Annotated in this window: 46 protein-coding genes and 1 pseudogene (2 of these 47 cut by a window edge); 23 read left to right on the forward strand and 24 right to left on the reverse strand. The window is 61.9% G+C overall.

Annotated elements, in window-relative coordinates; translation table 11 throughout:
- Positions 1-7,350, forward strand: the 3' portion of a protein-coding gene (locus JH15_RS10065) for a carbohydrate-binding protein (RefSeq protein WP_052384029.1). Its footprint begins 6,402 nt before the window's first position; only the last 7,350 of its 13,752 coding nucleotides appear in the window; its start codon lies off the left edge, out of view; it ends in the stop codon at positions 7,348-7,350.
- Between the two features lie 85 nt (positions 7,351-7,435).
- Here the strand turns inward: JH15_RS10065 and gntR are convergent, their stop codons facing one another.
- The 8 genes and pseudogenes from gntR to JH15_RS18525 form a co-directional block, all read right to left on the reverse strand.
- Complete coding sequence (gntR, locus tag JH15_RS10070; protein WP_043529866.1) at positions 7,436-8,431, reverse strand: gluconate operon transcriptional repressor GntR; 996 nt, start codon at positions 8,429-8,431, stop codon at positions 7,436-7,438.
- Positions 8,432-8,556: 125 nt separating this feature from the next.
- On the reverse strand, positions 8,557-9,840 hold the full coding sequence (locus tag JH15_RS10075; RefSeq protein WP_043529868.1) for a TRAP transporter large permease: 1,284 nt from the start codon (positions 9,838-9,840) through the stop codon (positions 8,557-8,559).
- A 4-nt stretch (positions 9,841-9,844) separates the two neighbouring features.
- Complete coding sequence (locus tag JH15_RS10080) at positions 9,845-10,432, reverse strand: TRAP transporter small permease (RefSeq protein WP_043529869.1); 588 nt, start codon at positions 10,430-10,432, stop codon at positions 9,845-9,847.
- A 66-nt stretch (positions 10,433-10,498) separates the two neighbouring features.
- Positions 10,499-11,557 (reverse strand): TRAP transporter substrate-binding protein, encoded by a 1,059-nt coding sequence (locus tag JH15_RS10085; protein ID WP_043529870.1) that lies wholly within the window; start codon positions 11,555-11,557, stop codon positions 10,499-10,501.
- Positions 11,558-11,903: 346 nt separating this feature from the next.
- On the reverse strand, positions 11,904-12,587 hold the full coding sequence (locus JH15_RS10090) for a DUF1722 domain-containing protein (protein ID WP_043529871.1): 684 nt from the start codon (positions 12,585-12,587) through the stop codon (positions 11,904-11,906).
- Positions 12,588-12,703: 116 nt separating this feature from the next.
- The gene (locus tag JH15_RS18515) at positions 12,704-13,648 is read right to left on the reverse strand and encodes a GGDEF domain-containing protein (RefSeq protein ID WP_331280869.1); all 945 of its coding nucleotides are present in this window, start codon (positions 13,646-13,648) and stop codon (positions 12,704-12,706) included.
- A 132-nt stretch (positions 13,649-13,780) separates the two neighbouring features.
- Positions 13,781-13,957, reverse strand: a pseudogene (locus JH15_RS18520) (hypothetical protein); the annotation flags it as partial.
- On the reverse strand, positions 13,881-14,435 hold the full coding sequence (locus tag JH15_RS18525; protein WP_331280870.1) for an EAL domain-containing protein: 555 nt from the start codon (positions 14,433-14,435) through the stop codon (positions 13,881-13,883). The pseudogene JH15_RS18520 and the gene JH15_RS18525, both read right to left, overlap by 77 nt.
- A 181-nt stretch (positions 14,436-14,616) precedes the next feature.
- On the opposite strand from JH15_RS18525, the gene modA reads away from it, so the two are divergent.
- The 4 genes from modA (at position 14,617) to JH15_RS10115 (ending at position 17,911) form a co-directional block, all read left to right on the forward strand.
- Positions 14,617-15,438 (forward strand): molybdate ABC transporter substrate-binding protein, encoded by an 822-nt coding sequence (gene modA / locus JH15_RS10100; RefSeq protein WP_043529872.1) that lies wholly within the window; start codon positions 14,617-14,619, stop codon positions 15,436-15,438.
- Complete coding sequence (gene modB / locus JH15_RS10105) at positions 15,438-16,106, forward strand: molybdate ABC transporter permease subunit (protein WP_043529873.1); 669 nt, start codon at positions 15,438-15,440, stop codon at positions 16,104-16,106. The genes modA and modB overlap by 1 nt, the downstream gene beginning before the upstream one ends.
- Complete coding sequence (locus tag JH15_RS10110; protein WP_043529875.1) at positions 16,099-17,208, forward strand: ABC transporter ATP-binding protein; 1,110 nt, start codon at positions 16,099-16,101, stop codon at positions 17,206-17,208. The genes modB and JH15_RS10110 overlap by 8 nt, the downstream gene beginning before the upstream one ends.
- A 178-nt stretch (positions 17,209-17,386) precedes the next feature.
- Positions 17,387-17,911 carry a DUF192 domain-containing protein gene (locus JH15_RS10115; protein ID WP_043529877.1) on the forward strand — a complete coding sequence of 175 codons (525 nt, stop codon included), beginning with the start codon at positions 17,387-17,389 and terminating at the stop codon, positions 17,909-17,911.
- Positions 17,912-17,922: 11 nt separating this feature from the next.
- On the opposite strand, the gene JH15_RS10120 is transcribed toward JH15_RS10115, so the two are convergent.
- Positions 17,923-18,783 carry a DMT family transporter gene (locus JH15_RS10120; protein ID WP_043529879.1) on the reverse strand — a complete coding sequence of 287 codons (861 nt, stop codon included), beginning with the start codon at positions 18,781-18,783 and terminating at the stop codon, positions 17,923-17,925.
- Between the two features lie 300 nt (positions 18,784-19,083).
- On the opposite strand from JH15_RS10120, the gene JH15_RS10125 reads away from it, so the two are divergent.
- Genes JH15_RS10125 through JH15_RS10140 form a run of 4 tightly spaced genes read left to right on the forward strand, consistent with a single transcriptional unit; the run spans position 19,084 to position 22,386 of the window.
- Positions 19,084-20,094 (forward strand): DctP family TRAP transporter solute-binding subunit, encoded by a 1,011-nt coding sequence (locus JH15_RS10125; protein ID WP_043529882.1) that lies wholly within the window; start codon positions 19,084-19,086, stop codon positions 20,092-20,094.
- A 60-nt stretch (positions 20,095-20,154) separates the two neighbouring features.
- Positions 20,155-20,634: a TRAP transporter small permease gene (locus tag JH15_RS10130; RefSeq protein ID WP_043529884.1), complete on the forward strand. Its 480-nt coding sequence runs from the start codon at positions 20,155-20,157 to the stop codon at positions 20,632-20,634.
- Positions 20,624-21,919: a TRAP transporter large permease gene (locus JH15_RS10135; protein ID WP_043529886.1), complete on the forward strand. Its 1,296-nt coding sequence runs from the start codon at positions 20,624-20,626 to the stop codon at positions 21,917-21,919. Before JH15_RS10130 ends, JH15_RS10135 begins: the two co-directional genes overlap by 11 nt.
- A 29-nt stretch (positions 21,920-21,948) precedes the next feature.
- Complete coding sequence (locus tag JH15_RS10140; RefSeq protein ID WP_197053303.1) at positions 21,949-22,386, forward strand: DUF4124 domain-containing protein; 438 nt, start codon at positions 21,949-21,951, stop codon at positions 22,384-22,386.
- An 8-nt stretch (positions 22,387-22,394) separates the two neighbouring features.
- Here the strand turns inward: JH15_RS10140 and JH15_RS10145 are convergent, their stop codons facing one another.
- Complete coding sequence (locus JH15_RS10145; protein ID WP_043529890.1) at positions 22,395-22,931, reverse strand: macro domain-containing protein; 537 nt, start codon at positions 22,929-22,931, stop codon at positions 22,395-22,397.
- Positions 22,932-23,421: 490 nt separating this feature from the next.
- Between JH15_RS10145 and JH15_RS10150 the strand changes: the two genes are divergently transcribed.
- Positions 23,422-24,402, forward strand: coding sequence for a TAXI family TRAP transporter solute-binding subunit (locus tag JH15_RS10150; RefSeq protein WP_043529892.1), 981 nt, complete (start codon positions 23,422-23,424; stop codon positions 24,400-24,402).
- Between the two features lie 131 nt (positions 24,403-24,533).
- Positions 24,534-27,131: a TRAP transporter permease gene (locus JH15_RS10155; RefSeq protein WP_043529894.1), complete on the forward strand. Its 2,598-nt coding sequence runs from the start codon at positions 24,534-24,536 to the stop codon at positions 27,129-27,131.
- A 232-nt stretch (positions 27,132-27,363) separates the two neighbouring features.
- On the opposite strand, the gene JH15_RS10160 is transcribed toward JH15_RS10155, so the two are convergent.
- On the reverse strand, positions 27,364-29,022 hold the full coding sequence (locus JH15_RS10160) for a peptidoglycan DD-metalloendopeptidase family protein (protein ID WP_422730557.1): 1,659 nt from the start codon (positions 29,020-29,022) through the stop codon (positions 27,364-27,366).
- A 261-nt stretch (positions 29,023-29,283) separates the two neighbouring features.
- Complete coding sequence (locus JH15_RS10165; RefSeq protein WP_052384030.1) at positions 29,284-30,138, reverse strand: pirin family protein; 855 nt, start codon at positions 30,136-30,138, stop codon at positions 29,284-29,286.
- A 96-nt stretch (positions 30,139-30,234) separates the two neighbouring features.
- Between JH15_RS10165 and JH15_RS10170 the strand changes: the two genes are divergently transcribed.
- Positions 30,235-31,161, forward strand: a complete 927-nt coding sequence (locus JH15_RS10170; protein ID WP_043529897.1) for a LysR family transcriptional regulator — start codon at positions 30,235-30,237, stop codon at positions 31,159-31,161.
- 72 nt (positions 31,162-31,233) lie between these two features.
- Positions 31,234-32,238: a glutathione S-transferase family protein gene (locus tag JH15_RS10175; RefSeq protein ID WP_043529899.1), complete on the forward strand. Its 1,005-nt coding sequence runs from the start codon at positions 31,234-31,236 to the stop codon at positions 32,236-32,238.
- Positions 32,239-32,302: 64 nt separating this feature from the next.
- Here JH15_RS10175 and JH15_RS10180 read toward each other — a convergent pair whose 3' ends face one another.
- The 5 genes from JH15_RS10180 to JH15_RS10200 all read right to left on the reverse strand — a co-directional run bounded on the left by JH15_RS10180 (position 32,303) and on the right by JH15_RS10200 (position 38,124).
- Positions 32,303-33,271 (reverse strand): substrate-binding domain-containing protein, encoded by a 969-nt coding sequence (locus JH15_RS10180; protein WP_043529901.1) that lies wholly within the window; start codon positions 33,269-33,271, stop codon positions 32,303-32,305.
- A gap of 93 nt (positions 33,272-33,364) precedes the next feature.
- On the reverse strand, positions 33,365-34,360 hold the full coding sequence (locus JH15_RS10185; RefSeq protein ID WP_052384031.1) for an ABC transporter permease: 996 nt from the start codon (positions 34,358-34,360) through the stop codon (positions 33,365-33,367).
- Positions 34,361-35,875, reverse strand: a complete 1,515-nt coding sequence (locus tag JH15_RS10190; RefSeq protein ID WP_043529902.1) for a sugar ABC transporter ATP-binding protein — start codon at positions 35,873-35,875, stop codon at positions 34,361-34,363.
- Positions 35,872-37,050, reverse strand: a complete 1,179-nt coding sequence (locus JH15_RS10195; RefSeq protein WP_043529904.1) for a Gfo/Idh/MocA family protein — start codon at positions 37,048-37,050, stop codon at positions 35,872-35,874. The genes JH15_RS10190 and JH15_RS10195 overlap by 4 nt, the downstream gene beginning before the upstream one ends.
- Positions 37,051-37,068: 18 nt before the next feature.
- Positions 37,069-38,124 (reverse strand): sugar phosphate isomerase/epimerase family protein, encoded by a 1,056-nt coding sequence (locus JH15_RS10200; protein WP_043529906.1) that lies wholly within the window; start codon positions 38,122-38,124, stop codon positions 37,069-37,071.
- A 413-nt stretch (positions 38,125-38,537) separates the two neighbouring features.
- On the opposite strand from JH15_RS10200, the gene JH15_RS10205 reads away from it, so the two are divergent.
- Positions 38,538-39,533 (forward strand): LacI family DNA-binding transcriptional regulator, encoded by a 996-nt coding sequence (locus JH15_RS10205; protein WP_043529908.1) that lies wholly within the window; start codon positions 38,538-38,540, stop codon positions 39,531-39,533.
- A gap of 20 nt (positions 39,534-39,553) precedes the next feature.
- Here JH15_RS10205 and JH15_RS10210 read toward each other — a convergent pair whose 3' ends face one another.
- Entirely contained in the window at positions 39,554-40,009 is a 456-nt protein-coding gene (locus JH15_RS10210; protein WP_043529910.1) for a YaiI/YqxD family protein, read from the reverse strand.
- A gap of 419 nt (positions 40,010-40,428) precedes the next feature.
- Here JH15_RS10210 and JH15_RS10215 point away from each other — a divergent pair, with 419 nt between their 5' ends.
- Positions 40,429-42,132, forward strand: a complete 1,704-nt coding sequence (locus JH15_RS10215; protein ID WP_043529912.1) for a DEAD/DEAH box helicase — start codon at positions 40,429-40,431, stop codon at positions 42,130-42,132.
- A 126-nt stretch (positions 42,133-42,258) separates the two neighbouring features.
- Here the strand turns inward: JH15_RS10215 and JH15_RS10220 are convergent, their stop codons facing one another.
- Genes JH15_RS10220 through JH15_RS10230 form a run of 3 tightly spaced genes read right to left on the reverse strand, consistent with a single transcriptional unit; the run spans position 42,259 to position 46,225 of the window.
- Positions 42,259-43,689, reverse strand: coding sequence for an FAD-binding oxidoreductase (locus JH15_RS10220; protein WP_043529913.1), 1,431 nt, complete (start codon positions 43,687-43,689; stop codon positions 42,259-42,261).
- 21 nt (positions 43,690-43,710) lie between these two features.
- Entirely contained in the window at positions 43,711-45,012 is a 1,302-nt protein-coding gene (locus JH15_RS10225; RefSeq protein WP_043529915.1) for an L-fuconate dehydratase, read from the reverse strand.
- Positions 45,013-45,049: 37 nt separating this feature from the next.
- Positions 45,050-46,225 carry a fumarylacetoacetate hydrolase family protein gene (locus JH15_RS10230; protein ID WP_043529917.1) on the reverse strand — a complete coding sequence of 392 codons (1,176 nt, stop codon included), beginning with the start codon at positions 46,223-46,225 and terminating at the stop codon, positions 45,050-45,052.
- 173 nt (positions 46,226-46,398) lie between these two features.
- Between JH15_RS10230 and JH15_RS10235 the strand changes: the two genes are divergently transcribed.
- The 8 genes from JH15_RS10235 to nanR all read left to right on the forward strand — a co-directional run bounded on the left by JH15_RS10235 (position 46,399) and on the right by nanR (position 54,371).
- Positions 46,399-47,163 (forward strand): SDR family NAD(P)-dependent oxidoreductase, encoded by a 765-nt coding sequence (locus tag JH15_RS10235; RefSeq protein WP_043529919.1) that lies wholly within the window; start codon positions 46,399-46,401, stop codon positions 47,161-47,163.
- Complete coding sequence (gene pdxA, locus JH15_RS10240) at positions 47,160-48,188, forward strand: 4-hydroxythreonine-4-phosphate dehydrogenase PdxA (protein ID WP_043529921.1); 1,029 nt, start codon at positions 47,160-47,162, stop codon at positions 48,186-48,188. Before JH15_RS10235 ends, pdxA begins: the two co-directional genes overlap by 4 nt.
- A complete protein-coding gene (locus JH15_RS10245) occupies positions 48,185-49,351 on the forward strand; it encodes a four-carbon acid sugar kinase family protein (protein WP_043529924.1) in 1,167 nt (388 codons plus the stop codon). The genes pdxA and JH15_RS10245 overlap by 4 nt, the downstream gene beginning before the upstream one ends.
- 131 nt (positions 49,352-49,482) lie before the next feature.
- A complete protein-coding gene (locus JH15_RS10250; protein WP_043529926.1) occupies positions 49,483-50,478 on the forward strand; it encodes a sialic acid TRAP transporter substrate-binding protein SiaP in 996 nt (331 codons plus the stop codon).
- Positions 50,479-50,529: 51 nt separating this feature from the next.
- Positions 50,530-51,081 carry a TRAP transporter small permease gene (locus JH15_RS10255; protein ID WP_043529928.1) on the forward strand — a complete coding sequence of 184 codons (552 nt, stop codon included), beginning with the start codon at positions 50,530-50,532 and terminating at the stop codon, positions 51,079-51,081.
- Between the two features lie 22 nt (positions 51,082-51,103).
- Complete coding sequence (locus JH15_RS10260) at positions 51,104-52,483, forward strand: TRAP transporter large permease (protein WP_043529930.1); 1,380 nt, start codon at positions 51,104-51,106, stop codon at positions 52,481-52,483.
- A 9-nt stretch (positions 52,484-52,492) separates the two neighbouring features.
- Entirely contained in the window at positions 52,493-53,578 is a 1,086-nt protein-coding gene (locus tag JH15_RS10265) for an Ldh family oxidoreductase (protein WP_043529932.1), read from the forward strand.
- Between the two features lie 67 nt (positions 53,579-53,645).
- Positions 53,646-54,371 (forward strand): transcriptional regulator NanR, encoded by a 726-nt coding sequence (gene nanR, locus JH15_RS10270; protein WP_043529935.1) that lies wholly within the window; start codon positions 53,646-53,648, stop codon positions 54,369-54,371.
- A 1-nt stretch (position 54,372) separates the two neighbouring features.
- Here the strand turns inward: nanR and JH15_RS10275 are convergent, their stop codons facing one another.
- The 3 genes from JH15_RS10275 to JH15_RS10285 all read right to left on the reverse strand — a co-directional run.
- Entirely contained in the window at positions 54,373-56,013 is a 1,641-nt protein-coding gene (locus JH15_RS10275; RefSeq protein ID WP_043529937.1) for a UxaA family hydrolase, read from the reverse strand.
- The gene (locus JH15_RS10280) at positions 56,010-56,867 is read right to left on the reverse strand and encodes a fumarylacetoacetate hydrolase family protein (RefSeq protein ID WP_043529939.1); all 858 of its coding nucleotides are present in this window, start codon (positions 56,865-56,867) and stop codon (positions 56,010-56,012) included. Before JH15_RS10280 ends, JH15_RS10275 begins: the two co-directional genes overlap by 4 nt.
- A 64-nt stretch (positions 56,868-56,931) precedes the next feature.
- Positions 56,932-57,671, reverse strand: partial view of an SDR family oxidoreductase gene (locus tag JH15_RS10285; RefSeq protein ID WP_043529941.1) — the 3' portion only. 10 nt of this gene lie beyond the right edge of the window; 740 of the gene's 750 nt are visible here — the last part of the coding sequence; its start codon lies off the right edge, out of view — the gene reads right to left on this strand; its stop codon occupies positions 56,932-56,934.

Here is a 57,671-nt window from a genome sequence, read left to right on the forward strand (position 1 = left end):
CCGATCCCGCTCTCGGGACGCGACAACGGGGTCCCCGACTTCAGTGGGCGGATCACCAAGATCACGCTGGACGGGGGCGACGCCTTCAGCGCCACTGCAGAAACCTACGTGACGGGGCTGCCGCGCTCCAATGGCGACCATGTCACCAACAGCCTGGAATTCCGTGCCAACCTGGCCTATGACGCGCAGGCCAATCCCGATGTGCCGAGCCATCTCTTGTATCTGGTGCAGGGTTCCAACTCAGCCATGGGCGAGATCGATAGTGCCTGGGGTAACCGTCCCGAGCGGTTGCTCAATGCCACGGTACTGGAAATCGACCCGACCCAGGAGGCACCGGAGGGTGGTTTCGACGTCTCCACTGAGCCGCTACCCAACGACGGGTTGAACAGGCGGTTTGCCGATAATGACAATGACCTGCTGAATGGCCCCATCGAGATGGGCAACGGGGAATACCTGGTATTTGCCGAGAACGGCACGGCAACGGTGCAGGATGTCGACGGCAACGTCCTCGAGGCTTACTACGATCCGTTCGCCGACGATGCCGTGGTCAAGATCTTCGCCACCGGGGTGCGTAACGCCTACGACCTGGTCTGGCATTCCAACGGCAGTCTTTACGTACCCACCAACGGCTCGGCCGCGGGCGGTAACGTGCCGGACGACCCGTCGACGCCTCAGAACGAGTATCAGGGCAACGTCGAGAAGCAGGACGACTATCTATTCACGGTCGAGGAGGGTGGCTACTACGGCCATCCCAACCCGCTGCGCGGCGAGTACATTCTCAATGGCGGCAACCCGACCACGGGCAGCGATCCGAACCAGGTAGGCAACTATCCCTCGGGGCAGCAGCCCGACCCCAACTACGATCTGGAAGGGGCTTACTCGCTGGGTGAAAACCGTTCCCCCAATGGGGTAACCGAGTACACCAGCGGCGTGTTTGGCGGCAATCTGCAGGGCAGTGTGCTGTTTACCGAATACTCCGGCGGCGACGACATTCGCTACATCTCGCTGGATGCCAATGGCAATATCGTCGGCGACGATGTGATTCGTGACGTCAACGGCAACGTCATCAGCTACATCGATCCGTTGGACGTGATCGAGAATCCCGCCACAGGCCAGCTGTACCTGCTGACGCTCAACCGCAACAACGGCCAGAGCCAGATCATTCGGCTCGACCCGGCACCCGGCGGCGTCATCACCGACCCTGGCGAGCCGGGCGAGCCAGGCGACGATCTGGTCAGCGTACTGGTCATCCAGGCCGAGGATGACACCCCCAATGACGGCACGTCGGTCGCTATTGCCGAGGGCAGCGGGGCTGAGATCGAGATCCGCGACGCAAGCAACCCGGAAACCACCGAGGGGCTTGAATACGGCCTGCGCCCGGGCGCCTACGGGACCGATGGCAATAACGACAATACCGACGGGGTGCTGGGTGGCTACGCCGACTTCGGAGCCACCAATGCCGACTTCCTGACCTTCAACTTCGAGCTGTCCGGATCCGATGCCGGCGAGTCGGTATTGCGGGTGCGCTACGGCAATGGCGCGAACACCGACCGGCCGTTGGAGGTCTTCGTCAACAATGTCAGCGTGGGGGTCTTCGCCTTCAGTCCGCCAGCGGGCGCCACCGGAGACGACGCCTGGAACGAATGGATGACGCTGGATATTCCTGCCGACCTGGTATCGGGACTCAACACGGTGCGCTTCCAGGCCACCGCCAATACCGGTCCCAATATCGATCAGCTGGAGATCCTCAAGGCGCCCGACGACACCACCCCGGGCTATACCGAGTACGAGGCGGAAGCTGCGGACCTCGACGGCCCGGTGGTCGTGACCGCCGATCAGGACGACCGTAACGCCTCGGGCGAGGGCTTCGTCGACTTCGACGGCACGGCCGACCAATCCATCACCTGGACCATCGAGGTGGACGAGGCGGGGACCTATGAGGTCGGCTTCCGCTACGCACTGGCCACTACCAAGGCCGACCGGCCCATGATGGTGTCCATCAACGGTAGCGATGTGGGTGAACTCAACTTCCCAGGCGTCAGCGGCGTAGAGGAGAGCGACTGGTATTACCAGACCACCACCGTGATCCTGTCGGCGGGTAGCAATACCGTAAGCGTGACCGCCCCGGGGGCCAACGGGCCCAATATCGACCTGCTGCGCGTGGCGGATACTCCCGAGGATACCTTCGAGCCGAGCTATGCCGACATCGATGGCAGCGGTCGCATCGAACTGGAGAATGGCGAGTCGGCACGTCCGGTCAACGAGCGTACCGCCGATTTCTACTTCACCGTGAGCGAGGACGGGGCCTACAAGCTCGACCTGGCGGCCAATGCCGGTGCGTCCGATGGGGGCAACCTGACCTTGTTGCTCAATGGTCAGCCGCTCGATCAGATGGGCTATCCCGGTGTCGGTGACGACGGTGAGCTTTCCACCTACGTGGAGCTGCAAGCCGGCATACAGTACAACCTGCGGGTCGTCTCGCAGGCCGATGGCGCCAACGAGATCGATTATCTCGACCTGTCGCCGGCCCCGGGCGATCCCGATGCCGATATCGGCATCGAGAGCGGCGATGCGGCGTACTTCTCCGATCGCCTGCACTTCAATTATCTGGAGAACAACAGCGCGTCCAACCCCGACCGTGACTACAAGGAAAGCGGCACGGTCGTGATCAGCAACACCGGCACCAGTGAACTGTCCTTCATCGACGCCGACGTCGAAGGCCCCTTCGTACTGGCCCAACCGACTATCTTCGCCGGTTTGACCCTGGGTGCCGGTGAATCGATCGAGGTCGAGGTGCTGTTCGATCGCGAAGCTTATACGCCGCCCGCCAATGATGCCGGCGACGGTGTCTTCGAGGGCCGTATCCGCCTGGTCACCAACGATGCCGACACACCGGTCGCCGAGGTGCACCTGGCCGGGTTCTGGCAAGCGCGCGATGAAGGCGGCTGGGAGCCCAACGTCAATGAAGTCTGGGAGGTGTTCGGCTTCGGTAACGTGATCGAGGGGCTCTCCACCCAGCGTGGGGGTGAAAATTCGGTACTCAACGGCTTCGACCTCTACCGTCCGGTCAATGACGACGAGGTGCTGTCGCGCTACTGGAAACTGGCCGATGGCGTCGAGTCAGCCACCATCACGCATATCGCCGCATTCCACGGCGGCGGCGGGGCGACGCTGGGTATCCATAACCCCAACAATAAGAACGCCGATATCACCTTGAGCAACCATGCCGGCGACAACAACCAGTCGCTGCTGCCGATCCTGTCGAACGGCGGATTCGCGACAGCCACGATCACCGCCGACATGATTCCGGCGAGTTGGGCGGGCAACGGCCTCTTCGGTATCGAGGTGGCCGGACTGTCCACCGACCCGTCGCTCAACCCGACGGGCGGCGGCACGGTACCGGACGACGCCGAGGGCATCGAGCGCGGTTACACCGTGCGCATGTTCCAGGCGCTCGATGCCAACGGCAACGTGATTCCCAATACCTACCTGGGGATCATGGATTACACCGGTATCAACTACGACTACAACGACAACATGTTCGTGATCGAGGGCGTCGAACCGGCCTCGGGGGGTGAGATCACGATCGCCAACCTGGATGGTGTGCCGTCAGACGAGCGCCTGGTGATGAGCCGCATCGAGAATCCGGCCAATGCCAATCAGCAGGTGCATGACGAAGTGGTCTTCACCATCACCAACGACGGCTTCGCCAACCTGGAGATCGCCAGCCTCGAGATCGCCGATCCGTCGCTGTTCGAGATCGTCGGTGAGAGTACCGATCTGGTGATCCCGGCTGGCGGTTCCCTGAACGTGACGGTGCGCTTCATCGCCCAGGACACCAATACCGCGACCCTCTACGAGTCGACGCTGACCATTAACTCCAACGACGGCGACGAAGGCCAGAAGGTCATTCAGCTGGCGGGGCTGGCTCAAGGGCAATCGGAAAGCGGCCAGGAGCCGACGGTGCAGGACATCGTCAAGGCCTTCGGATTCAGCACCGATGTCGCCGAAGGGCAGATGAACCAGGGCGGCCTGGTGGAAGCCAACGGCGACGAGATTCTCTCTCCCTACTTCCAGCGCGCCGAGGGATCGGCCCCGATCAAGATCACCCAACTGGCGGCTTATCACACCCAGGGCGATGTGGCACGACTATTCATACACGACGTCGACAGTCGCGATCTGGACGAGGTGCTCGCCCATGACGAGCAGGATGGCCAAACCTTGTTGCCGCGCACGCTCAATAACGGTGACCTGCTGACCACGACCACGCTCGATCGCGATGACCCGTTCGGTTTCTTCGCCGAAATTAGCGGTCGCCAAGGGTATATCTCCTGGTCCGATCCTGACGCCAATCTCTATGAGGACACCATCGATGCCATCGGCAACCCGGGCACGAACCTCGATTGGGACCAGAACGACGGGCACCTGATCCGTGTCTACGTGGCCCGCGATGGTAGCGGTGAGGTGATACCCAACACCTATATCGTGATCCAGGATTATGCGGGGGTGAACTACGACTACAACGACAACATCTTCCTGCTCGAGAACGTCACGACCTACGACCCGACCGGGGCCGAGGATGCCGATGGCAATGGCCGTGTCGATATCTACGACGATGATGACGGCGACGGGGTGCCCAACTTCCTGGACGATCAGGCGCCTGTGCAGCAAACCGCCTATAACGATAGCGATACTCCGTGGGTGGTAGGCAGTGACGGGCTCACGCTCGATGCCGTCAACTACGACGAGGGCGGACAGGACGTCGCCTACAACGACAGCAGCGCGAACCAGGAGGGCAGCGATTTCCGCGGCGACGGCGTGGATATTGTCGGCGACGGCGACGCCATCGGCTGGATCGAGAACGGGGAATGGGTCGAGTACACCATCGAGGTGGCCGAATCGGGCACTTATGAGCTGTCGTTCCTGACGGCACTCGGCGCGCAGAACGGCAGTGCGCGGTCGATCACCGCCTCCTTCGCGCAGGGCGATACCGCCTACGCAACGGCATCGCCGGTCGCGGTGGGTTACACCGGCGGCTGGTCGACCTTCACCCAGACCGACACGGTGCAGGTCGAACTGGAAGCCGGTGTACAAGTGGTTCGCCTGACCTTCAATGGCGGATCGCAGGACCTGGCCTCGTTCAGCCTGGCGCCGGTCGAGACCAACAGCGCTCCGGAAGTCGACAATGGCCTGAACGATTTGACGGCCACCCAGGACGAGGCGTTCTCCTACACGATCCCGGCGGAAGCCTTCAGCGATGCCGATGGCGATGCGCTTAGCTACACCGCCAGCGGCCTGCCGGCCGGGCTGACCCTTTCACCCACAGGGGTGATCTCGGGCACGCCGACGGCGAATGGCAGTTTCGAGGTGCTGGTTACCGCCTCGGACGGCGAGGATAGCGTCGAGACCGGGTTCACGCTGACGATCGAGGCGCCCGTGGTTGTCGATGGTCAGACACCCTTCAATGACAGTGGAACACCCTGGGCGGTGGGCAATGGCATTACGCTCGATGCCACCGTCTTCGACGAGGGAGGTGAAGGAATCAGCTACAGCGATGCCGATGCCGAGCAATTGGGAAGCGATTTCCGAGACGTCGGTGTGGATATCGTGGGCAATGGTGATGCGATCGGCTGGGTAGATGAGGGCGAATGGGTGGAATATACCCTCGACGTCGCCGAGGCCGGCACCTATAGCCTGAGCTTCATGTCGTCGACACCTGAGAACGGCCGCACGATAACGGCCTCGGTGGAGCAGGCTGGTGCGTTCTATACCAGCTCGTCGCCCCTCGCGGTGCCCAATACCGGCTCATGGACGAACTTCACCCAGACCGAGGCCCTGGAACTCGGCCTGCAGGCCGGTGAGCAGGTATTGCGCCTGACCTTCAATGGCGGATCGCAGGACCTGGCCTCGTTCACCCTGGTGCCGGTCGAGACCAACAGCGCGCCGCAAGTCGACAATGGCCTGAGCGATTTGACGGCCACTCAGGACGAGGCGTTCTCGTACACGATCCCGGCGGAGGCCTTCAGCGATGCCGATGGCGATGCGCTCAGCTACACCGCCAGCGGCCTGCCGGCCGGGCTGACGCTCTCGCCCAACGGGGTGATCTCGGGCACGCCAACGGCGAGTGGCAGCTTCGAGGTGCTGGTCAGTGCCTCGGACGGTGAGGATAGCGTCGAGACTGGCTTCACCCTGGTGGTGGGTGCGCCGCCTGTCGATGATGGGCAGACCCCTTTCAACGGCACACAAGCGCCATGGCTGGTCGATGCCGGGGGTCTGACGCTGCAGGCGATCCATTATGACGCGGGTGGCCAGGGTGTGGCGTACAACGATAGCAGCGAGGCGCAGCTAGGCAGCAACCTACGCGGGGATGGGGTCGATATCGCGGTGGCCGAGAATGCGATCGGCTGGGTGGCTGACGGCGAGTGGGTCGAATACACCATCAATGTGGCCGAGGCAGGTACCTACGATCTGTCCTTCATGCTGTCGACACCGGAAAGTGGACGTAGCATCACCGCGTCAGTGGAGCAGGGCGGAACCTTCTACACCAGTTCGTCGGCCTTGGCCGTCCCCAATACCGGTTCGTGGACGAACTTTACCCAGACCCAACCGTTGGCCATGGACCTGGAGGCCGGAGAGCAGGTTCTGCGCCTGACCTTCAATGGCGGTTCGATGGACATCCAGTCGCTCACTTTGGACAAGCAGGAGGAGCAGCAGGCCTTCAACGACTCGGGCACGCCGTGGTTGATCGATGCCGACGGCTTGACCCTCGATGCCGTTCTCTATGATGAAGGTGGAGAGGGTGTCGCTTTTAGCGACAGCGATATGTCGGAGTCGGGTGACGATTTCAGGGCGGATGGCGTCGATACCGTGGGTGGCGGCGAGGCGATTGGCTGGGTCGCGGATGGGGAATGGGTCGAGTACACCGTCAATGTGGAGCAGGCGGGTACATACGCGCTCTCCTTCCAGACGGCGACGACCCACAATGGTCGCTCCATCACCGCAGCGGCGGAGCAGGACGGCCAGTTCTATGCCGAATCCTCACTGGCGGTTCCCAACTCGGGGGCATGGGGCAACTACGTGTCCACCGGTACGCTGTCGCTCGACCTTGAAGCCGGTGAGCAGGTGCTACGGCTGACCTTCAATGGTGGCTCGATGGACCTGCAGTCGTTCACGATCGCGCAAGTGCCGGGGGCCATGCCAATGCTTGCGGCAACGCTCGATGAGCCAGCGCTGAACGATGCCAGCTTCGATGGCGGGGAGCATGGCGAGGCCGCGATGGCGCCCATGAGTGACGAGGTGAGTCTGGCGGGGGTCAAGGACGACGAGGGGATGGCGTCCTCTCTCATGTAGCCCTGACGCTCCCGTCCTCAGTCCGGACGTAACGTAAATCGCCCCCGGCCAGGTTTCCTGGTCGGGGGCGTCATGTTCTGCTTGGTTACAGCGTTCCTCCGGCCTCGATCCGGTAGCCCAGGTCGATGACGGTCTCACGGATCGATTCGCCGCGAATCCGGTTGAGCAATTCACTGGCGGCACGCTCTCCGATCGCCTCGCGCGGCGTGACGACACTGGCCAGGCGCGGTGCCATCACCTGGCCCACGTCATGGCCATGGAAACCGGCGATGGCGATACGTTCAGGCACCGTGACGGCGCGTCTGAGGCATTCGAAGTAGGCCCCGACCGCGACATCGTCGTTGGTGCAGAATAGCGCGTCGGTTTCCGGGTACTTTTCGAGGACATCGCCCATGAGCGCCGCGCCCACGCTATAGGACGAGGGCTGGGGATTGTGCAGGGTGACCGGGGTCAGGCCATGCTCTTCGATAGCCTGGCGATAGCCCTTTTCGCGCTGTAGCGTGCGTGCATCGAGACGTACCGCGAGGTACACGATATGCCGCCTGCCTCGCTCGATCATCGCCTTGACCATGGCATAGGCGGCGGCCACGTTGTCGAACCCCACGGCTTGGTGGAAGGGGACCGAATGCGTATCGAGGATTTCGACCGTGGGGATGCCAGCAGTCTCGAGCATCCTCAAGGTACGCTCGGTATGCTGGCTATCGGATAGAATCACGCCATCCACATTGTAGGAGAGTAGCGAGGCGAGGCAACGTTCCTCGAGCCCGGGGCTGTAACTGTAGTGCGAGAGCATGACGTGGTAGCCGGCCGGTTCGGTGGCCTTTTCGATGCCCTTGATGATGTGGGAAAACACCTGGTTGGTCAGAGACGGCAGCAGGACGCCGATGGCGCGGCTGATCGACTTGGAGAGGATGTCGGGACCGCGATTGGGGATGTAGCCCAGCGCTTCGGCGACTTCGAAAATGCGTTTACGAAGGGTCGGTGAGACGGTATCTGGATCACGGAGGCCACGACTGACGGTCATCTTGGTGACGCCAACCTGATCGGCGATATCCTGCAACGTGGGGCGTTTCTTTTTCACTGGCACTGGGCGCTCAACGGCCATCCTTTTCTCGGGCGGGGATCATATCCTGAAACGATGCGGGACTGGCAAGTGAATGAGAGGGCGGACACCGGTCAGTGCATCCACCCTCTCGCAGGGCGAGGTTAGCTGCCTCTAACCGCCGTGAGGTCCGGTAGCCAGGTGACCAGCCCGGGGAAGGCGATGAGAATTACCAGTACCACCAGCAGGGCACAGTAGTAGGGCAACATGGCGCGCACCAGTTGCTCCATGGTGACCCGGCCCACGCCGCAACCCACATACAGGCAAGTCCCCACCGGCGGCGTCAATAGCCCGATACCCAGCACGAACGCCATGAGAACGCCGAAATAGGCGGCATCGATGCCCACCGAGGTAACGATCGGCGTCAGCATCGGCGCCATGATGACCATGGCCGGTGTCAGGTCCATGACGAAACCGACCAGCAACAACAGGCCAGCGACGATCAACAGTAGCCAGAAGGGATCCTGGGTGATGGCCTGGACCTGCTGTACCAGCGTCTGCGGCACCATGTTGATGGTCAGGAACCAGGCGATCACGGTGGCGAAGGCCAGCAGCAACAGCACCATGCCGGTCATGCGCGCAGTACGTACGCACATCCCCCACAGGTCGCTGATCTTGATCTCGCGGTAGATGACCAACGAGATGAACAGCGAATAGAGCAGGGCGGCAACGGCCGCTTCGGTGGCCGTGAACACACCGCCAATGATGCCGCCGATGACGATGACCGGCAGGACCAGGGCGAAGGCCGAGGCCTTGAAGGCGTGCCAGAGCACATCGAGCCGGAACTTACGCGTTTCGCCGGCGTGTTGGATGCTGGCAAGAATATAGGTCGTTACCATCAGCCCGAACCCGATCAGCATGCCGGGGACGATACCGGCTATGAACAGGCGGCTAATCGAGGTTTCCGTGACGATGCCGAACAGGATCAACGGGATCGAGGGTGGAATGATGATACCGATCACCGACGACACGGTGTTGATGGCCGTGGCCTGGGGACCGCTGTAGCCCTGTTCTTTCATTGAAGGGATCATCATCGCGCCCGTCGCGGCGGTATCGGCGACGGCCGAGCCGCTGATGCCGCCAAAGAACATCGAACCGGTGATGGCGACCTGGCCAAGCCCCCCCTTGATGAAACCGACCAGGGCCGCGGCCAGGTCCATCAGGCGACGCGCGATGCCGCCCGAACTCATCACTTCGCCTACCAGGATGAAGAACGGAATCGCCAGCAGGGGAAAATTATTGACGCCGCGAATCGACTGTTCGACGACGATCGACAAGGGAATGTCGGACAGCAACGCCATGATGACCGCTGCGATGCCCAGGCCAAAGGCGATGGGCAGACCGATGGCGATACTGATGAAAAGTATGCCGAGGAAGATCCATAACATGACGCTAGGCCCTCTTGTTATCCGGTGAGTTATTCGGCGACATCATCAGGCCGATACTGCGCCAGATACGCCAGAGCGACATGGCGACGATGATGGTCGCACATAGCACCAGCGAAACGTTGATCAGATTCCAGGGCACATCGAGGATCGGAGTCCGCCCGGTGGAGCGGGACATGACCAGATACCCCCCGTACATCACGACCCCCATGAGTACGGTGATGATCAAATGCTGGAGGATATACAGCGCATAGGCGGCTCGGTCGGGCAGCTTACGCACGAGAAAGTCGACCGCGATATGCTCATAGCGTGCAAAGGCCGCGGCAGCACCGACGAAGATCAACCAGATGAACAGCATCCTGGCCAATTCATCGGCCCAGGGTAGCGATTGATTGAGTAAGGAACGCCCCACCACATTGGCGGTAACCGAAAGGATCAAGGCGATCAGAATCAAGGCGATCAGCGTCTCCATGGCCACGGTCAGCCAACGGAAAATGCCGGGTCCCTTGCGGGCCTCAGTGTCGATCTCGAGGGGGCGGCGGCGAGGATCCTCGACCGAGGCGCCCTCGGGAATGTGGATGTCGCGGTCTTCCATGGGCTCTCCCAACGGTGGGCAAGGCGCCTAGACGCCTTGCCCACCCAATGGTCAGTCTTTATCGAGTTACTGGTTTTCGCTGGCGATCTGGCGAATGGATTCGACCAGGTCTTCACCGATCTCGGGAGCCCACTCGTCGTAGACGCTCTCGACCGCATCCTGGAATGCAGCGATCTGGTCATCGTCCAGGCGAGTGATTTCCATGCCGGTTTCGGCCAACTGCTCGCGAGCCCAGTTGTCGTACTCGGAAGCCAACTGGATTTCATATTCGGCCGACTTGCGGGCCGCGTCCTGAACCAGCTCCTGATATTGCGGGTCGAGGCGCTCCCAGCTGCGCTCGGACATCATCAGAATGAACGGGGTATAGACGTGGCGAGTCTCGGAGCCGTAATCCTGAACCTCGTTGAAATTGGAGGTAAGGATGGTGCTCCAGGGGTTTTCCTGACCATCGATGACGCCTTGCTCCATGGCGGAGAAGACTTCCCCAAAGGCCATCGGGGTCGGATTGGCACCCAGGGCTTCCCAGATCGACAATTGAACCTGGTTCTCCATGGTGCGGATAGTCAGACCTTCGACGTCATCGGGAGAAGATACTTCCCTTTCGCTGTTGGTCAGCTGGCGGAAGCCATTCTCGGAAAAGGCCAGCGCCTTGATGCCAGTGCCTTCGAAGCCATCCAGCATTTCCTGCGCGGCATCGCTCTGCATCACCGCGACTGCGGCATCGCGAGTCGGCAGCAGGAACGGCAGGTCGAATACGCGCAGTTCAGGGACGTAGGTGGTCGCCGGTGAGCTGGACGGATAGGTCAGATCCAGTGAACCGGTCTGCAACATCTCCATCATCTGTACATCGTCCCCCAATTGACTATTGGGGAAGATATTGACGGTAATGCGACCTTCGGTACGCTCGTTGAGAATCTCGGCGAAATACTTGCTCGACAGGTACTGGGGAGAGGTCTCTGCCAGGCCGATGCCCATACGCAGGGTATGGCTGCCGAGATCCTCGCTGATCACTTCGCCCTCGATGGGGGGCGGATCGGACAGGTCGGGCTGCTGGGCATGAGCGACGCCGAACGAAAGGGTGGCCGCGCCGGCCAGGGTGAGCGTGCTGCGCCAAATGGATGTCATGGCGTTTTCTCCATTGCTTCGTCGTTATTTGAAGGCGGTTGCCGCTGTCGTGAAGTCGCGAATATCGTTATTCACGCTTCGGTTTCCGGTGTCTCCTTGAACGCTCTTACCCGGTCAGGCCCGGTGAGGTAAGCCCCCGGTGGGCTCAGTCGCGCCAGAAGCCACTGCTATTCAAGGTAGAACACTCGCTTGCCTTGTGGTGACGTCTTTTTGGCAAGGAATCCATCGGTTGCCAGTGCGTATTGTCGTAGCCGTGATGTTACTGGTAACTCACCAGTTGGAGGCTATGCGGTGGGCTGTAAGCTGTCAATGATTCACCTGGATCGGCAGGTTAGACCATGGTCTATTAGCCTTCATCGAGGTAGCTCATCAATTCGCTAAGTGCCGTGGACGCGAGCAGGTAGTGGGCGGACTTAACGATGGCGCGGCGCTGAGTCTCTTCCAGCAATCGCCGGCAGGTCCAATGTTCCAATCCGGGCGGGGGCGTTTCGGAGACGTAGCCCCACATATGCTGAACGGCGTTACGGATCCCTCCGTTGCCTGGGGTAATGCGAAGCCACTCCGTCAGTCGCAGGGCCAGTTCGGCAAAGCCGACCTGGCGCTCTGCCAATTCGCGCCCCAACTCGCGATACAGGCTGGGGTCGCGAGCCAGGATCGAATATTTGTGCTGGCTCCAAAGCTGCTGGGGAGATGTCGGCAATGGGATCCTTCCGCCCGACGCCGGCGGGTGGGCTTCAGACAGCAGCGCAAACTGCTGTCCCGGATCCTCCAGGTAGGTCGTCGGCCAGCTTCCCTCGTTGAGGATCGCGACACGTGGCCAGTGATTCTCCAGACCTCTCAGGGCCAGCTCGCTGGCGACCTGACGTTGCCGCTGGTTCAACGCGCCATCATGTCCGAGCCAGCGAATGGCCTCGGGGTGGCGAGGGTCTTCGAGGGCCAGATCCAATGCCGCCACGCGTTGCAGCGATAAGTGCTCGTCCCGAAGCGCCTGGTCGTTGAGGTAGCCGGGTGAGATATCCCATATCTTCATTCTCGACGCCCCTGCATTGCATCGTCCTGCCGTGAATGGATGAGCCGCATGTGTCGCCCTCGTTAAGCGTAGCGAAAGTCACGTGCCACGTGGGGATTCCATTCTTGCCAGGTCGCTCAAGGGTGCCGTCGATCGACGAAAAGGCTGTTTCCAATTTGCTGCTTGGCGCGGTGCTTGAGTTCCGACAGACGGCTCGATATATCGAGCGGACTCCAGGTAGTGTCCTGGGGCACGGGCTGGGCGCCGATCGAGAGGCTTAGCAGAGGATGGAAAACCTCGACGCCTTGGCGATTGGCCATCCACAGGCCGCCCGCTTGCCGGTGCTCTTCATCGTAGAAACTGGGCGCCAGCTGCGCGAAATTCTCCAGTATGGCCTCGCAGGTATTGCGCCAGGCCGGCTCGACCAGCAGGAGCATGAAGTCATCTCCACCCACGTGACCCAGGAAATTCACCTCGGTATCGAGCTGGGTCTGGAGAATGTTAGCCAATGCCAGTATCACGCTATCGCCTCGCGCGTACCCGTACGTGTCGTTGTAAGCCTTGAACGCATCGATATCGCAATAGGCGGCGACAAAGGGGCGCGAGGACGCCAGTAGTGTCGCCATGGTGTCGTTGATCACGATATTGCCAGGCAAGCCGGTCAAGGGGTTGGCATGTCGAGCGCAGCGAACCTGGATCGCCGTTATTTCACGCAGCAGGTCGAGCAGTCGGCCCATCCCCAGGTAGTGGCCGTCATCGTCGACGATGACGACATCTTCCTGCTGGGTATCGTCGGTGTCGGTGATCTGCTGGCTCAATTGTTCGAGTGGCGTGTCGTGACGCGCCATCAGCCAGCGGGGTTCGATGAGCTCCTCGACCCGCCGCTTGGCATAAAGGGCATGACTGAAGGGATTGGTGAACAAGGTCAGGAAAGCGTGACGGCGAATGACGCCTACCGGGATGCCATGCTTGATGACTGCCACGCTGCGAAGCTCCGACTGGGTTCGGAACCGTTCGGCGAGCTCGAGCACCGGCGTTTCGGCAGGTACGGGCTCGACCGGCCGGGAAATCTTCGCGGCCACGGCTGCCCCTGGGCCGGCCTGAGGGCTGTTGGCCGGCAACATGTTAGCGATCGACCTTGGCGGATTCTCACTAGGGCGCGCGAAATAATAACCTTGCAGAAACCCCCAGTTCAGCCCCCATAGGCAGCGGTATTCCCCACTGGTCTCGATGCCTTCGGCAATCACCTTGCAATCGAGGTGTCGCGAGACGTCCAGGATGGATTGCAGGAATTGCCGCTTCAGCGGGTCACGGTCAGATGTTCTGAATGAAGTGGCGGTCGATCTTGACGAAATCGGGACGCAATTCAGCCCAGTGGCGAAGCCCCGAATAGCCTGCGCCCAGGTCGTCCAGCGCTACCTTGAAGCCCATTTGACGATAATGCGCGACGGCTTGCCGCATGAGTGCGTAATCGTGAATGGGGGTATGCTCGGTCAATTCGATGACCACACGCTGGGGAGCCAGCCCGGCTTGTTCGAGATAGCGCAGGGTCAACCCTTCCCGGAAGTCCCTTTCGACGATAGTGTTCGGCAGCACATTGAGAAACAGACAGCCTGGTAGATCGAGACTGACGAAACGGGTAATGGCCAGCCGCCGGCACAGCAGGTCGAGATCGACAAGCCGACCGTGTCGAGCCGCTGCATCGAACAGGGTCAGTGGCGAATGGAGCGGTGAATCCGAGGGGCCGCGAATCAGTGCCTCGTAGCCGAACAGGGTGCGATTGCCGGCATCGACGATAGGTTGGAACAGGGGAGTGAGGAGATCCTTCTCGAAAATCGCATCCAGCCATTGCGCTTCGGATCGCTGCATTGGGCGGCACCTTAACGGGAGGAAACCTCCGTCATGTAACGTTGTGTCAATGGCGGCGATCATGCGTCAGGCATGTTGCATTCTCATGACAGGCGCGAGGCGGTTTTGCCAAGCCGGGGCGCATGCCCGACAATTTCGGCACTGGCCCCCTCGGGCCCCGACGTCAGCACAAGGAACGAAGATGATGCGAAAGGCATGGCAATGGTTGGGCACGCTGATTCTGGCGGGACTACCCGTACTGCTCCAGGCCCAGGCCCAGGAACCGGTGCGAGTAGCGGCGGCCTCCGATCTCCAATTTGCCTTGGAAGCGGTCGCCCAACGGTTCCAGGAGCGCACCGACCACCAAGTTCGCCTGACATTCGGCTCCTCCGGCAACCTGCATCGCCAGATCGCCCAGGGTGCGCCGTTCGACCTTTTCCTTTCGGCGGATGAAGCCTATGTCCGTGAGCTCTATCGACAGGGTCACGCTCAGGATGAGGGGGTTCGGTATGCGCGGGGTCGCCTGGTGTGGTTGCAGCCAGCCGATCACGACGATCTGCCCGGCGAGGAGGCCCCCTTGGCCAAGGTGGAGTCCGCCATCGAGGCGTATCGAGTCTCCCAGACGCGTTCTCGCATTGCCCTGGCCAACCCGGAACATGCGCCCTACGGGGTGGCGGCAAGGCAGGTGCTGGAGCGTATGCGTCTCTGGCAGATGGCCCAACCCTTGCTCGTGATGGGAGAAAATGTCTCCCAGGCCGCCCAGTTTGCCCTTTCGGGGGATGCCGAAGGCGGGTTGGTCGCCTACTCCCTGGCGCTGGCCCCTCCGATCGCCGAGCGCAGCCAATATCGACTCATTCCCCAGGACTGGCACCCGCCCCTTTATCAACGCATGGCGTTGCTCGAGGGGGCCGGTGAGGACGCCAGCGCCTTTTACGCGTTCCTGCAGCAGCAGGAAGCCCGCGGGATCCTGGCAGACTTCGGCTTCCAATTGCCTGACGAGGCGAGTGGGGACAAGGCACTCTGATGGATTGGACAGCGCTGTGGGTCTCCTTGCGTCTGGCCGGGTTGACCTGTCTGTTCTTGTTGCCGGTCGGCCTGTGGTTGGGCCGGCTTCTGGCCATGGGGCGTTTTCGCGGACGCACACTGTGCGAAGCCCTGGTGGCGCTGCCCCTGGTCATGCCGCCCACGGTGCTCGGCTTCTACTTGATGATGACGTTTTCCTCCGAAGCACCCTTTGGTCAGCTATGGCAACAACTGATGGGAGAAGGACTCAATTTCACGTTCAACGGTATTCTACTGGCCTCGCTGCTGGTCAACCTGCCGTTCGCCGTGCAGCCCATTCAGCGCGCCTTCGAACATGTTCCTCGCCATCTTCGTGAAGCGGCCTGGTGCAGTGGCTTGTCATCCTGGCAGACCTGGCTGCGCATCGAGCTTCCCCTGGTGTGGCCAGGCGTGGTATCGGCGCTGGCCTTGACCTTCGCCCACACCCTGGGGGAATTCGGCGTGATCCTCATGGTCGGGGGATCGATAGACGGCGAGACCCGCACACTGGCCATTTCCATCTATGACCGCGTTCAGGCATTCGATGAGGCGGGGGCCGCTCGCATGTCCGCCATCCTGTTGATCGTATCGTTCGTCACCATTGCCTTGGTGTATGGGTTGACACGGCGTGGGAGGGGCGTGCGTGTCTAGCACCGACGCTTCGTTGTCGCTACGGGTCACTCAGCCGGGGCCGATTCCCCTGGCTGCCCAGTTCCAGTGTGCCCCCGGGGACCTGCTCGCGCTTGTCGGCCCGTCGGGGAGTGGCAAGACGACCCTGTTGCGGGCGATTGCCGGTCTCTATCGTCCGGCCGAGGGCTATATCAGTATTGGCGACGAGACTTGGCTGGATACCCAGCGAAATATCTGCCGTCGCCCACAGCAGCGACGCGTGGGGTTCGTCTTCCAGGACTATGCGCTTTTCCCCCACCTCACGGCACTGGGCAATGTCATGGCGGCGATGGGCCATGTGCCTCGCCATCAGCGCCGGGATCGTGCGAGAGAGTGGCTGGCCCGGGTACGGCTCGATGGGCTCGAGCAGCGACATCCCGCCCAGCTTTCCGGCGGCCAGCGCCAGCGCGTTGCAGTGGCCCGGGCCCTGGCCCGTGAACCGCGGGCGCTTCTGCTGGACGAACCGTTCTCGGCAGTCGACCAGGTCACTCGCCGTCGGTTACAACGTGAACTGGCATTGCTGCGTGACGCCATCGAAATTCCCATGATTCTAGTGACCCATGACCTCGAAGAAGCCGGGGCCCTGGCGGACAGGTTATGCGTGCTGCATAGCGGGCGAAGTTTACAGAGCGGTCCGCCGGAAAGCCTGTTTCGCAGGCCGGCCTCCGCACAAGTGGCCCGACTCTTGGATAAGCACAATGTCTTTTCGGGGCGAAAGGTCATGGAAAATGGCCGGGCGTGCCTGGCCTGGGGTCCCTACCGACTCGAGGTGGAGAGGGGCCTGGAAGCCTATCGTGAGGGAGGGGCGCTGCAATGGTATATCCCACCTTCCGATGTCGTGGTGCATCGGCGCGGGCGACCGTCCAATGGGGAGCGGGAGAACCCAGTGACGGGCGTGATCTGCGAATTTATCGTGTTGGGCGGCATGACCCAGGTATCCCTGGGCTTTGACCATACCTCCGAGACGCTTCGTTTCGAGATGAGTACCCACGGCGCACGTCGAAACGGATTGGCGATCGATGTCAGTGTCGACGTCTCGTTACTGGCAACCGGTATCCATCTGATGCCCAGCGACGAGGGCTAAGTTGCCCTGGCTTGGCAATTTGCTTGGTAACCTGAGCGAGTCAGCAGGGTGCGAGGTCGCGCGGCATATTATCATCAGCGAGCCTCGTTCATTGATGAGCAGGTAGTCACCGCTACGCAGATAAGCGACGATGGGTCGAAGCGAATCAAGCATAGTATAAGCATAAGGGGCTACGTGAATGCTGCTAGCGCGCCGCAGATTACTTGAATGGATGGTCGGCGGGGCCTGCGCGGTCGCCTGGCCGGGGTCAGTGGCCTGGGCATCGGCCCAGCAGGCCGGGGCATCGCTGCCGACAGCCCCCTTGGTGATCCATAGTAACCATGGCCCGCATCGGCTCGAGGTGGAACTGGCGCGCAGCACGCGCGAGCGCGCACGGGGGCTGATGGATCGCGACCAATTGGCCGAGGATGGCGGCATGCTCTTTCTCTATGATCGCGTTCAATCATCGCGGCGAGGATTTTGGATGTACCGCACGCGCATTCCTCTCGATATCGCTTTCATCGCTCCGTCGGGTAGCATTGCAGCGATCCGACAGATGACCCCTTGCCAAGCTCAGGCACCAAGCGAATGCCCAGCGTATGCCGCCGGTGTCTCCTATGTTGCAGCACTGGAAGTCAACGCGGGCTATTTCAAAGAACGAGGCATCGAAGTGGGGGATTGCGTAAGCCTGCCTGGCGATATCGCCAGTGACTGTCGACCCTGAAGGCGGTGATGTTAGGGGGACGTGCGCCGCGGGCCGAAGCGCAGGATGATCAAGGCGATGCCCGCGACGACCAGCCCCCCGCCACTGAGCTTATGGATGCCCAGGGTATCGTCGAGAAGCAGGGCCCCCAAAAACACGGCCGCCACAGGGACCAGGAGTGTGAGCGGTACGACCCGGTTGACGGGGTGCCGCCGCAACAGGCCGTACCAGAGACCGTACGCGGCGATGGACGACATCACGGCGGTATACAACACGGCTCCCCATCCCGCCCATCCCGCGTTGACTATCGCCTCGACCTGCCCGCGCTCGAACAGCAGCGAGCCCAGCGCTACCTGGGGGACCGCGAATAACGCCACCCAGCCGGCCAGGGCCATGGGTGGCAGGTTGGGGCCTTGCTTGATGAGCAGTTGCGAGATTGCCCAGCCCAACGCACTCAGTAGCAACAGGGCCAATGGCAGCGCTGTAGGCAGAGTGGGCCCCCCCGCCAGTACGACCACACCGGCGAACGAGAGCAGCAGCCCCGCCAGGCGCTTTGGCCCCAGTCGTTCCTTGAGGAAGATGACGGCCAGCAACGTGGCGAAGGGGGTCCCCATCTGGACCAGCAAGGCGCCGGTACCGGCCTCGGCCTGGCTCAGGCCGATGAATAGAAGCGCAAAGTGCAGGGTGCCGAACGTGACCGACAGCAGCGCCAGAAAAGGTAATTGGTGTCGGTGTACCGGATAAAAGGGTACTAGCAATGCAGCAACCAGAATGAAGCGTAGCGTCATCAGTAACAACGGAGGAATTTCAGCAACCCCGACCTTGATGACGATGATATTCAAGGCCCAGATGGCCACGACGGTCAGTCCCAGCAGCACATCACGTAATGGCACGGCACATCCTTGTCGGGTTGGATAAAGCAGGGTTTCCGTGAACGAGTCGGGAACAGCGCCTCGCCCATTCCTCCGAGCCTATCAGTAAATACCGCGTTGCATCTTCCTTTCAACGCTGGCCGCCTTACAATGACGCTTGCATCATGCCGACACTGACCCGGTGTCTCGCGGTCCGCCACAAGCGGCCAGCCCCTCTTTCCTACCCGGAAAGCGCAGCTTAGCTGACGACGTTTCGTCCCCACGCTTCATACCAATAAATGCCGCGGCCGTCTGGCCGGTGCACGCTAGCAAGGACAGAGAATGAACTCGACACGCCGCGTTTCCCCGCTCACTGCCGCTATCGCCGGCGCCACATTGTTATGTGCGGCATTCACCGTACAGGCCCGCGAATATTCGGTCTCCACGGTCCTCTCCGATGCCTTCCCCTGGGGGCAGGCTGCCGAAAAATGGGCGGACCTGGTCGAGGAGCGTTCCGAAGGCCGGATCACGCTTCGCGTCTATCCAAACTCCCAACTCGTCTCGGGAGACCAAACCCGGGAGTTCTCCGCGATGCGCCAAGGGCTCATCGACATGGCCGTCGGTTCGACCATCAATTGGTCGCCCCAGGTGCCGGAGCTGAACCTGTTCTCGCTGCCGTTCCTGATACCCGATGAGGCCGCCGTGGATGCCGTGACCGGTGGCGAAGCGGGCGCCCAGGTCTTCGCGGCGATCGAGTCGCGCGGCGTGGTTCCCCTGGCCTGGGGCGAGAACGGTTTCCGCCAGCTTTCGAACTCACGCGGTCCCATCGACGAGCCGTCCGATCTGGCAGGGCTCAAGATTCGTGTCGTGGGCTCCCCCCTGTTCCAGGATACGTTCGAGGCGCTTGATGCCAACCCGACCCAGATGAGCTGGGCCGATGCCAAGCCGGCGCTGACGACCGGGGCCGTGGATGGTCAGGAGAACCCGCTGTCGGTCTTCGATGTGGCGCGTATCGATCAGGTGGGCCAGGAACACCTGACCTTATGGAACTACATGAACGATCCGCTGATCTTCGCCGTCAACGAGCGAGTCTGGGCCTCCATCGAGGAAGCGGATCGAGAATTGCTTCGCCAAGCGGCGGTGGACGCAGGGCAGTGGGAAATCCGCAAGACCCGCGAGGAAGAGAGCGAGCGTCTAGCGGCGATCAAGGAACGCGGGGTCCAGGTCACCGATCTCACCGAGGCGCAGTATCAGGCCTTCGTCGATGCGACACAGAGCGTCTATGAAACGTGGGTGCCGGAAATTGGCGAGGACCTTGTCGAGACCGCCCGCCAGGAGATCGAGGCGCGCTAAACGATCATAGTCGTTTCTGCTGCCGTCCAACCGGGCGGCAGCCCTGTTTTCGAGGTCGTCATGCAATCCCAACCCGATGCCCGCCTGGAGCGGGTGCTGGCTACGCTGGCGTTGGTCATCATCGCGCTGATCAGTTTGGCCAACGTCGTCGTGCGCTACATCACTGGAGGCTCGTTCGCCTTCACCGAAGAGTTTTCAGTTTTCCTTCTCGTGGTGCTTACCTTTGCCGGCGCTTCCGTGGCGCTGCGCCGTAACGGCCATATTCGTATTGGATTGCTCGAGCGGGCCCTGCCCGAGGGGCCGCGCCGTATGCTGATCATTCTGCAGTGGATCAGCGGCATGATCGTACTGGGGTTGATTACGGGGTATGGAGGCCTGCTGACCTGGGAGGAGTACCAGTGGCAATCTCGCTCACCCGGGTTGGGGTTGCCGCAGTGGTGGTACCTTGCCTGGCTTCCCCTGTTATCAGGCTTGATGCTCGTACGCATTACCCAACAGTCGATCGATCGTCTACGCGGGAGACTCGTCGATGAGTCCTGACGTGTGGATGCTGTTGAGTTTCCTGGCCCTGTTACTGGTGGGGGTGCCCGTTGCGTTCTCCCTGGGGCTGGCGGGTGCCGTGGGTATCGTCAGTGGCCTCTCGCCGGCCATGTTGGCGACCTTGGGAACCAATACCTATAACAGTGTCGCCAAGTATCCGTTGATCGCGATCCCGCTGTTCATTCTTACTGGCCTGATCTTCGAGCGCGCCGGGGTGGCGGGGCGGCTGGTGCGTTTCGCTCAGGCCCTGATCGGCCCCAGACACGGTGGTCTGGCGCTGGTGGCCGTACTGGTATGCATGATCATGGGGGGCATGAGCGGCTCGGGACCTGCCGATGCCGCAGCGGTGGCCATGGTCATGCTGCCCAGCATGACGCGGGCCGGCTATCCCAAACCGTTCTCCGCTACCTTGATCGCTGCTTCGGCGTCTACCGCGATTTTGATTCCGCCGTCGGTAGCTCTGATCCTGTATTCGATCGTGGTGCCCGGTGTCGATCTGCGTGCGTTGTTTGCTGCGGGCCTGTTCCCGGGAATACTGGCCGGCCTCGCACTATTGTTGCCTGCCTTGTGGCTATCGCGTCATTACCGGTGGGAATCACCGGACGCCGGTGAGCGGCCCCCGCTGGGGGAAAGCTTCAAGCAGGCATTGCCCGCCTTGTTCGCGCCGGTACTGATTTTGGGCGGCCTTCGCAGTGGCCTGTTCACACCCACCGAGGCGGCCGTGGCCGCCGTTGCCTATGGGGTCGTGGTCGGACTGTTTTTGACACGAGAGCTTGGCTGGCGAGAGCTTTGGCATTTATTCGGTGAGGCAGCGGTGATTTCGGGCGTGGTCATGCTGATCATTGCCCTGGCCGGGATCTTTGCCTGGGCGGGTACGATGCTTGGTACCTTCCGCGAACTGGCCGAGTGGATCATTGGTCTTTCCGATAACGGCACGCTCTTGCTGCTTTTCATCATGCTCGCCGTGCTGGCGGCAGGCATGGTGCTCGACGCCATCTCGATCTACTTGATCATGATGCCGATCCTGATCCCGGTCATGCAGCACTTCGGCTGGAATCCTGTCTGGTTCGGCATACTGCTGGCCATGAATATCGCCATCGGTCAGTTCACCCCGCCCGTGGCCGTCAACCTCATGGTGACGACCCAGGTGGCCAGGATACGACTTGAGCAAACCATCGGCTGGGCGGTGATATTCGTATTCGCCATGGCACTGGCGTTGTTATTGGTCGCCATGTTCCCGGATATCGCGCTGTGGCTGCCGCGCATCCTGGGGTATAACGTCTAACATCCATGAATTGGCCAGGGAAGGGCAGGATGTCTCGATCTCGATGCGGTGTGTCGATAATGGCGGCGGCGATAGCGCTGATGCTGTCTGTGGGGGGCGCCTGGGCCCAGGCCCCGCTCTATACCTGGCAGGATGCCGATGGGCGCCGCCATTATGCCGATCAACCACCCGACCGGGACCCGAGCATCTCGCTCGAACTTCAGATCGATATTGGCGAGCTGCCGGCACTCAATAGTATGCAGGCACCGGGCGACTCTCCCTACCGCCCCCTGTCACCGCCCGAACCGCCCAAGCCTGCCGCGCCGGCCGGGACACAAGCAGCGACTTGCCGTGCCCTGGCGCAGCGCCTCGTCCAGGTTCAGCAGGCGTTGCGTGCAGGTTACGTCGAACCTCGAGGGAATCGACTGCGCGCCGAGCGCCGACAACTCCAGGCACGCTATCGGCAGTCCTGTCGAAGACACGACTGATCGGCGCGTCAAGACGACCGTTGCTCCTGTGCCGCCAATAGCTCTCTGTGCAGCTCGGCGGCGGCCTCATCGAACAGCACGAAACGTACTCGTTCGAGGTGGCGGCACTGTGTTGCGGTTTCACTCACCGTCTTCAAGGCGATACGGGCGGCATCGGCCATGGGATAGCCGAAGGCGCCGGTCGAGAGCGAGGGAAAGGCCAGTGAGGACAGCTCGTGCTCGTCGGCCAGCGTCATGGCATTGCGATAACAGGCCGCAAGCAGTTCAGCGGCGGGTTCGTCGACACCGTACACGGGTCCCAGGCAGTGGATCACGTATCGATTGGGCAGGTCGTGTCCAGAGGTGATGACCGCCTGGCCGGGTTTGATCGGTGCCAGCGGCCGGCACTCTTCCTCGAGTCCGGGACCAGCAGCCCGATGCAATGCGCCTGCAACGCCGCCACCGATCTGCAGTTCGGCATTGGCCGCATTGACCACGGCATCCATTTCCGCCTGCCGGGCTATATCGCCTTGTTTGCATTCGATCGTGATGCGTTGTGTGGACATGGTGTGCTTCCTCCCTGTCAGTGGCTGCTATCGGATGGTTTCCGGGCTTACGTTTACCAGAGCCTGCCTACAGATTGGCAGCGGCAGCGCCCCGCGTCTGCCTGGCGACGCTTTTTTCTTGGCCTACGGGGCGGTTTCAGCGTAACGTTAAGTAATCGAGCCCTGCCCCGACGTCTCCTTTCGTGTAAAAAGACACTCACAACTTGGTGCGTTTTTCGCTAAAGTAGCGCCATGCCAATCTTCATCGCCCGGCGGTGCAGCGTTGGCCAGTGCTGGGGTTTACGGCTATAACTCAAGCATGCCCGGACGTCGACGGGGCGATTCCCGAGGCACGACGTCAGGTAACCATGTTGTTATCTGGTTAGTGGTGCGGGTCGAGGTGATTTCAGGTCGTCTCGGGCGAATCGCGATCCCCGGGCAGGATTTCAACAAGCAAGGGAAACGGGGCGGCGCGTCCGCCAGCTTTGCCTACAACATTAGAGGTGTCTTCATGAAACGCCACGCTTTTACCGCTGCCACCTTCACGGGTGCACTTCTCGGGGCTGCGATGTTCTCGGCGCCGGCGGTAGCGCAGGAACGCTTCATCACGATCGGTACCGGCGGCCAGACCGGCGTGTACTATGTCGTCGGCCAGTCGGTATGCCGTATGGTCAACCGCGGCTCCGATGAGCACAACATTCGTTGTAACGCGCCTTCCACTGGGGGATCGGTCGCAAACGTCAACGGCATTCGTTCCGGCGAACTCGACATGGGCGTCGTACAGTCCGACGTGCAGTACCAGGCGTACAACGGTACCGGCAACTTCGAGGACAACGCCTACGAAGACCTGCGTGCGGTGTTCAAGATTCATGGCGAGCCGCTGACCGTCGTTGCACGTAGCGATTCCGGCATCGAACACATCAGCGATTTCGAAGGCAAGCGCGTCAATATCGGTAACCCGGGTTCCGGCCAGCGCAACACCATGGAAGTGGTGATGGAAAAGATGGGCTGGACCACAGATACCTTCTCGCTGGCCTCCGAGCTGGACGCCGCCGAGCAGGCCTCGGCCCTGTCCGATAACAACATCGATGCCATGGTCTATGTCGTGGGTCACCCCAACGGTTCGATCCAGGAAGCCACCACGACCGTCGATGCACGCCTGGTACCGGTGAGCGGCGACGAGATCGACGCACTGGTCGAAGAGTATCCTTACTATGCCAAGGCAACCATCCCCGGTGGCCTATATCGCGGCAATGACGAGGATGTCGACACCTTCGGGGTGGCAGCGACCTTCGTGACCACCGCCGACACCGATGAAGAAGTCGTCTACGAGACCGTCAAGGCGGTATTCGAGAACTTCGATCGCTTCAAGCGCCTGCACCCGGCGTTCGAGAACCTTGATGAGCAAGACATGATTTCTCAAGGTCTCTCGGCACCGTTGCATGAAGGCGCCAAGCGCTACTACACCGAGCGTGGCTGGCTCGAAGAGTAAGCCCGACGGTACGGAGTAGATGCTCCACTGACGATGCGCGGCCTTCCTGGAAGGCCGCGCATCCTGTTTTGGTAGACCCCCGGCGTGCAAACGCTTTTTGTGGCGACCGACGACGAGCAGGACACGCGCTCATGAGCGAAGAGAGTAAAAAAACGACGTCTGATTCGAGTGTCGATCTCGAAGAGATGGTGGCGTCATCGGATTCCGGCTCTCGCAAGCCGGCCGGTATGCCAGGCAAGGTTCTGGTGGGCACCGCTGCAGCTTGGTCTTTGTTCCAGCTGTGGATCGCGTCGCCACTACCTTTCATATTGGGTTTTGGCGTGTTCAATGCCACCGAATCCCGTTCGATCCACCTGGCTTTCGCCTTGTTCTTGGCTTACACGGCCTACCCGGCCCTCAAGGGCTCGCCGCGTGACAGAATCCCGATCCAGGATTGGCTATTGGGCCTGATCGCCGCCTTTGCCGGCGCTTACATGTTCATCTTCTACGAGCCGCTGTCACAGCGTCCCGGTGCGCCGATCATGCAGGACGTCGTGGTCGGTATTGCCGGCCTGCTGCTGCTGCTCGAGGCCACGCGCCGCGCCCTTGGGCCGCCGCTGATGATCGTGGCCATCGTATTCATCGTCTACTCTCTGGCAGGTCCTTACATGCCGGGGATCCTGGCTCACCGGGGGGTCAGTCTCTCGGGTCTGGTCAACCATCAGTGGCTTACCACGCAGGGTGTATTCGGCATTGCCCTGGGGGTATCGACCAGTTTCGTGTTCCTTTTCGTGCTATTCGGTGCCTTGCTCGACAAGGCCGGGGCAGGCAACTATTTCATCAAGGTCGCATTTTCGATGCTGGGCCACTACAAGGGGGGGCCTGCCAAGGCCGCCGTGGTTGCCTCGGGCATGACCGGTCTGATCTCGGGCTCATCGATCGCTAACGTGGTCACGACCGGTACCTTCACCGTACCCATGATGAAGCGCGTCGGATTCTCCTCTGAGAAGGCCGGCGCGGTGGAAGTGGCCTCGTCGGTCAATGGGCAGATCATGCCGCCGGTCATGGGGGCTGCCGCCTTCCTGATGGTCGAGTACGTCGGCATTTCCTATGTCGAAGTCATCAAGCATGCTTTCCTGCCGGCGCTGATCTCCTATATTGCCTTGATCTATATCGTTCATCTCGAGGCCCTCAAGGCGAATCTCCAGGGACTGGAAAGCAGCAACCCGAGCAAGCCCCTGCTGCAGAAAGTCATCGGTTTCCTGGGAGGGCTGCTGCTACTGATGGGATTGTCGTTCATCGTCTACTACGGCCTGGGGTGGCTCAAGCCGGTACTGGGCGAGGCGACCCCATGGGTGGTGGCGGTCGGCTTGGCGGGAATTTATGTCGCCTTGCTCAAGGTGGCCTCAGGCTATCCCGAGCTGGAACTCGACGACCCCAACGAGCTTATCTATACCCTGCCTCAGACCAAGCCGACGGTCATGGTCGGGCTGCAGTACATTCTGCCGGTCATCGTGCTGGTCTGGTGCCTGATGGTCGAACGGCTGTCTCCGGGGCTCTCTGCCTTCTGGGCCACGGTCTTCATGATTTTCATCATCGTTACCCAGCGGCCCATCACGGCGATCTTCCGTCAACGTGGCCGGCTCGGAGAGGATATTCTTGAAGGCTTTCGCGACCTGTGGGACGGGCTGGTGACCGGGGCCCGAAACATGATCGGTATCGGCATCGCGACAGCCACAGCCGGGATCATCGTGGGTGCCGTCTCGCAGACCGGCGTCGGTCTGGTGCTGGCCGACGTCGTCGAGATCTTGTCGATGGGCAACCTGATGCTGATCCTACTGCTGACTGCGGTGCTCAGCCTGATCCTGGGGATGGGGCTGCCTACCACGGCGAACTATATCGTGGTCTCGGCGCTGCTCGCGCCGGTGATCGTGCAACTCGGTGAGCAGAACGGTCTGCTGGTGCCGTTGATAGCCGTACACCTGTTCGTGTTCTATTTCGGCATCATGGCGGATGTGACGCCCCCCGTGGGCCTGGCTTCCTTTGCCGCGGCCGCGGTATCCGGCGGCGATCCGATTCGTACCGGCTTTCAGGCGTTCTACTACAGCCTGCGGACCGCGGCCTTGCCGTTCCTGTTCATCTTCAATACCGACCTGCTGCTGATCGATGTGTCGTTCATGCAGGGGATCGTGATCTTCGTGGTGGCAACGCTTGCCATGTTGATTTTCGCGGCGGGGACGCAGGGCTATATGCTGGCGCGCAGTCGCTGGTATGAGAGCCTGCTGCTGTTGCTGGTGGCGTTTACGCTATTCCGGCCAGGGTTCTGGATGGACATCATTCACGATCCGTACCGTTCGGTGCCGCCCAGCGAGTTCGTGCAGGCAATGGGTAACGTCGATGAGGACAGCACGTTGCGCCTGCAGATTCGCGGGGAGGATGCCTTCGGCGATACCTTGACCACCTACATGCGATTGCCGGTTCCCGAAGGGGACAGCGGGGAAGAGCGGTTGGAAAATCTGGGGCTCGAGATCGTGATCGAGGATGATCGCGCCATCGTCGATATGGTGACCTTTGGCAGCACCGCTCAGGACCTGGGCTTCGACTTCGATCAGGAAATCATCGAAGTATTGGCGCCCGTGGATCGCTGGTCTAAGGAATGGATGTGGATCCCGGCGTTCCTGGTATTCGCGCTTATCGTGTTGTTGCAGCGGCGTCGGCGCGACAGCCCGGCGTCGCCGGCGGCAGCCTGAGGCAAGGAGGGTGTGAAGTATAAAAAGATACTGCTGCCCGTGGACCTCAACGAGGAGGCCTCCTGGTCCCGGGCCTTGCCCACGGCACGTGCTTGGACCCAATGCTGAGCATGTGGTCCACCATTCCCGTATCTCGGTGAGGGTGGTCCGCTAGTCAGGCCGCATCTCGTGTAAAAACGCCAAGGCCCCGCATCTGCGGGGCCTTGGCGTTCATAGGGACCAAGCGCGGTACTTAGATGCCGTCGTGGGGACGTTCCTCACGATTTCTCGTACTTGCGACGACGGTACCGGTCTCGCCGCTTTCGAGTGTGGCCAGGAGTTGCTCGGACTCACGCTTGAAAGCTGCCAGCGCTTCACCGTTCAGGGCCTGGTTCTCGGGAAGTTCCACACGCATGGGGTCGACCTGCTTGCTGTTGACGATCACCTCATAGTGCAAGTGAGGGCCCGTGCTGCGACCGGTATTGCCGGACAGGGCGATACGCTCACCCATGGTCACGCGATCGCCGCGACTGACCAGGGGCTGCGACAGGTGCAGGTAGCGTGTGCGGTAGCCATTGTCATGGCGTACCACGATGAAACGGCCGGCCAACGGGTGGTTGCCGACCTTTTCTACGCGACCATTGGCCGGTGAGTTCACAGGGGTGCCGCTGGGCATGGCAAAGTCGGTACCATAATGCGGACTGACGCGGCCGGTGACCGGATGCTTGCGCTGCAGGTTGAACGAGGAACTTTGACGGTAACTGCCATTGAAGGGGTAGCGTGAGAAAGCGGGATCGAGGCTGTGTCCTTCGGGCGTATAGAAGCGATTGTCGGTGCTATTGCGCACAATCGTCAGGTCCATGCGGGCCCCTTCGTACTGTACGGCAAGGATCCGGGGATCCAGCTGCTGGCCGTCGATCACGTCATGCTCCACCAGGACCTGAAAACTATCGCCGCGACGAGTGTCGCGGCGGAAGTCGAGTTTCTTGGCGAGCACGCTGCTCAACTGTGCCACCTCAGCAGCGGAGAGACCGGTCGCTTCAGCCGAACGGCCGAAGCTTCCGCTGACCGTACCGGCGTACAGGCGTTGTGTCGGCTCGCCGGCCTTCTCGATCGTCGCGATGTCGAATGTGTCTTCGCCGCGCTCGATCAGATAGCCGGTCCGAGCGTTTTTCATGACGCGCAATGCCAGCAACTTGTTGTTCTCGTCGAGCTGGTATTCAAAACCACGCCCGACGCGCAGCCGTGTCAGGATATTCTGATCGGGCAAGCTATCGAGCAAGCTGAGAACTTCGCTGTAGCCCATGCCCAGATTGCGTTCGGCGAGAACGGCGAATGTATCGCCAGGCTGAATGGTATAGGTTTGCCATTCGGGGGTGTACGTCTCGTGAGCGACGATCTCTTCTTCAAGGAAGACGTGCTCTTCATCAAAGAGCATCAGCGGGTCGGCTGAATAGTCGTCGTAGGAGGTGCCGTCGTCGTGCTCGCCGTTCTCGAACGACCAGCCATTCGGCAACATCATGGCCAAGTGCAACACGTCGGAATCGATACGCGGGCGCTTGGCTGTTTCCGTGGCACGTTCCTGAACCGGAGTGACCGGATTCGTCGGCGTCATCACGCTTGCCGACATGGTGTCCGTCGTTTCTCCAGCGTGAGCTTGAGAGAGGAACTCGATATCCAGGATTTCGTGAACTTTAAGTTCACTAATCGGTACGTGGTGCTGTGTCGCATCCAATGCGGAAGTGGCTAATTGAACCGCTTCGGCAATCGGATGTTTTACGCCGATTGCAGCCGCATCGTCGGACTGTAAATCCAGGCCAACCGGTGCGGCAACAATGGCGGAATCGCGCTCGAAAGACGCCGTGTCATCGAACGCGCTGAAGATCTTTTGTGTGCCCAGCACGGTAACCATGGTAGCTACCGGCAAAAGTAACAATTTGTGTGTGCGGGGCAGCGAATGTAGGATTCGCAACATGATAAAAGGCCGTACGTGATAAAGGGATATAAGAAGGCAGATGAACCTTAACCCATGACGTATAGCCTGCCTAGTCTGTATGTTGGTACAGTAAAAATGCATGCAGCGCAGAGGCCTCCATTCCGGGGGCCTCGCGCTGTGTCAATCGAGAGATAAAGGTTAAAAGGACGTTTGTTCAGGTAATTAAAAGTTACCGATTCATTCCGTTAGTGTGCCGTCCCGATAGGCCTGAAGTGTCTGCTCCAGCTCGTCACGGCTGTTCATTACAAAGGGACCGTAATGGGCAATCGGCTCATTGTGAGGCGTTCCGGCGAGAACTAACGCCTGGCTGTCTCGATGGGCATGGAGCGTGACATGATCTCCGCTACTCAATCTGGCGAGTTGACCGGCATCGACACGTTGCCCTTCGATTTCAACGCTACCCGAGAATACATATATCAGTAGCGTCGTTTGGACGCAGGCCAGTTTGAGTGTCCCGCCCGATTCGAGCGAGGCATGGGCAATACCGGCGTTACCGGCCAACGCATTCAGGGGCCCCTCGATATGGGTCCCGTCGTCTCGTGTCCACTTGCCACCCAGTGCGGTGAGTTTGCCCCCCGATGCTTCGAAGTGAGGCATCTCATGGCTGCGTACGTCCCGGTAGGTGGCCGGGCTGAGCTTGTCCTTGGCGGCCAGGTTGAGCCACAACTGAAAGGCATGCAAACCCTGGCTGTCGGTCAGCGGCATCTCGGAATGCACGATGCCGCGACCGGTATGCATCCACTGGGCATCACCGGCACGAATGGTGCTGGTATGGCCCATATGGTCCTCATGGGCCAGCCCCCCGTGAATGACATAGGTCAATGTCTGGATGCCCCGGTGCGGGTGGGAAGGGAACCCGCCGATGTAGTCGTCGGGCTGGTCGGAGCCAAGCTCGTCGAGCATCAGGAACGGGTCGATACCGCCGCCGAAATCGTGAATGCGTCGAATCTGTACCCCATCACCATCGGCGCTGGGATGGCTCTTGATGATCCGCTCGACGGAACGTGGCGCGGTAAACTGTCCGGCGCTCATGGTGAACCCCCATTACGTTGGAATAGATGGCATTCTAGGCCATCCTTTTCGAAGCTTAAGCGCATAATTTGCCGCTTTACGTTCGAGGAATTCGAAATGTCGCGAGTCACGCTGGCGCAGTGGCAGATGCTGGCCGCCGTCATCGACCATGGAGGTTTTGCCAAGGCGGCAGAGGCGGTGCACAAGAGCCCGTCGACACTCAATCATGCGGTGCACAAGCTCGAGGAGCAGCTCGGCGTTCAAGTCCTTGAACTGTCCGGTCGTCATGTACGGCTTACCGAAGCCGGTGAAATGCTCTTGAGGCGTGCGCGCCAGTTGATCGAGAGTGCTGCGGCGCTGGAGGATGTCGCCGAGCGTCTTTCCGAAGGCCTGGAAGCCGAAGTGATCCTGGCCGTCGATCAACTCTTCCCTCCCGATGCATTGGCGCATGCCTTGGAGACGTTCTCGTCGACATATCCCCTCATCCGCGTGCAGCTGCACGAGACAGTGCTGAATGGCGGCATCGAGATGCTCTACGATGCGCGGGCTGACCTGGTCATCTCGGGCCTGGCTCCGCAGGGGTTCCTTGGTGAGCCGTTGGTCAGCGTGACCTTCGTCGCCGTCGCCCATCCCTCGCATGCGCTGCATCGTCTAGGCCGTGAACTCGACCTGCGCGATCTGGAACAGCACCGGCAACTGGTGGTGCGTGATTCTGCGTTACGCCAGTCGATGGATGCGGGGTGGCTCAAGGCCGAGCAGCGTTGGACAGTGAGTCATCTGGATACCTCGATCGATATGCTGACCCGAGGCCTGGGCTTTGCCTGGGTGCCTGTCACGCGCATCGGCGAGCTTCTTGCCGCGGGCGATCTGGTTCCGTTGCCGTTGAATGCGGGGGGTGTGCGTGAAGTTCCCATGCAACTGTTCTTTCGCGACCGCGATCGGGCCGGCCCGGCGACCCATGCCTTGGCCGGCGCATTGTCCCGCGCTGTGCAGCAATGCTGCGCCGACGCCCAGGATTCGATTTCCTCGAACGAGACCCGCTAAATCCTGCGCTTGAGTGTGGGTTGCTTCGCGCTAGGCTTGCTAGTCAATAGACCGTCAATGAGGGAGAGCGGCATGGGATTGTTGATCGATGGGACATGGCACGACCAGTGGTACGACACCAAGCAGCATGGCGGAGAGTTCGTGCGCGAATCCTCCAAGTTACGCGATTGGGTGACTACCGATGGCGAGCCGGGCCCACAAGGCCAGCCGGGGCTCCCCGCCGAACCTGGGCGCTACCACCTGTATGTTTCGTTGGCTTGTCCCTGGGCGCATCGCACCTTGATCATGCGTAAGCTCAAGGGGCTCGAGGATCTCATTGGCCTGTCCTGGGTCAGCCCGTTGATGCTCGATCAGGGATGGAGCTACAGCGTGGAAGAGGGCGCCAGTGGCGATCCAGTCAATGACGTTGAGTTCCACCACCAGCTCTACACCCTGACCGACCCGCACTATACGGGCCGTGTCACCGTGCCGGTGCTTTGGGACAAGCAGCAGAAGCGTATCGTCAATAACGAATCCGCCGAGCTGGTACGCATCTTCAACACAGCCTTCGACGAACTCACCGGCAATCGGCTCGACTTCTACCCCCAGGAGTTGCGCGGGGTCATCGACGAAGTCAATGACGACGTCTACGACCATATCAACAATGGCGTCTACAAGTCCGGCTTCGCTACCGAGCAGGACGTATACGATAAGCACGTGACTGCCTTGTTCGAAGCGCTCGACCGGGTCGAGTCCCGCTTGTCAGAGAACCGTTACCTCGCCGGGCAGTGGCTGACAGAGGCCGACATCCGCCTATTCACCACGCTGGTGCGTTTCGATGCGGTCTACTTTGGCCATTTCAAGTGCAACCTTCGGCGCATCGAGGACTATCCCAACCTCTCTCACTACCTGCGTGAGTTGTATCAATGGCCGGGTATCGCCGAGACCGTGGACATGCAGCACATCAAGCGCCACTATTACTACAGTCACGACACCATCAACCCGACACGTATCGTGCCCAAGGGCCCGCTGCTCGACTTCGATCGGCCGCACGACCGTGAGCGGCTGCCGGGCAAGGGGATTCGTGAGCAGAGGTAGGCAGAGATAGAAAGGGGAGAGTGGTTGCGCCGCTCCCACGGAGCGGCGCAACCAGGGCCGCCTGTCAGTAGGCGGCATCCGGCTCGTAGAAGTCCTCGACGTTATCGGCAGTGATCAGGTCGGCAGCCAGGATCACCCGTGACGGTACGCCGTGATACATGTTGCCGAGCTGCTCCCCTTTTACCCCGTGAACGGCCAGGGCGATGGCGGAAGCAATCATGTTGGGCGGATAGGTCACCGTGCCACGTACCACCGGGTGATCGTCGCGAATCATCTCGATGACCCGCTGAGAACCGCCACCGCCGACGATCAGTTGGACGTCGTCGCGCTCGTTTTCTTCCACCGCCCGCAGGGCGGCGATCAGTACGTCATCGTCACCGGCCCAGATGGCATCGACCTGCGAGTTACTACCGAGTAGATCCTCGGTCACGCTCAAGGCCTGCTGTGGATTCCAGTCGGTGGTCTGTGAATCGAGGATATTGATGCCGGGGTAGTCGGCCATCACGGCATTGAAGGCCTCGACGCGCTGGGTATTGATCGGAATCGATGGCCCTTCGAGTACCAGGATATCCCCTTCGCCACCGAGCTCCTCGGCCATGTAACGGGCGGCGACCTCGCCGAGCCCCGGGTTGTCCCCGGCCAGGAAAACGTCCTGGCTGGGCTCTTCCAGCTCCCGGTCGACCACGACGGTATAGATGCCCGATTCGTAGGCTTCGGAGATCACCTGCTGCAGCGTGGCGGGGTTATGGGGCAGGATGACCAGCGCGTCGATGTCGCGAATCATCAGGTCTTCGACGTCCGAGACCTGGGCGGTGCCCGAGCTGGCCGACAGCACCGTGAACGTGACGTCGTCGTACTTTTCGGCCAGGTCCTCGGTAGCGCGCTGCGCCCACCATAGTAAGCCCGCCGTCCAGCCGTGGTCGGCAGAGGGCACGGTCACGCCGATATGATAGTCGTCTGCGATGGCCGCCAGCGACGTGCCAGCCAGGGCGGTTGCCAGGGCGGCCTGCTTGAGAACGCGTGTTATCGTCATTGTTGTCACTCCATTGCATCGTTGTCGTACGAATGGGCTGGCATACCCAGCGATGACGGCACAGCGGCGCCCGGAGACGCCGGCCGCCTCCAGTCAGCCGGTGCGTCGGTATTGCAGTAGCACCGCCAGCAGGATTACGGCCCCCTTGACCAGCCCCTGTAGATAGGGCGAAACCCCGGTCAGGTTGAGCATGTTATTGATGATGCCGAGGATCAGCGCGCCGATGACCGTGCCCCACACCGAGCCGCGGCCGCCGGACAGGGCCGTGCCGCCGATCACCACCGCCGCGATGGCGTCCAGTTCATAGAAATAGCCGGCATCACTGGGGCTGACCGAATTGAGCCGGGAACTCAGCATGATGGCGGAGAGCCCCACGCAGATCCCGGCGATGATGAACGTGCTGAGCACGACCCGCTCGACACGAATGCCGGAGTAGCGGGCCACTTGAGAATTGGCGCCCACAGCGCAGACGTGGCGACCGAAGGGCGTGTGAGCGAGCAGGACATGCGCGGCCAGGGCGAGGCCGAAGAAGGCCCACACCGGAATCGGGATGCCGAAAAGGTAGCCGCCCCCAATGCTGGAAAAGAGCGGGTTTCGCGTGGTCACTTCACCGGCATCGGTCAGGTAGAGCGCCAGTGAGCGGAAGATCGACATGGTGGCTAGCGTGACCACGAAGGCGGCCATGCGCCCTCGGGTGACCAGCAAGCCATTGAACAGGCCGAATAGCGAACCGGCCACCACCGCCGCCAGCATGCCGAGCAGCACGGCCTGGATCGGGTCGGCGATGGCATTGACCACATACAGCAACAAGACGCCCACCAGCGCCACCATCGAGCCTACCGACAGGTCTATACCTCCGGCTATGATCACGAAGGTCATGCCGATGGCGATGATGCCCGTGTAGGAGACCTGGCGCAGCACATTGGTAATGTTGCGGGCGTTGAGAAAATACTCGCTAGCGAACGACGAGAGCACGAACAGGATGAGTAGCGCCAAGAGCGGCGCCAGAAGGGTGGCGTTGATCGGCAATCGGCGCAGGCGTTGCAGGCCCGACTGTCCTGGCGAGTTGGGATTGGTCGCGTCGTTCATTTACTGTACCTCGGCCCCTGCCATGCCGCGCTGGCGTGCACCGGCGGCGTAGAGCATGATGTCTTGTTCGTTGATCTTGTCATCGCTTAGCTCGGCGGCGATGCGCCCCTCACGTACTACCAGTACCCGATCGCACAGCCCGATGATCTCCTCCAGTTCCGAGGAGATGACCATCACCGCCTTGCCCTGGTCGGTCAGCGAGCGAATCAGGCGATAGATTTGCTGCTTGGTATTGATATCGATGCCCCGGGTAGGCTCATCGAGGATCAGTACCTCGGGATCGATGTCCAGTAGCTTGGCCAGGTACACCTTCTGCTGGTTGCCGCCACTGAGCAGGCTTACCGGATCGCTGAGCTTTGCCGCCTTGATTGCCAGGCGTTGCTGGTATTCTTCGGCGCGTCGGCGCTCGGCACCGTGACGGATCAGCCCGCGCACGTAGCGCGGCAGGCTCAGGGTGGTGATGTTCTCCATGACATTGAACGACAGCACCAGCCCCTTGCCCTGACGGTCTTCCGACAGATACGCCAGGCCGTTGTCATGGGCCGCCCGCGGTGAGTCGATACTCAGCGGCTTGCCGTTCATCTCGATCTCGCCGGAGCTTTTGCGCCGTAGCCCCATGATCGCCTCGGCAATCTCGGTGCGCCCCGAGCCGACCATGCCCGAAAGCCCCAGCACTTCGCCACGCCGTAGCGTGAAGCTGATGTCCTCGAGCAGGTTGGGCACGCTCAGGCCGCTGACCTTGAGCGCCGCTTCCCCTGGAGTGCCTCGCCTGTCGGGAAAGATCTGCGATAGCTCGCGCCCGACCATCTTGTGCGCCATATCCTCTTCGCTGACATCCTGTGCCTGGCACACCTCGACCTGGCAGCCGTCGCGCAGGATCAACAGCCGGTCGCAGAGTTGCCTGACTTCCTTGAGCTTGTGCGAGATGAACAATACGGCCACACCCTTGGCGACCAGCGCGCGGACCACGTCGAACAGCACCGCGACCTCGCGGTCGGTCAGTACCGTGGTCGGCTCGTCGAGAATCAGGATGCGTGCGTCGTTGACCAATACCCGGGCCACTTCGACCATCTGGCGTTCAGCCACACTGAGCTGCTCGATAGGCAGTTCGGGATCGAGTTCGACATCCAGCGATTGCAGTACCTCGCGGGTTCGACGCCGCATCTGGGCTCGGTCGAGCAGGCCGGCACGACGCACTTCCTGGCCCAGGAAGACGTTTTCGTAGACACGCAGCGTGGACACCAGATTGAACTCCTGGGGAATCATCGCCACGCCTTGCCGTCGCGCCGTAATAGGGTCGAGCGCGGTGAAGGTTTTTCCATCGAGGATGATCCGGCCGGCACTGGGCGTATAGACGCCGCTGATGATCTTGAGCAGCGTCGATTTCCCGGCACCGTTCTCGCCGAGTATGCCCATGACTTCGCCCGGGGCGAGCTCGAAGGCGATATCGTCGAGCACCGTGACCGGACCGAAGGCCTTGCCGATGCCCTCGAGACGTAGGAGGGGGCGACTCATGGCTCGTCTCCCCGGGGAGATTGCGAAACGTCGAGCGGTGTCCAGGCGCCTGCTGAGCGACTCGAGGCGAGTGTCGCGGCGATGAAGCGCATCCCGTCGACACCATCCTCGACGCCCGGCAACCAGGAAGGCTCGATATCGCCCTCGAGGCCGTCACTCAAGGCCTGGTAAAGATTGGCAAACGCTTCGAGATACCCCTCGGGATGACCGCCGGGGACACGAATGCCGCGGGCGATATCGGCGCCGAGCCGGTCGTCACGACGCGTGAGGCGCTGGGCGGGGCCGTCGAGAGGGGCAAAGGTGAGATCATTGGGCGACTCCTGCGCCCAGCGCAGGCTGGCCCTCTCACCGACCACGCGAATACTCAACGCATTCTCGAATCCGGGCGCGGTCTGGCTGGCCCATAGCATGCCTCGGGCACCATCGGCGAAACGCAGTAGGGCGTGTACGTTGTCGTCAAGCTCACGACCCGCCACGGCGTTGAACAGCTCCGCACTGACCTCGCTGACGCGCTGGCCGCAGATGAACTGCGCCAGGTGAAACGCATGGACGCCGATATCGCCCAGGCAACCCGCCGCCCCGGCCTTGGTGGGGTCCATGCGCCAGGCGGCCTGGCGATTGTCTGAGTCCGGTGCTTCGCTGAGCCACTCCTGCACATACTCCACATGGACGCTACGAAGACGGCCCAACTCGCCGCGCGACACCAATTCGCGGGCATGCTGGACCAGCGGGTAGCCGACGTAGTTATGCATCAGCACGAAGCGCTTGCCGCTTGCACTCACTGCGTCGGCCAGGCGCTGTGCCTCGTCGACGCTGAGCGTCATCGGCTTTTCGCAGATCACATGCTTGCCTGCTTCCAGGCAGGCCAGCGCCGCCGGGAAGTGAAGGTGGTTGGGCGTGACAATGGCGATGACATCGGCACCATCTTCACGCCCTGCCTCGCCGCTCAGCAGCGCCTGATAGTCCGAGTAGCAGCGCGCTTCGTCCACGCCCAGCTCCCGGGCCGTGGCCTGATTACGCTCGGGCTGGGATGAGAAAGCGCCGGCGATCAGCTCGAAACGCGCATCCATGCGTGCGGCAATACGATGCACGCCACCGATCAGTGCCCCCTGGCCACCGCCAATCATGGCCAGCCGCAGCCGCCGTGGCGCCTCGTTGCGTAGCGTCTCGTTCATGTCTGCGTCCTCGTCGTATCAGCCCAGGCCCAGCAGGGCACGATTGGCGTGGCGATCGGTGCCGGCATCGGCGAAATCGTCGAAGGCACGGTCGGTCACCTGGATGATGTGCTCGGCCACGAAGCGGGCACCCTCGGCGGCGCCCTGCTCGGGATGCTTGAGGGCACACTCCCACTCGATCACTGCCCAGCCTTCGAAGTCGTACTGCGCCAGCCGCGAAAAGATGCCCTTGAAGTCGACCTGGCCATCGCCCAGCGAGCGGAACCGACCGGCACGATTCACCCAGGAGGCGTAGGCGCCGTACACGCCTTGCTGTGCGGAAGGATTAAATTCCGCGTCCTTGACGTGGAACATTCGAATGCGCTGATGGTAGCGATCGATAAATCCCAGATAGTCGAGTTGCTGAAGGAGCAGGTGCGACGGATCGTAGAGGATCTTGCAGCGGGGATGCTCGTCGACCTCGGCAAGGAAGCGCTCGAAGGTGGCGCCATCGTGCAGGTCCTCACCGGGGTGAATTTCAAAGCAAAGATCGACCCCTTCGCTCTCGCAGACATCGAGAATCGGCGTCCAGCGGGCTGCCAGTTCGGTGAAGCCCTCGTCCACCAGGCCGGCGGGTCGCTGCGGCCAGGGATAGAGGAAAGGCCACAACAGCGAGCCGGAGAACGTGCCCAGTGCGCCCAACCCCAGGTTGGCACTGGCGCGGGCCGCCAGCTTCAATTGCTCGACGGCCCAGGCCTGGCGCGCCGTGGGATTGCCATGCAGATGAGGCGGGGCAAAGCCGTCGAACAGGGTGTCATAGACCGGGTGTACCGCCACCAACTGGCCCTGCAAATGGGCCGATAATTCGCTGATTACCAGGCCATGCTCGGCCAGGACGCCCTTGATCGCCTGACAATAGTCCTGGCTCTCGGCGGCTTGCTCCAAGTCGAAGAGTCGCTTGTCCCAGGAGGGGATCTGGACCCCCTCGAATCCCAGGCCGGAAGCCCAGCGAGCGATGTCTTCAAGACTATCGAAGGGCGGCTCGTCGCCGGCGTACTGGGCCAGGAACAGGGCTGGCCCCTTGATGGTCTTCATCGAGCACCTCGTTGTTGGTCTTGTGGTGCGGGCGGGTAGCCCGCCGAAGAAAATGCGTTGTGATGTAATGGATTACATTGCAGCAGCAACATCGATACGGGTCAAGACGGTGGCCATCGCGAGACGAGTTGGCACGATAGGGCGGAAAATATTTTAGAATCAGTATGTTGTTTTAATTCTTATAGAGGGCGTCACGTTTTATTGAAGGGCCGGTTAGACCAAAGAAGGAGGCGGGGAAGAAGTTAAGCCGGCTTTGTAGGCTGACGTCAGGTCAGGGTGTAACGCTTTACATCGTTGTCCAGGCCACCCCACAATTGCAGTAAGCGTGGCGGGGCGATGCCGGCCACGGCATTATCACGGTGGACGACCACGTTATGCTAAGAGCCAAGCGAACAGGCAGGCGAACTCTCTCCATGCCCACCATCAAGGACGTCGCCAAGGCGGCGGGGTGCTCAACGGCGACCGTATCGCGGGCGCTGGCCAGCCCGGAAAAGGTCTCGGAAGCCACCCGGTCACGGGTAGCCCAGGCAATCGCCGAGGTCGGCTACGCGCCCAATGTGGCGGCCCGCAATTTGCGTCGTGCCGAGTCCAGAACAATCGTCACGCTGCTACCTGACATATCCAACCCGTTCTTTTCCGAAATCATCAACGGCATGGAGGAGATCGCTCACAAGGCCGGTTATCAGATACTGATCGGCGATTGCGAACGTGATCCGGCCAGGGCCGAGGCCTACTTCAACCTGCTGCCGACCAACCAGGCCGACGGCATCATACTGCTGACGTCCGATATCCCTCCCGCGCTGGTCCGACATGCTGGTGCGCCCCTGGTCATGGCGTGTGAGTTCTTTTCGGACATCGACTTGCCGACGGTCGCCATCGACAACTACCAGGCGGCATGCCATGCCATCGGCTATTTGGCCTCACTGGGGCACGAGCGTATCGCCACGATAGCGGGGCCGATATCGAACCCGATATGTCGCGAGCGCACGCAGGGCTATCACGATACGCTGAGGTCACTGGGTCTGGAGGCGGCGGCACGCGTGGTCGAGGGCGACTTTGGCTTCCGTTCGGGCTACCAACAGGGCCTGGCATTGCTTCAAGACGAGGCGCTGCGTCCCAGCGCGATTTTCTGTCACAGTGACGAGATGGCTATCGGGGTGCTCAAGGCGGCCCGTCAGAGGAATATCGATGTGCCGGGGTCGCTCTCGGTGGTGGGGTTCGACAATATCGGCTTCAGTGAGTACTGCGAGCCGGAACTGACCACCGTCAGCCAGCCGCGACACGAGATCGGTCAGCAGGCCATGCGCATGTTATTGAGCATTCTGGCGGGGGAGGACGTGGTGCGTCGCCAGACGCTCAGTACGCAGCTGATTCTTCGCAAGAGTACCGGCCGGCCGGGCTGCGCGTAGGTAGAGAGCGAGCCGCGATATCAATCCCGGCTGTGCTTCGCCAGCCAGCGATCCAGTGCATTGGCAAATTCGCGGCGGTCGCTGTCCGAGTAGCCCTTGGGGCCACCGGTGTGTTCCCCGCTGGCGCGCAGGGTTTCCATGAAATCACGCATCTGCACCCTGGCGCGGATATTGTTCCTGTCCAGTGTCTCGCCGCGTGTGGTCATCACCGCTGCGCCCTTGTCCAGGGCCTCGAGTGCCAGGGGCAGATCCGAACTGATCATCAGGTCGCCGGGTGCCAGGCGGGCGACGATCTCGTTATCCGCCGCATCGAAGCCGCTTGCCACGGCGAGCGCTTTCACCCAGCGGGAGGCGGGCAAGGGCACCTGGTGGTTGGCCACGAACCAGGTCGGCGTGGCGGTGCGCTCGGCAGCGCGTACGATGATATCCCTGGCCACCCGGGGGCAGGCGTCGGCGTCGACCCACAGATTCGGCATAACGTTCCTTTGGATAAATACTGGAAATGTAGCCAGGGCAATGATAGCATGCGTGCTCCTCGCATGTGTTGACCCCCACCATCGTAACGGATCGTCTCGCCATTTAAGCCGTGCTAGAGCCGGCAGGCAGGACGACGCTTGCAAAGACGCCGATTGTTGAGAGCGCGTCTGGATAGGTAGATGGAAGCGCCCAAGTGCCTCGTGATGACGAGCACGGCGCGTAAGGTCGCCACAGCGGTTCATCGGGACCCCGTTCAATTGCGAACAGGTCGGATGGGCCGGATGCAGGTGCGACCGGTGCCCCGGCTTCTGTTGATGAAGCTTCGCCAGATGGCGATATCGAGCAATGGCTCGTGTCAGCCAGGGCACCACCCGATATTCTGCCGGCAATTTGAGGCCGGCCTACCAAGGTGTGATTGATGACCTCGACTTCTGTCGCCTCGCCGAGCTTCGGCGATCTGGCACTGCTGCCTGCCGTGCTGTCTGCTGTTGAAACACTGGGCTACGAGACGCCCTCGCCAATTCAGGCGCAAACCATTCCTGCCTTGCTGGAAGGCCGTGACATGCTGGGCCAGGCCCAGACCGGCACCGGCAAGACCGCGGCTTTCGCCTTGCCGATCCTGTCGCGCATCGAGCTCGATCGTCGCGAACCCCAGGTACTCGTCCTGGCACCGACCCGTGAACTGGCCCAGCAAGTGGCGGCTTCGTTCACCAAATACGGCCAGAACCTGCAAGGCCTGGGCGTGGCTATCCTGTGCGGTGGCCAGGAATATCGCGAACAGATCACTGCGCTCAAGCGTGGCGCCCAGGTCGTGGTGGGTACCCCCGGCCGCGTGATCGACCACCTCGATCGCGGCACGCTCAAGCTCGATGGTCTCTCCGCCCTGGTGCTGGACGAAGCCGACGAAATGCTGCGCATGGGCTTCATCGACGACGTCAAGCGCGTCGTTGCCGATACCCCGACCAATGCCCAGCGCGTCTTCTTCTCCGCGACCCTGCCGGAAGAGATCGAGAAAATCGTCAACCGTTACCTGGTCGATCCGGTCAAGGTCATGATCGAAGCCAGCGTGGGTACTGCAGCGAGCATCGATCAGCGCATGGTCCGGGTAGAAGGCGGCGCCAAGCTGGAAGCGCTGTCACGCCTTCTCGAGGTCGAGCCGGTGGACGCCGCGATCGTCTTCGTGCGTACCCGTGCAGCCTGTACCACCCTGGTCGAGCAGCTCAGCGCCCGTGGTGTCAACGTGGCCGGTCTCTCCGGTGACCTCGACCAGAGTCTGCGTGAGCGTACCATTCAGCGCCTCAAGCGTGGCAAGGTCGACGTTCTGATCGCTACCGACGTGGCCGCTCGCGGTCTCGACGTGCCGCGCATCACTCACGTGGTCAACTACGACCTGCCGCAAGACAGCGAAGCCTATACGCACCGCATCGGTCGTACCGGCCGCGCCGGACGTACCGGGATCGCGATCACCTTTGTCGGCTTCCGCGAGACGCGCAAGGTGCGTTGGATGGAGCAGGCCACCGGTCAGCATATGGCAGATATGCCGTTGCCCGACGAGAAGGCCATCCAGGCCCATCGCGACAACGTATTCCGTGAGCGTGTCATCGGTGCGCTGACCGCCGGCGCTGACGAACAGCGTGAGCTGGTCGAGCGTCTGGTCGGTGAAGGCTATGACCCGATCGAGTTGGCCTGTGCCTTTGCCTCCATCGCGCGTGCTGACGAGGCGCCCATCGGCCGCCTGCCGTCACCGCGTACCGAGCGCAGCAGCGATCGCGCCCCGCGTGAAGGCAAGCCGCGTCGTCAGGAGCGTGGCCCCAGCGAAGGCATGACGCGATATCGTGTCTCCGTCGGCCACAAAGACGGCGTCAAGCCGGGCCAGCTGGTCGGCGCCCTGGCCAACGAAGGCGGAATCGAAGGCTCGCGTATCGGTCGCATCGATATTCGTAACGCCTTCTCGGTGGTCGAGCTGCCAAGCTCGCTGCCGACCAGCATCCTGGCCAAGATGGCACGTGCCCGGGTTGCCGGTCGTCCGCTCGAGATCAGTGAAGACCAGGGGACGCCCGAGCGTGCGCCGCGTCGTCGCAACGATGACGATGCACCGATCCGCCGCCGTAGCCGCGCTTAAAAAAGTGGGTTAGCTTCGCGCGAATCGCGCAAATGAAACCGGCCGGGGATTCCCCGGCCGGTTTTTTTATGCCTGTGTTGTCGCCTGTCTTATTACCTGTCCTAGGCTCTGGCGTTCGCCGGCAGGTTAGCGGTCGCCTTCCGCGGGGAGAATCCGTCCTGTGCTCATCAGCCCCTTGGGATCGAAGACCCGCTTGATCCCCTGCAGCAGCTCGCGCTCCACAGCGGGCAGGCGTTGCAAGTAGGCCTCCTGCTTGGTGCGGCCAATGCCGTGTTCGGCACTGATGCTGCCGTGGAAGTCGTCGAGTACGGCAAAGACCCGCATTTCCAGGTCATGCAGCAGCGTGGCCTTGTCGGCATCGCTCAGTTCGCGGGGCGGCAGGATATTGAAGTGCAGGTTGCCGTCGCCAACATGGCCATAGGCGATGACCTCGGAATCGGGCGAGGCTTCTGCTACCACGGTCTCGGCTCGTTCGACGAACGCTGCGATCGACGAGATGGGTACCGAAACATCGGTGCGCAGGTGTTCGCCATGCATGCGTTGCCCTTCGAGCATGCTTTCCCGGAATTGCCAGAGTTGCTCGGCCTGGGCGCCACTCGAGGCGAGCACCCCATCGAGGACCAGTCCGCGCTCCATGCCGTTCTCGAGCAATTGCTCGATCATGGTACCCAGGTCGACAGGCCCGGTGGCGGCGACTTCCATCAATACATACCAGGGATAGGCATCGTCCATAGGATCGCTGAGCCGTGGGCTGGCCTCCATGGCAAGTTCCAGGCAACGCCGGGGGATCAGCTCGAAGGCAGATAGCAAATCGCTGCAGCCACGCCGGGCCAGGCCGTAGAGCTCGACGACCGCCGCCACCGAGGGCAGGCCGATCAAGGCCGTTGCGGTCTGGTCCGGGCGGGGAGCGAGCTTGAGCACCGCGCCGGTGACGATCCCCAGTGTACCTTCGCTGCCCAGGAATAGCTGCTGCAGCGAGTAGCCGCGGTTGTCCTTGTGCAGGCTGTGCAAGCCGTTCCAGACGCGCCCGTCGGGCAACACTACTTCGAGGCCGAGCACCAGCTCGCGCATCATGCCATGGCGCAGCACGTTGAGCCCGCCCGCATTGGTGGCGATATTGCCACCGATCTGACAGCTACCCTGGGCCCCTAGCGACAGGGGGAAATCACAGTCGTGCTCCTCGGCGGCGCGCTTGATTTCCTCCAGGACACAACCAGCCTCGACGGTCATGCTGAAATTGATCGGATCGATATCGCGGATGCGATTCAGGCGTTCCAGACTGATGACCAGTTCGCGGTCGTCAAGGCCGGGAAAAGCGCTGCCCACCAGGCCGGTATGGCCGCCCTGGGGCACCATGGCGATGCCATTCTCATGGCACAGGCGAACCACTGCAGCGACCTCCTCGGTGGTGGCAGGGCGGGCCACGGCCAGGGGCTGACCCAGTTCATGGCCGGCCCAGTCACGGGTGTAGCGCGGCATGTCGGCCGCATCACGCAATACACCGCTGGGGCCCAGCAGGTCGCTCAGCGCGGCGATGAAGTCGGTTTCATTCGTCATGAGTTCTCTCGCAAGGGCGCGTTAGCCGTCTTCCCGCCAGACCTCACCGTCGGGATAGCGGTGTTTCTCAAGGGATTCGGGATGCATGGCGATACTGTAGCCCGGCGCCTCGGGCACCTGGTAGCGGCCCCGTTGAATGCGAACCGGGTCGACGAAATGCTCATGAAGATGATCGACGTATTCGAGCACCCGACCCTCGAGCGAACCGGACACGGCAATGTAGTCGAATAGCGAGACGTGCTGAACGTACTCGCAGAGGCCCACCCCCCCGGCATGCGGGCATACCGGAACGCCGTACTTGGCGGCCATTAGAACGACCAGAATCACTTCGTTGAGCCCGCCCAGTCGGGCCGCATCGATCTGGCAGTAATCGATGGCATCCGCTTCGAGCAGTTGCTTGAACATCACTCGATTGTGGCAATGCTCGCCGGTGGCCACGCCGATCAGCGGCGCCAGGCGATGGCGAATCTCGGCGTGGCCGAGTATGTCGTCGGGGCTGGTGGGCTCCTCGATCCATAGCGGGTCGAACTCAGCGAGGCGGCGCATGTTGACGATCGCCTCGTCGACTTCCCACATCTGGTTGGCATCCATCATCAGGGCCCGTTCCCAGCCGATTTCTTCGCGCAGGATCTGTGCTCGGCGGCAATCCTCCTCGATGTCGCCACCCACCTTCTGCTTGAAGTGTGTCCAACCCTCTTTCAGCCCTTCACGCGCAAGGCTGCGTACCTTGTCGTCCGAGTAGCCGAGCCAGCCCGCCGAGGTGGTGTAGCCGGGATAGCCGCTCTGGCGCATCTCGCGTTCCCGCATGGCCCTCCCGCCTTGCTGCCGGCGCAGCAAGGCCAGCGCCTCGTGCGGTGTCAATACGTCGCTGACGAAGCGGAAGTCGAGGCAACTGACCAGTTCCTCGGGCGTCATGTCGACCAGCAACTTCCAGACCGGTTTGCCTTCCTTCTTGGCCCACAGATCCCAGACGGCATTGACGATAGCGGCCGTGGCCAGGTGGATCACGCCCTTGTCGGGGCCCAGCCAACGTAACTGGCTGTCGCCGGTGATCTCGCGCCAAAAGGCGCCCATGTTCATGGTGATGTTCTCGAGCCGGTGGCCCTCGATCATGTGCTTGAGCGACTCCACGGCCGCCACGCAGATTTCATTGCCACGACCGATGGTGAAGGTCAGGCCGTGGCCCTCGAGATCACTATCGGTATGCAGGATCACGTAGGTGGCGGAGTAGTCGGGTGCGGCATTCATGGCATCCGAACCGTCGAGCGAGCGCGACGTTGGAAAACGGATGTCCTGAACCTCGAGCTGGGTGATGGTGGTCATGTGTCTCTCCCTGAAAGATGGCGGCTTCCATTGGCTGTCATTGTTGATGGCGTGTCATGTGAGCCTGCCACTGACGTATGCCGAAGGTCCACGGCGGCAGGCGGTCGCTGCGGTCGACACGATTGACCAGGCCGCCCAGTGCCGGGGTGGTAATGGTCACGGTGTCGCCGAGGTGGTGGGTGAACCCCTTGCCTTGCCCGTCACGATCCTGGATCGGCGAGAACATGGTACCGAGGAACAGCATGAAGCCGTCGGGGTACTGATGGTGCGTACCGACGGTCTGTTCGACCAGGTTCTGCGGATCGCGGCTGATCTCGCGCATATCGCTCGTGCCCTCGAGCACGAAGCCGTCATCTGCGCCTTCGATGCGCAGCGAGACCTGGGCCTGACGCACGGTATCCAGCGTGAACCGCTCATCGAATAACCGGATGAACGGCCCGATGGCGCAGGAGGCGTTATTGTCCTTGGCCTTGCCGAGCAGCAGCGCACTGCGCCCTTCGACGTCACGCAGGTTGACGTCGTTGCCCAGCGTGGCGCCACGGGCGCGTCCAGTGGCATCCACGGCCAGCACGATTTCCGGTTCGGGATTGTTCCATTGCGAGGCGGGGTGCAGGCCGACACGCGCCCCGAATCCCACCGAGGAGAGCGGCTGCGCCTTGGTGAACACTTCGGCATCGGGGCCCAGGCCCACTTCCATGTACTGCGACCACGCACCGCGGGCCTGCAAGGCTTCCTTGAGGGTCGAGGCTTCTTCCGAGCCCGGCGCGATACGCGATAGATCCCCGCCGATCACCTCGTTCAACTCTTTTCGTAGCTCCCCGGCTTTGGCGGAATCGCCGCCGGCCTGTTCTTCGATCACGCGCTCCAGCAGGCTCACCGCGAAGGTTACGCCGCAGGCCTTGATCGCCTGAACGTCGCAGGGTGCAAGCAGGTAAGGCGCCTGCTGCGGTTCCTCCAAGGAGTTGGCCAGCAGTTCCTCGACCGAGCCCAGCAACTCGCCCTCGACCGTGTCCACGAAATCGACTGCATCGGTGCGGTCGAGCAGATCGGCCATGCAGCCGCACTGGGCGCTGATATCGAACACCTGGCCCTGGCGGACCGCGACCAGGGCCGGGCCTGCCGTCGATTCGGGGCCAGAGCGCCAGGCGCGACCGACCAGCCGGGCATGGGATAAATCCTCCGGCAGGAGCGGGTTGTGTCGTGTGTCGTTCATTGTGCCTCCGGCTGGCTAATGGCCTATGCTTGTCAGTATGTATGATAGGTATGCTATCAACCCAATTGCCAGGCGCAAATGGCGAGCGCCTGCAACACGACCTAGCCATACAAGACAAGAGCCACACAAGACCAACATCCCCCAAGCGTAGCGGGGAAGACGAGGGAAAGCGCATGTTCGACGAACTCAGGGGCAAACGCGTTCTAATCACCGGGGCCAGCCGCGGCATTGGTGCGGCAGTCGCCAAGCGCATGGGGGCGCTGGGGGCTCACGTAGCCGTTCATTACCATTCGAGCGAAGGGCCGGCCAAGGCGGTATGCGAGGAGATCGAGGCTGCCGGGGGCAAGGCCGTGTGCCTCAAGGGCGATGTCAGCCGCTCCAGCGAGGCGGTGCGGGTCGTGGAGGAGGCTGCCAAGGCGCTCGGCGGGTTGGATATCCTGGTCAACAATGCCGGCGACATGCTGGGGCGGGTGTCGCTTGCCGATATCGATGACGACCACTACGACCGTGTGCTGGATCTCAACGTGCGCTCGGTCATCGCCGCGAGTCGTGCCGCATTGCCTTACTTTCGCCAGCAGGGGAGGGGCAACATCATTCACACCAGCTCGATCGCCGCACGCAACGGTGGCGGGCCGGGCGCGGGGCTCTACGCCTCTGCCAAGGGCTTTGTCAGCACCTTGACCCGCAATATGGCCAAGGAACTCGCCGGCGACAATATTCGCGTCAATGCCGTGGCCCCGGGCACCATCGCGACCGATTTTCACGAGCGTCACTCCAATGACGCCCAGCTCGAGGCGGCACGGGCGACCATTCCCCAGGGCCGCCTGGGCTCCGCCGAGGATTGTGTGGGTGCCTATCTATTCCTGGCCACCGATGCGCTCAGCGATTACGTCACGGGTCAGGTGATCGAGGTCAACGGTGGGCAGCTGATGCCATGAACAGGCCAGGCTTCCATTCCGAACAACCGTTTGCCATTGCCATCACCATGGGCGATCCGGCGGGCATCGGCCCGGAAATCATTTGCCGTGCAGTGACTGGCATGAGCGCAGAGGAGCGGGCGTCGACCCTGCTGATCGGCGATATCGATACGTTTCGTCGCGCCGCGCGGATAGTCGAATCGACGCTCGATCTCGTTGCCTGGCAGCCGGGTGAACCTCGGCCCAACGGACGTGGCGTCGCGGTGGCCCAGATCGCCCCGACCGAGCATGGCGAGGTGGTGGATGGAAAAATCTCCGCGGCTGGAGGCGACATGGCCTTTCGCTGCGTGGCATTGGCGGTGGAGATCGTCGAGGCGGGCCACGCCGGGGTGATCGTTACCGCGCCGCTCAACAAGGCGGCGCTGCATGCGGCGGGCCATCACTACGATGGGCACACGGGCATGCTGGCATCACTGACCGGCGCACCGTCATCGTTCATGCTGCTCGCCTCGGAGCGGTTGTCGACGATCCACGTATCGACGCATGTCTCGCTGCGTGACGCCATCGATAGGGTCAGCGAGGCGCGTATCGCGGCGACCGTCAATGCCGGGCACACGCATCTGATCGAGCTCGGCAAGCGCCACCCCCGCATTGTCGTGGCGGGGCTCAATCCGCATTGCGGGGAGGGCGGTATATTCGGCGATGAGGACGACCGAATCATTGCCCCGGCGGTTCGTGAGCTGCGAGAGCAAGGACTCGACGTGACCGGGCCGATTTCGGCAGATACGGTCTTCTACCGTGCGGCCCAGGGCGAATTCGATCTGGTGGTGGCGCAGTACCACGATCAGGGGCACATCCCGGTCAAGCTGATCGCCTTCGATACCACCGTCAATGTCAGCTTGGGCCTGCCCATTCGCCGCACCTCGGTGGATCATGGCACGGCCTTCGACATTGCCTGGCAGGGTCGGGCGGACGCCACCAACCTGGGGTCCGCGATTGCCTACGCACGCCAACTCTCCGACTCGGCGCCCCGCAACATAGCATGAGAGGCAACGTCACGGTGGCCATTGTCGCCGACGATCTGACCGGGGCGCTGGACGCTGCCGCGCCCTTCGCCGAGCGAGGTCTGGCCACGCGGGTGGCGCTATCCCCCGAGACGCTCGAAACCACATTGGCTGCGGGGCGTGGCCTGCCCGAGGTGATTTCGGTCAATACGGCGTCGCGTCACATGACGGCGCAGGACGCCGCACTGCGCGTCGCCGAAGTGGCTGGACGCCTGGTCGAATGCCAGCCGCGGGTGCTGGTCAAGAAGGTCGATTCCACCCTGCGCGGTCAGGTGGTGGCCGAGTCGCTGATGCTGCGTCAGTTGAGTCAGCGCCGTCTGGTGCTGGCGCCGGCCGTGCCTCGCCAGGGGCGCCAGGTGAGAGGGGCACAGGTCGTCGTCGAGGGCGTGCCGTTGGCTGACACCGAGTACGCCAGGGATGCCTTGTCGCCGCCCCCTTGCGCGCCGCTCGATGAGGTTTTTGCCTCCCAGGGACAGACGCTTGGCCGTTACTGCCCCGGCAAAGACGGCGGCCTGCCGGAAGGCGAGTGGGTCGTGGATGCCGATTCGGATGACGACATGGATCGTCTGGCCAGGCAACTGCTCGATTCGCCCGCCGCTTGGCTGCCGGTGGGCGCCGCCGGCTTGACGCAAGCACTGGCCCAGGCGCTTGTCGGAGCCCCGGGCCGCGTCGTCTTGCCGTCTTGCCCCGGAGTGCTGCTTGCCGTTGGCTCTCGAAGCCCTCGGGCACAGCGCCAGGTGGCTCGTGTCATGGAGACATGGCCAGACCTCACTCGGGTTGCGATATTGGAAGGCGGCATGAACACCACCGATGCCGACTCGTTGCTCATCGTTCCCGGCGAGCCGAACCAGGAACCGATCGACGCCGACATCGTCGCGAGCCTGATGACCGACGGCGTGGCCGCCTGTGAAGCTGCGCGGCCGGGACGACTGCTGTACCTGTCAGGGGGCGACATCGCGTTGGCGGTCCTGGTTCGTCTGAGCGGCGCCTTCATCGAACTCATGGGCGAATGGCGTCCCGGCGTCCCCCTGGGCTTCGTCGATGGCGATCATGCCAGACCGGTAATGACCAAGGCAGGTGGATTCGGTGACGAAACGCTGCTGGTGGAACTGGTCGGCATGTTTCGCTCTTCGTCCAAAGGATAACAAGCGGTGGGTTGCGGCAGACAGGGGGAGGGGCTAGCTTTCCTTATGATGGTATGACACGTATACAGCGCACCATCCGGATCTGACTCGAACACGGCAAAGCACCGTCTTCACCTAAGGAGAACAACAATATGCGTAACCCGAGCAAACGCCAGCTGAATCGTTGGCTGTCGACCACGCTGCTCGCCACCAGCGTCGGCGTTGCCAGCCTGGCCCAGGGGGCCGAATCGCTTACTTTCGCGCACGTCTACGAAACCTCGGAGCCCTATCACGAGTGGGCCTTGTGGGCCGCCGATGAGATCGAGAAGCGCACCGATGGGCGCTACACGATCGAGGTTCACCCGGCGTCATCGCTGGGCAAGGAGGCGGATATCAATGAGGGGCTCAGCCTGGGCACTGTCGACCTGATCTATACCGGCAATCAGTTTGCGGGCCGCTCCTATGGCCCCGTGGGCATCGCCGGGGCACCTTACATGTTCCGCGATTTCGACCATTGGCAGGCGTATACCGAAAGCGACCTGTTCCAGGAAATCGGCCAGGGCTACGAAGAGGCTACCGGTAACGTGCCGCTGGCCATGAACTACTACGGGCGCCGTCATACCACCTCCAACCAGGAAATCCAGACCCCCGAAGACATGCAGGGGCTCAAGATCCGCGTGCCCAACGCGCCAATGTACATGATGTTCCCTGAAGCGGTCGGTGCCAATCCGACACCGATTGCCTTTGCCGAAGTCTATCTCGCTCTTCAGCAAGGCGTCGTCGACGCTCAGGAAAACCCGCTCCCGACCATCCGGGCCAAGGCGTTCTATGAGGTGCAGGACTATATCACCCTGACCGGGCACATTACTGATTCCCTGATCACCATCGCTGGCGGGCCGCTGTGGAATCGCCTTTCCGAAGAGGATAAGCAGATCTTCCGTGAGGTCTACATGGAAGCCGGCAAGAGCATCACCGAGGATATCCAGCAGCAGGAAGAAGAGCTGGCCGCCTGGTTCGAGGAGCAGGGCGTGACGGTCAACGAAGTCGAGACCGAGCCCTTCCGCGAAGCGGTGATTCCTCATCATAACGGTGACGCGGCCACGTGGGACCAGGAAACCTACGACCGCCTGCAAGCTATCGGGCAGTAATGATCTGTGCACCCCGCCGGACGGCGGGGTGCAATGACGAGGAGTCTCGCCATGTCTGACGAGCGCTTGCCGCCGGAGCCTCAAACCCCTTCCTTCGATATCCAGGAAGATGACGATTTCGACTTCCGGGCCTATGGCCCCGAGGATTACCTGACCCTGGTGTTGTTCTGGGCGTTGCTGGTCATCGTCTTCCTGCAGTTCTTCAGTCGCTACGTGCTGGGCGATTCGATCGCCTGGACCGAGGAGATGGCCCGCTATTTCCTGATCACGGTCGCCTTCATGGGGAGCGTCATGGCCGTGAGAACCAATACGCATATCGCCGTGGAGTTCTTCTATCGCTATATGCCAGGTGCCGTAGGGCTTTTCATGTCGACACTGGTCGATGTGGCTCGAATCCTGTTCCTGGGTGCGGGCTGCTGGATCACCTACCAATTGGCGAGCCGTACCAATTCGATGATGGTCTCGGTGGATATCCCCAAGAGCCTCATCTACTACGTCGTACTGGCCGGTTTCGTGCTGATGTTCCTGCGTTCCATCCAGGTGGCCATTCGCCATTGGCGCGAAGGCACGAGTGAATTGCTGTTTGACGAGAACGATGCATGAGCCTCGCCCCCAGGAGAACCCCATGACATTTACCGCTTTTGGCCGACGGGGCGGTGTGGTGATTCCACCGGTCATCGCCGCGCTGGCCATCATTTCATGCATTATCCTGGCAATTCAGGGGGCCCATCTTGCGTTCCTGTTTGCCAGCCTGTTCACCATGCTGGTGCTTGGTGTACCGATTGCCATGAGCCTGGCCGGCTCCTGCCTGCTCTACGTCTACCTCACGGGGCGCATCCCCGATGTCATCGTGGCGCATCGCATGATCAACGGCGTGGACAGCTTCCCGCTGTTGGCGATCCCGTTCTTCATCCTGGCCGGTAACTTGATGAACAACGGGGGGATTACCACACGGATCTTTGACTTCGCCAAGGCCCTGATGGGCTGGATGCGCGGCGGGCTGGGTCACGTCAACGTCGGCGCAAGTATCGTCTTTTCCGGTATGTCGGGAGCGGCGGTGGCGGATGCCGGCGGGCTGGGCACGATCGAGATCAAGGCCATGCGCGACGCCGGCTACGATCAGGAATTCGCGGTGGGCATCACGGCCGCCTCGTCGACCATCGGCCCCATCATTCCGCCCAGCTTGCCCATGGTCATCTACGGGGTAATGGCCTCGACATCGGTGGGGCAGCTGTTTGCCGCCGGGCTGGTTCCTGGCCTGCTGATGGGGGCGGTGTTGATGGTCATGATCACGCTGCTCGCTCGTCGGCGCGGCTACCCCCGCGATGCCACCTTCTCGGTGAGTGTTCTTGGGCACAGTGCCAAGCGCGCCTTCCTGTCGTTGTTGACCCCCGTGATCATCGTCGGGGGGATTATCACGGGGGCCTTCACGCCCACCGAGGCTGCAATTGCGGCGGTGATCTACGCGCTGTTCCTCGGGGTCGTGGTCTATCGCACACTGACCTGGCGTCGCCTGCTCAAGGTCAGCATGGAGACCATCGAGACCACGGCGGTGATCCTGTTCATCGTGGCCGGCGCCTCTATCTTTGCCTGGATCCTGACCAGTAACCAGGTGACCCAGCATGTCGTGGCGCTGATGGGCCCCTTCTCGGATAGTCAGGTGGCGGTCCTGTTGATCGTCAACCTGGTGTTGATCGTGGTGGGCTGCTTCATGGAAACCATCGCCGCCATTACCATCCTGGTGCCGGTGCTGTTGCCCGTCGTCGTGGCAGCGGGTGTCGACCCGGTTCACTTCGGCGTGATCATGGTGCTCAACCTGATGATCGGGTTGCTGACCCCCCCGGTAGGCATGGTGCTCTACGTCCTGTCACGGGTCTCGCATATTTCGTTCGAGAAATGCATGCGCGGTACATTGCCCTTTCTAGTGCCGCTGTTCATCGCCCTGTTGATGGTGACCTTCATTCCCGCCATCTCTATGTGGCTACCGACACTCGTTTACCGTTGAGGAGTTTTGATGAATCACCCTAGGGATGCCGCTGGATTGGTAGATGGCAACGAACTGCAGCGCTTCATGCAGGCGGCGCTGGAACGATGCGGGGTCGATGACGCCGCTCGCCAGGCCGTGGCGAAAGCCCTTCTGACCGCATCGCGCATGGGCACCGACAGTCATGGGCTGCGTCTGTTGCCTCACTATGTGGCGGCCGTCCAAGGCGGGCGAATCAAGCCCCGGCCCGAGATGCGTTTCACGCGTCGCCTTCCCGGGACGGGGTTCCTGGACGCCGGCGATGGCTTCGGCCACCGGGCAGGATATGTCGCCATCGACCATGCCATGGCGATGGCCGACGAGGTGGGTATCGGCGCCGTTGCGGTCGGTCATTCGTCCCATTTCGGGGCGGCTGGCTGCTATGCCCTCGAGGCGGCAGAGCGGGGCTATGTCGGGCTGTCGTTCTGCAACGCCGATGCGCTGGTCAGCGTGCACCAGGGGAAACATGCCTTCCACGGCACCAATCCCATCGCCTTCGCTGCGCCGGTACCCGGACAGAAGCCGTACCTGCTCGATATGGCCACCAGTTCGATCCCCTGGAACCGGGTCAAGCAATATGCCGCCATCGATCACGAACTGCCTTCCAATGTGGTGGTCGACGCGCACGGCAAGCTGACGACCGACCCTCACCTGGCGAGGTCGCTGTTGCCGCTGGGCGGGACCGATTTCGGCTTCAAGGGCGCGGGGCTTGCCGGGATGGTGGAAGTGTTGAGCGCCACCCTGACAGGCATGATCCACGGCTTTCGCATGGTGCCGATGACCGGTGAAGATATGGCCACGCCCCGTGGCGTGGGGCATTTCTTTCTGGTCATGCGTCCCGACGCTTTCGTCGAGCGTGAGGTCTATGACCGCGGCATGGTGGGCTATTTGCAGGACCTGCGCGCTCAGCCTGCCCAGGAAGGCGCCGAGGTGCTGGCCCCAGGGGATCGCGAGTGGCGCTGCCAGGCTCACCGCGACGCCAATGGGGTCCCGCTGGATTCCGCCAACGTGGCTGCGTATTCGGCACTTGCGCAGTCGCTCGAGATCCCGCCGTTGGTTTTCCTGGGCGAGAAGTGAGCGGCGGGATGCCGTACCATAGGGCCGCCCCGTCCAGGGGGGACCGTAGGCCAGGAGTCGCACCCGCATGACCAGATACAAGGTGGAGCGCAAGACGCTTTCCGAACAGGTGGCTGAACAGCTCGAGGCGGACATCCTCGAGGGGCGATTGGGCGAAAACGAACAATTGCCTTCCGAGCGTGAGCTGATGGAGCAGTTCGGCGTGGGCCGTCCGGCGGTTCGGGAAGCGCTGTTCTACCTTCAACAGCTGGGATTGATCGCCATCAATAGTGGAACTCGGGCGCGGGTCATCAGACCCACGGCCGAAGCCGTGATGGCGCGTCTGTCAGGTGTCACCAAGCAGCTTTTATCCCAGCCGCAGGGCCAGCAATACTTCCAGGAAGCGCGCGCCATGTTCGAGATATCGCTGGCGCGTTATGCCGCGCGGCACGCGACGCAAGAGGATCTTGCCCGGTTGCGGGCTGCATTGGAGGATAACCGCGAGTCGCTGGGCAATGGGGCACGCTTCAAGCGTTCGGACAACGACTTTCACGGTGTACTGGCCTCGATCGGCCACAACCCCATCTTCGATGCCATCCATGAAGCGCTTTCCGAATGGCTCGATGACCGGCGCGCCCAGGTTTTACAGCGCGAGGGGGAAGACGAAGCCGCCTTCAAGGCCCATATCGAAATTATCGATGCCATCGAGTCGCGTGATCCCGAGGCGGCTGAGGCTGCGATGCGCCGTCACCTCGATCGTCACTACGGCACGTACATGGAACTCAAGAAGCGGCTGTCGAAGTCACCCAACTGACTTACAGCGATACGCCTCGCTTCCACGGAATGAAATCGTACTGGGCCAGCCGCACGGCACGGGATTGGTAACGTCCCGAGGCAGCATCGATGCACTGCTGAAGCAGTTGATCCGCCAACTCGGCAATCTCGGCCTCGCCGCGAATGATCGGGCCGGCATCGAAGTCGATCACGTCGGGCATTCGCCGGGCGAGTTCGCTATTGCTGGAGATTTTCAGTACCGGGGCGATGGGGTTGCCGGTGGGCGTGCCCAGGCCGGTAGTGAACAGCACCAGATTGGCGCCGGAGCCGACCAGGGCGGTGGTCGATTCCACATCGTTTCCCGGCGTGCATAGCAGCGTCAGGCCCTTGCGGGCATGCGGCTCGGTATAATCAAGCACGTCGACCACCGGGCTATCGCCGCCTTTCTTGGCGGCTCCTGCCGACTTCATGGCATCGGTGATCAACCCATCGCGAATGTTGCCCGGGGAAGGGTTCATCGAGAAGCTGACACCGACACTGGCGGCATGGCGTTGATAGGCCTCCATCAGTTGGGTGAATCGCTCGGCGACCGCTTCATTGCGGCAGCGGGCAACCAACTCGTGCTCGACGCCACACAGCTCGGGAAATTCGCTGAGGATCCCGCTGCCGCCCAGCGCCACCAGTCGGTCGGTGACCGCACCGACCAATGGATTGGCGGAGAGCCCCGAGAAACCGTCCGAACCGCCACACTCCAGGCCCAGCGTCAATTCAGAAAGCGGCGCCGGACGGCGCGCCACCCGATTGGCTTCGGCCAGGCCATCGAAAATGGTGGTGAGCGCTTCGCGAATCAGCGCCTCCTCGCTCTTGCTCGCCTGCTGTTCGAGATAATGAACCGGACGTAGCCCCTGCGGGTCGCGCTCGGCCACGGCCGAGCGCAGCATCTCGATCTGTGCCTTCTGGCAGCCCAGGCTCAACACCGTGGCACCCGCCACGTTGGGGTGGCAGATATACCCGGCAAGCAGGCGGCACAAGGCCAAGGCGTCGTCATCGGTGCCGCCGCAGCCCAGCGTATGCACCAGGAAACGTACGCCATCCACATTGGGAAACAGCCGTTCGGCAGCGGGGGACTCGCTTCGTACGGCGTTCTCGCCATGCAACAGTTCGCGCGCCATGCGCTTGTACTCGCGATAGGGATCTTCGCCCAAGGCATCGGCCACGCTCTGGCGCAGCACCTCGATATTGCGGTTCTCGCAGAACACCAAGGGCACCACCAGCCACACATTGGCCGTCCCCACCCGGCCATCGGGGCGATGGTAACCATCGAAGGTCACTCCCTGAAAGGCACTGACGTCCGGCGCCTGCCAGGAGTCGTGCCTGCCCTGGGGCGCGGTATTGTCGGTCGAGTGTTCGAGATTTTCGGTGGTGATCGCACCGCCAGCGGGGATCGGTTTGACCGCACAGCCAACGGTCACCCCGTACATGATGACCGTATCGCCCGCGGCGAGCGCTTCCAGTGCGAATTTGTGCTTGTGCCGTACCGCCTCTGCGAGTCGGAGAGTACGCCCTCCATCCTCGATCTCGGTGCCTGCCGGCAGGTCCTTGAGTGCCACACGGACATTGTCCGCGCCATGCACGCGCAGGCTGGCCTGCTGGAAACCGTCGCTGGCGATCGTGCGGTTCATCGTTCGCGCTCCTCGTCATTGATGACACGCTGCTCCTGCTCGCCCAGCCCGTCGATGCCCAGGCGCATACGCTGGCCGGGCTTGAGATAGACCTGCGGTTTCTGGCCCATGCCGACGCCAGGCGGTGTGCCGGTGGAGATCACGTCACCCGGCTGCAGGCTCATGAAACGGCTCAGGTAGCTGATCAGGAAGGGCACCTGATAGACCATGGTGTCGGTCGAGCCGTCCTGGTAGCGTTTACCGTCCACCTCGAGCCACATCCCCAGTGAGTGCGGGTCGTCGATCTCGTCGGGCGTGACCAGCCAGGGGCCAAGCGGGCCGAAGGTGTCACAGCCCTTGCCCTTGTCCCAGCTGCCGCAGCGCTCGAGCTGGTATTCGCGCTCGGAGACATCGTTGACCACACAAAAACCGGCCACATGCGCCATCGCATTCGACTCGTCGATGTAACGGCCGCCCTTGCCGATGATCACGCCGAGCTCGACTTCCCAGTCGGTCTTCTGCGAGCCGCGGGGAATGATCACGTCATCATTGGGGCCGCAGATGGCACTGGTCCACTTGTTGAAGATCACCGGCTCGGCCGGCACTTCGGCACCGGTCTCGGCGGCATGGTCGGAATAGTTGAGGCCGATACAGATGAACTTGCCTACACCGGCCACGCAGGGGCCGATGCGTGCGCCGGCCGGCACTTCGGGAAGCGATGCCGGATCGATGCGTGCCAGTTCGGCAAGACGTTCCTGCGATAGGGCTTCACCGCGCAGATCGTCGATGTGGGCCGACAGGTCGCGTAGCGTACCGTTTGCGTCCAGCATGCCGGGTTTTTCCTGGCCCACGGGGCCGAAGCGAAGCAGTTTCATGTCTCGATTTCCTTGGTTCTCGTTGAGCGATGCGATGATTCGAAGTGGCTAGCGATTGCCGAGCTCAGGTCAGCCAGCCGCCATCGATGACCTGGGCGGTACCGGTGGTGTAGCCGGATTCATCGGCGGCAAGGTATGTCGCCAGCGCCGCGATTTCTTCGGGTTGCCCCAATCGGCCGAGGGGTTGGCGTGCCGTGAATTCGCTGTAGACCTCGTCTTCGCTGCGGCCCTGTTGCTCGGCTTGGGCGCGGATGCGCTCGCGCAGCGAGGGCGACTCCACGGTGCCGGGGCAGATGGCATTGCAGCGGATGCCCTGGCCGACATAATCGGCAGCCACCGACTTGGTCAGACCCAACACAGCGGCCTTGGTAGTGCCGTAGGCAAAGCGGTTGGGGACGCCCTTGAGGCTCGACGCTACCGAAGCCATGTTGATGATGCTGCCACTGCCGCGTTCGAGCATGCCCGGCAGGAAGGCGCGGATCATGCGATACATGGCCGTGACGTTGAGCGCCAGCGAGAACTCCCAGTCACGCTCGTCGCAGGCCAGCAGATCGCCACTGGCCACATGGCCGGCGCAGTTGAACAGAATATCGAGCGGGGGAAGTTCCTGGGCCAGGGAGGTGATGGCTCCCGGGTCGAGTACATCGAGCCGGTGGGTCTCGATGCCGGGGGTGCCTTTGAGTTCATCGAGCTTGCCGGCATCGATGTCGGTCGCGAAGACGCGCGCGCCTTCGCTGGCAAAGCGCAGGGCGGTGGCGCGACCGATACCCTGGCCGGCAGCGGTAATCAGGGCGGTTTTCCGTT

This window comes from Litchfieldella xinjiangensis, from assembly GCF_000759345.1.
Classification (GTDB): Bacteria; Pseudomonadota; Gammaproteobacteria; order Pseudomonadales; family Halomonadaceae; genus Litchfieldella_A; species Litchfieldella_A xinjiangensis.

Excerpts from the sequence above, each read along its gene's own strand:
- JH15_RS10075 (WP_043529868.1), bottom strand. The coding sequence starts at position 9,840 with ATGTTATGGATCTTCCTCGGCATACTTTTCATCAGTATCGCCATCGGT.
- JH15_RS10080 (WP_043529869.1), bottom strand. The coding sequence starts at position 10,432 with ATGGAAGACCGCGACATCCACATTCCCGAGGGCGCCTCGGTCGAGGAT.
- JH15_RS10085 (WP_043529870.1), bottom strand. The coding sequence starts at position 11,557 with ATGACATCCATTTGGCGCAGCACGCTCACCCTGGCCGGCGCGGCCACC.
- JH15_RS10090 (WP_043529871.1), bottom strand. The coding sequence starts at position 12,587 with ATGAAGATATGGGATATCTCACCCGGCTACCTCAACGACCAGGCGCTT.
- JH15_RS18525 (WP_331280870.1), bottom strand. The coding sequence starts at position 14,435 with ATGCAGCGATCCGAAGCGCAATGGCTGGATGCGATTTTCGAGAAGGAT.
- modA (WP_043529872.1), top strand. The coding sequence starts at position 14,617 with ATGATGCGAAAGGCATGGCAATGGTTGGGCACGCTGATTCTGGCGGGA.
- modB (WP_043529873.1), top strand. The coding sequence starts at position 15,438 with ATGGATTGGACAGCGCTGTGGGTCTCCTTGCGTCTGGCCGGGTTGACC.
- JH15_RS10115 (WP_043529877.1), top strand. The coding sequence starts at position 17,387 with ATGCTGCTAGCGCGCCGCAGATTACTTGAATGGATGGTCGGCGGGGCC.
- JH15_RS10125 (WP_043529882.1), top strand. The coding sequence starts at position 19,084 with ATGAACTCGACACGCCGCGTTTCCCCGCTCACTGCCGCTATCGCCGGC.
- JH15_RS10130 (WP_043529884.1), top strand. The coding sequence starts at position 20,155 with ATGCAATCCCAACCCGATGCCCGCCTGGAGCGGGTGCTGGCTACGCTG.
- JH15_RS10135 (WP_043529886.1), top strand. The coding sequence starts at position 20,624 with ATGAGTCCTGACGTGTGGATGCTGTTGAGTTTCCTGGCCCTGTTACTG.
- JH15_RS10140 (WP_197053303.1), top strand. The coding sequence starts at position 21,949 with ATGTCTCGATCTCGATGCGGTGTGTCGATAATGGCGGCGGCGATAGCG.
- JH15_RS10145 (WP_043529890.1), bottom strand. The coding sequence starts at position 22,931 with ATGTCCACACAACGCATCACGATCGAATGCAAACAAGGCGATATAGCC.
- JH15_RS10150 (WP_043529892.1), top strand. The coding sequence starts at position 23,422 with ATGAAACGCCACGCTTTTACCGCTGCCACCTTCACGGGTGCACTTCTC.
- JH15_RS10155 (WP_043529894.1), top strand. The coding sequence starts at position 24,534 with ATGAGCGAAGAGAGTAAAAAAACGACGTCTGATTCGAGTGTCGATCTC.
- JH15_RS10160 (WP_422730557.1), bottom strand. The coding sequence starts at position 29,022 with ATGGTTACCGTGCTGGGCACACAAAAGATCTTCAGCGCGTTCGATGAC.
- JH15_RS10165 (WP_052384030.1), bottom strand. The coding sequence starts at position 30,138 with ATGAGCGCCGGACAGTTTACCGCGCCACGTTCCGTCGAGCGGATCATC.
- JH15_RS10170 (WP_043529897.1), top strand. The coding sequence starts at position 30,235 with ATGTCGCGAGTCACGCTGGCGCAGTGGCAGATGCTGGCCGCCGTCATC.
- JH15_RS10175 (WP_043529899.1), top strand. The coding sequence starts at position 31,234 with ATGGGATTGTTGATCGATGGGACATGGCACGACCAGTGGTACGACACC.
- JH15_RS10180 (WP_043529901.1), bottom strand. The coding sequence starts at position 33,271 with ATGACGATAACACGCGTTCTCAAGCAGGCCGCCCTGGCAACCGCCCTG.
- JH15_RS10185 (WP_052384031.1), bottom strand. The coding sequence starts at position 34,360 with ATGAACGACGCGACCAATCCCAACTCGCCAGGACAGTCGGGCCTGCAA.
- JH15_RS10190 (WP_043529902.1), bottom strand. The coding sequence starts at position 35,875 with ATGAGTCGCCCCCTCCTACGTCTCGAGGGCATCGGCAAGGCCTTCGGT.
- JH15_RS10195 (WP_043529904.1), bottom strand. The coding sequence starts at position 37,050 with ATGAACGAGACGCTACGCAACGAGGCGCCACGGCGGCTGCGGCTGGCC.
- JH15_RS10200 (WP_043529906.1), bottom strand. The coding sequence starts at position 38,124 with ATGAAGACCATCAAGGGGCCAGCCCTGTTCCTGGCCCAGTACGCCGGC.
- JH15_RS10205 (WP_043529908.1), top strand. The coding sequence starts at position 38,538 with ATGCCCACCATCAAGGACGTCGCCAAGGCGGCGGGGTGCTCAACGGCG.
- JH15_RS10210 (WP_043529910.1), bottom strand. The coding sequence starts at position 40,009 with ATGCCGAATCTGTGGGTCGACGCCGACGCCTGCCCCCGGGTGGCCAGG.
- JH15_RS10215 (WP_043529912.1), top strand. The coding sequence starts at position 40,429 with ATGACCTCGACTTCTGTCGCCTCGCCGAGCTTCGGCGATCTGGCACTG.
- JH15_RS10220 (WP_043529913.1), bottom strand. The coding sequence starts at position 43,689 with ATGACGAATGAAACCGACTTCATCGCCGCGCTGAGCGACCTGCTGGGC.
- JH15_RS10225 (WP_043529915.1), bottom strand. The coding sequence starts at position 45,012 with ATGACCACCATCACCCAGCTCGAGGTTCAGGACATCCGTTTTCCAACG.
- JH15_RS10230 (WP_043529917.1), bottom strand. The coding sequence starts at position 46,225 with ATGAACGACACACGACACAACCCGCTCCTGCCGGAGGATTTATCCCAT.
- JH15_RS10235 (WP_043529919.1), top strand. The coding sequence starts at position 46,399 with ATGTTCGACGAACTCAGGGGCAAACGCGTTCTAATCACCGGGGCCAGC.
- pdxA (WP_043529921.1), top strand. The coding sequence starts at position 47,160 with ATGAACAGGCCAGGCTTCCATTCCGAACAACCGTTTGCCATTGCCATC.
- JH15_RS10245 (WP_043529924.1), top strand. The coding sequence starts at position 48,185 with ATGAGAGGCAACGTCACGGTGGCCATTGTCGCCGACGATCTGACCGGG.
- JH15_RS10250 (WP_043529926.1), top strand. The coding sequence starts at position 49,483 with ATGCGTAACCCGAGCAAACGCCAGCTGAATCGTTGGCTGTCGACCACG.
- JH15_RS10255 (WP_043529928.1), top strand. The coding sequence starts at position 50,530 with ATGTCTGACGAGCGCTTGCCGCCGGAGCCTCAAACCCCTTCCTTCGAT.
- JH15_RS10260 (WP_043529930.1), top strand. The coding sequence starts at position 51,104 with ATGACATTTACCGCTTTTGGCCGACGGGGCGGTGTGGTGATTCCACCG.
- JH15_RS10265 (WP_043529932.1), top strand. The coding sequence starts at position 52,493 with ATGAATCACCCTAGGGATGCCGCTGGATTGGTAGATGGCAACGAACTG.
- nanR (WP_043529935.1), top strand. The coding sequence starts at position 53,646 with ATGACCAGATACAAGGTGGAGCGCAAGACGCTTTCCGAACAGGTGGCT.
- JH15_RS10275 (WP_043529937.1), bottom strand. The coding sequence starts at position 56,013 with ATGAACCGCACGATCGCCAGCGACGGTTTCCAGCAGGCCAGCCTGCGC.
- JH15_RS10280 (WP_043529939.1), bottom strand. The coding sequence starts at position 56,867 with ATGAAACTGCTTCGCTTCGGCCCCGTGGGCCAGGAAAAACCCGGCATG.